This is a genomic window from Frankia sp. CcMO1, assembly GCF_977945845.1.
In genome coordinates, this window is the sequence record NZ_CDWTMG010000007.1 from 1 (window position 1) to 51,583 (window position 51,583).

Consider the following 51,583-nt stretch of genomic DNA (forward strand, 5'->3'; position numbering starts at 1 on the left):
ACTGCTGACGAACTACGTGATGCTCGAGTATATCCTCACCCGGCCGCACGAGCGCCAGGCTCTGATCGGGGCAGCCGCCGGCCTTCGTTTCCTCGTCCTCGACGAACTACATACCTACCGCGGCCGTCAGGGTGCTGACGTCGCACTGCTCACCCGACGGGTACGGGACGCGTGCGAAGCACCGGACATGCAGTGTGTCGGTACCTCGGCCACCATGTCGAGAAAGGCGTCCTTCGAGGAGATGCGCCGCGAGGTCGCCGTCGTGGCGGGTCGGTTGTTCGGCGCGGAGGTTCGGCCCGACCGGGTCATCGGTGAGACGCTCGAACGCGCGACGGCGTGGCGACCGGTCAGTGACGTGGAGTTGCGGGCCCGGGTCATCGATGCCGAGCCGCCGGTGCGGGTCGGTGAGCAGGTACCGCTCGACCCAACCGGCGCGCCACCGCCGAGCGGGGGCCGGCCCCAGCCCTTTGCGCGGCTCGCGGGCGATCCGCTGGCGATCTGGGTCGAGGACACCTTCGGTCTGGCTCTCGGTCCCGGAGACCGGCTGGTGCGGGAGGACTCGACGACCCTGGCCGCTGCCGCCGAGAAGCTCGCCGAGCGGACGGATCTCCCGGTGGAAACCTGTGCCGGCGCCATTCAGGCCATGCTCGTCGAGGGCGCGGCGGTGCGTCATCCGGAGCACGGCAGACCGTTGTTCGCCTTTCGCCTGCACCAGTTCCTCTCCAAGGGGGACACGGTCCACGTCAGCCTGGAACCGACGATGGTCCGGTATATTACCAGTCAATACCAGGTGAGTGTGCCCGGATCGCGGGACAAGGTACTGCTGCCGCTGGCCTTCTGTCGTGAATGTGGCCAGGAATATCTCGTCGTCGCGCGCAGCAGGGACACCCCTCGCCGCTATGGGGACGTAATGAAGTAACAAATACGTGATCGAGAGCATCATCGCAGGTCACAGGCCTGTGGAGGGTTCGAAACGCGCAAGTTATTTCATTCCGACTCCTATACCGCCCGCCGGGAGTCGGTCGCGGTTGAAAGTGAAGCCGATCTCGGCTATCTCTATGTGAGCGAGGATCATCCCTGGCCTACCGATCCCATTGCCGAAGGGCGTTTTCCGGACACCTGGTTCGACGCTGACGAGCACGGGCACTCGTTCGTCCTGCCAAGACTCGCCGATCAGGTGCCGCGCCGGGTCCGGGTGACGGCGGACGGCAGCGAGGTCGAGACGGACGGCGAGCGCGCCGTGTTCCTTCGTGACATGTCTGGTTCGGTGGCGTCCGGTTCCGCGGCGTCCGGTTCGGTGGCGTCTGGTTCCGTGGCGTCCGAGCCGATGACGGCCTGGTTCATCCCGGCGCCGTTCCGGTTCTGCCTGCGCTGCCGGGTCTCGTACGAGCAGCTGCGGGCCCAGGACTTCGCCAAGCTGGCCTCGTTCGCCGCCGAGGGCGCAGCTCGGCCGTGTCGTTGGTCAGCACCAGCATCGTGCGTAACCTGCGGCGCCAGAAGGCGTTGGACTCCCGGGCCAAGAAGCTGCTCACCTTCGTCGATAACCGCCAGGACGCGAGCCTGCAGGCCGGGCATCTCAACGACTTCGTGCAGGTCACCCAGCTACGCGGCGCGCTGTACCGGGCCGCGCGCGCGGCGGGCCCCGCCGGCCTGCGGTTCGACTCGGTTGCCGAGCGTGTCACCGATGCGCTGGACCTGCCGATGCGGTCGTTCTCCGCGATCGAGGAGCCGGTGTTCAGCCAGCGCGACAACGTGCTGCGGGCGCTGCGGGCGGCGATCGGGTACCGCGTCTACGCCGACCTCGAACGAGGTTGGCGGGTGACCATGCCGAACCTCGAGCAGACCGGCCTCATCACCTTCGACTACGTGGACCTGGACGAGATCGCTCAGCACCAGGCGTCGTGGGCGACAACCCATGCCCTGCTGCGCGACGACGATCCCGAGCACCGGGCGCTGCTCGCCCGCATCCTGCTGGACGAGATGCGCCGGGCGCTCGCCGTCGACGTCGACGCCCTCACCCAGCCTGGCCACGAGCGCATCGTCCAGACAGCCGACCATCTGCTCCGCGGGGTCTGGGCGGTGTCGGGGGACGAGCCGCGGGTGCTCGAACGCACCGCCTACCCGTTCCCGGGCGGCCGGGGAGGCACGCGGGACGCCATACACGTCACCGGTCGTGGTGCGTTCGGCCGCTACCTGCGCCGACCGCACGAGTGCCCGCGCCACCGTGGCCGGATCCGGACGGACGACGCCGAGGCCGTGATCCACGACCTGTTCACGGTGCTGGAGCGCCATGGCCTGATCGGGCAGGTGATGGTCACCGGGCCGGCCCGCGGCGGCGCGCGGGCTTACGCGCGGGCTCAACGGGGCCCGGCGGGCTACCGGGTGAAGGCGTCGGCGCTCATCTGGCGGGCCGGGAGCGGTCGACGTGGCGCGGAGGACCCGCTGCGCCGCGTGGTCGACGACACCGTCGGCGCACGGGTCAACCCGTTCTTCCGCGATCTGTACTCGCACGCCGCCGCGGAGCTCGCCGGCATTGTCGCCCGCGAGCACACCGCCCAGGTCCGGGCCCAGCAGCGGCAGGACCGGGAGGAGACGTTCCGCCGCGGGGGCGACCCGGCCGAGGGCGGGCTGCCCCTGCTCTACTGCTCGCCGACGATGGAGCTCGGCGTCGACATCGCGGACCTCAACGCCGTCATGATGCGCAACGTCCCCCCGACCCCGGCCAACTACGCGCAGCGTTCGGGCCGGGCCGGGCGCAGCGGCCAGCCGGCGCTCGTGACGACCTACTGTTCCACCGGCAGCGCGCACGACCAGTACTACTTCCGCCGGTCGAAGCTGATGGTCGCCGGTCGCGTGACCCTGCCCCGGCTCGACCTCGCGAACGAGGATCTGGTCCGTTCGCACGTGCATGCCATCTGGCTCGCCGAGAGCGGCGCGAGCCTGCACCGCGGCCTCACCGACGTCCTCGATACCGCCGAGGGCCCACGCGGCGAGCTGCCACTGCCGATCCGGGAGGATCTCGCCGCTCACCTGGACGGCCCCGCCGTGCGGGCCCGCACGGTGCGGCGGGCCGAGGCGGTGCTCGCCGAGGAGATGAAGAACAGCCCCTGGTGGTATGACCGGTGGATACCCGACGTCGTGAACGGGGCGTTCCTCGCGTTCGACGGAGCGTGCGACCGGTGGCGGGCGATGTACCGGCAGGCGATCGCCTACCAGCGGGAGCAGAACCGCCGGGTGCTCGACCGGTCCACCCAGTCGAAGGCACGGGCGGCCGCGCGCCGACGTCGGTACGAGGCCGAGCAGCGCCTGCACCTGCTCACCAACGACTCCCCCGACCAGCAGCTCTTCAGTGATTTCTACTCCTACCGCTACTTCGCCTCCGAGGGTTTCCTACCGGGTTATTCCTTCCCCCGGATGCCGTTGGCCGCCTACATTCCCGGCAGCCGGCGGGGCGACGGGTCCTACATCCAACGGCCCCGGTTCATCGCGGTCGGCGAGTCCGGCCCGGGTGCGCTGATCTATCACGAGGGTGGGCGGTACCAGGTCACCAGCGTCCAGGTCCCCGGCTCGGAGCACGGCGTCCCCGGATCGGTGGCGACGATCGAGGCACGGCTGTGCGAGTCCTGCGGCTACTGGCATCATCGCGACGCGGCCGTGAACCGGTGCGAGGAGTGTGGCGCGGTGCTGGGCGGCGGCCGGGCCGGGCTCATGCACCTGCAGACGGTGACCACCACCCATCGCCGACGGATCTCCTCCGACGAGGAGGAGCGCCGCCGGGCCGGTTTCGACCTGCTCACCACCTTCCGGTTCAGCCGGCACGGGGTCCGGCCGGGACGGCTCGCCGCAGACGTGCGCGGCCCGGATGGGGAGGACCTCGCCGAGTTCGTCTACGGCGATACCGCGACGATCCGGATCATCAACCAGGGCCTGCGGCGGCGGGCGGACAAGAACGACGTCGGCTACTGGCTCGACACCGTCAACGGCCGGTGGCTGAATGAGAGACGGGCCGGCGAGCTCCGGGCCGGGGATCTCACGGAGGAGGAGTCCGGTCTCGACGAGTTCGCCGACGACCCGCGGGCCCGCAAAATCATCCCGTACGTGGAGGACCGGCGCAACATCGCCGTCGTCCGGCTCGCCCGGCCGGTCTCCGACGAGGTGGCGACCTCGGTGCGGTACGCGCTCGAACGCGGCATCGAGGCGCTGTTCCAGCTCGAGGACGCGGAGCTGGAGCCCCAGCGGCTGCCCGACCCGGACGGCCGGGGCCGGATGCTCTTCGTCGAGAGCGCGGAGGGCGGCGCGGGCGTGCTGCGCCGCCTGCATGACGAGCCGGAGGCGCTGGCGGCGGTGGCGGAGGAGGCGCTGCGCATCGTCCATTTCGATCCGAAGACCGGGGAGGACACCGACCGGGCGCCGGGCGCCCGGGATCGCTGCGAACGGGGCTGCTACGACTGCCTGCTCTCCTATGGCAATCAGTCCGACCATACCGTCATCGATCGACATGCCGCGGTCGAGCCCCTTCGTGCCCTGATGGCGGCCCGTACCGAGCCACGGCACGGCCACGCGGGCGGCGCGGAGGGGCACGCCGAGGCGTTGCGCGAGCGGGCGGGGTCGGGGTTGGAGCGGCAACTTGTAACATTCCTCCGCGAAGAGGGTTATCGGTTACCTGACGCGACGCAAATGCTTGTATCGGACGCGGCGGCGCGGCCGGACTTCGTCTACCGGCTGCCGTCGGGGGCGGTGGCCGTGTTCGTCGACGGTCCGCACCATGACGCCGCCGACGCGGCCGCGCGGGACGCCGACGCCGAGGACCGGCTGGCCGACCTGGGGTGGCTGGTCGTCCGGTTCCGGTATGACGCGGAGTGGGGGAAGATCGTGGCGCACTACCCGAACGTGTTCGGCCGCGGGCGGCGCGGCTGATGGCGGCCGTCTCGACGCCGCGCCACCCCACCCCGACCGGCGCCACCCCGACCGGCGCCACCCCGACCCGCGACTTCGAGCCGGGGTCGCTGGTGAAGGCCCGCGGGCGCGAATGGGTGGTCCTGCCCGGCGACGACCCGAATTTCCTCGTCGTGCGGCCGCTCGGTGGGGACGAGGAGTACGTCACCGGGCTGTTCCGGGACGAGGCGACGTCCGTGGGTTTCCCGCCGCCGGATCCGGCGGCGGCCGGCGACCACCGTTCCATCTCCATCCTGGCCACCGGGTTGCGGCTCGGCTTCACCGCGAGCGCCGGCCCGCTGCGCTCGCTCGCCGCCGTCGCGGTCACCCCCCCGGCAATACCAGCTCGTCCCGCTGCTCCTCGCGCTGCGCCAGGACCCGGTCCGCCTGCTCATCGGCGACGACGTCGGGATCGGCAAGACGGTGGAGGCGGCTCTCATCGCCAAGGAGCTGCTGGTGCAGGGGGACGCCACCGGGCTGACGGTGCTCTGCCCACCCGCGCTCGCCGAACAGTGGCGGGCGGAGCTGGCCGACAAGTTCGCCATCGAGGCCGAGCTGGTCCTGACGTCCACGGTCGCCGGCCTGGAGCGCCGGGCGGGCGGAGTATCCATCTTCGAACACTTCCCGTTCACGATCGTCTCGACGGACTTCATCAAGACGGATGAGCGCCGGACGCTGTTCGCGCGGTCCTGCCCGGACCTGGTGATCGTCGACGAGGCGCACACCTGCGTCCCGGCGGCCGGCAGCGCGTCCAGCAGCGCTACGACCTGCTGCGCGGCATCGCCGACCGTCCCACGAAACAGGGCCGCCCCCGCCACCTCCTGCTGGTCACCGCCACGCCCCACTCCGGTAAGCAGGACGCGTTCCGGGATCTGCTGAGCCTGCTCAGCCCGCGGCTCGCGCTGCTCGATCTGGACACCGTGCGTGGCCGGGAGGAGCTCGCCCGGCACTTCGTGCAGCGCCGCCGCCGCGATATCCGCCGCTATCAAGGGCAGGACACCCCCTTCCCGGAGGATCGCCAGTACCGCGACGTGGGGTACCGGATGAGCGCGGCCTACTCCGGGTTCCACGACGAGGTGCTCGCCTTCGCCCGGGAGACGGTCACGAATCCCGACGGGGAGCGGACCCGCCGGGTGCGGTGGTGGTCGGCGCTGGCCCTGCTGCGATCGGTGGCGTCCTCGCCGGCTGCGGCGGCGGCGACCTTCACCGCGCGGTCGGTCACCGCCGCCGCCGGATCGGCGGCCGAGGCGGACGCGCTGGGCCGCCCCGGCACCTACGACCTGATCGAGGCCGAGGCGATCGACGGGCTGGACGTCGCCCCGGCGCGCTCGACGACACCCTCTCCGCCGGGGCGCGGGCGACACTCGCGAGGCTGGCCGGTCGGGCCAAGGAGCTGGAGCTGGCAGGGAAGGAACACGACGCCAAGCTGACGACGTTGATCAAAGAGATCAAGGGTCTGCAGGCCGACGGGTACGACCCGATCGTGTTCTGCCGCTACCTCCCGACGGCGGAATACATCGGCAGGCATCTCACGGCGACGTTCGGGAAGAAGGCGACGGTCGAGACCGTCACCGGCGAGCTGCCCCACGCGGCGCGGGCCGCCCGCATCGAGAGGCTCACCGCCACCCCGGGCCGGCACATTCTCGTCGCTACCGACTGTCTGTCCGAGGGCATCAACCTCCAGGAGAGCTTCCAGGCGGTGATCCATTACGATCTGGCCTGGAATCCGACCCGCCATGAGCAGCGCGAGGGCCGGGTCGACCGGTTCGGCCAGCGGAAGTCGTACGTCCGCGCGGTCACCCTGTACGGCGCGGACAACGGCATCGACGGTCTCGTGCTGGACGTCCTGCTGCGCAAGCACCGCCGGATCGCCCGCGACACCGGGGTGACGGTCCCGGTTCCCGACAACGCCGAGAGCCTGCTCATCGCCATGCTTGAAGGGCTGGTCCTGCGCCGCAAGGACGGCGAGCAGCTCACCCTCGATCTCGACGTCGTCCGGACCGACGACGAGGTGACCGACGAGTGGCACAGCGCCGCCAAGCGGGAGTCCCGGACGCTGACGAAGTACGCCCACAGCGGAGTCGACCTGGACGAGGTGCAGGGCGTGCTGGACGACGTGCGGGAAGCCCTCGGCAGCCAGGCCGACGTCCGCCGGTTCGTCCTGAACACCCTCGACGAGCTGGGCGTGAAGGTGGTTCCGACGGAGACCTCGGACGGTCTCGTCGCCGACGTGACCGGGCTGGACCCCCTCTACACCGACGCCCTGCGCGTGTCGCCGGGCGGCGCGGGCCGGCTGGTTCTGCACGACGACCTGCCGGTTCCGCCCGGCCATCGGGCCCTGGTGCGGACCGACCCGGCGGTCACGGGGCTCGCCCGCGCGGTGCTGGAGGAGGCGCTGGACGACCGGACCGGGGTGATCGCCCCGGTGGATGATCCCGGGCCCGCGGGGGCGGGCGCTCCCGCGGACCCGGCGGGTGGTGCGGTGCGGCGCCCGCCGGGGGCGCGCTGCGGGGTGTTCCGCACCTCCGCGGTGGCCACGCGCACGGTGGTGCTCCTCGTGCGTTACCGGTTCCATCTGACGCTGCCCGGCGCGGCGAAGACCGTCGACACCGTGGCCGAGGACGCGCGCCTGGTCGGCTACCGTGGCCGCGGGGAGAACCGCGAGTGGCTGACGCCGCCCGACATCGACCGGCTGTTCGCCGTCGACCCGGAGAACGCCCTGCCCGAGTTCGTTCGCCGGCAGGCGGAACGCGCCATCACCGAGCTCGCCGACGTCGCGCCTGAGCTGGACGCACAGGGCGAGCGGCTCGCCGAGGCGCTGCGCGAGGCCCACCTGCGGGCCCGGGAGGTCGCCGGGCTGCGCCGCCGCCGCGGGCTCACCGTCACCCCGCACGACCGGGCCGACGTCCTCGGGGTCTACGTCTACCTGCCGGCCGGGGCCGGCTCATGACACTGAGAATCGGGGACGTCGAGCTCCTCTCCGTCAGCCTCGAAGGCAGCCTGTTCACCCGGGACCTGGTGCGGCGGGTCAGGGACGCCGACCCGGAACTCGCCGGCACGCGCGCCGAGGACTATCACCTGGCGGCCGGGGAACGGCTCGGCGACGCGGCCAGCCGCCACTGGGCGTACCTGCTCGGGGCGTACCGCACCTTCCGCGCGAGGCTCGCCGCCGAGGAGCGGTCGGCGACCGCGGGTGGGGCGGTGGGCGCGGCGGCGGGCCCGCGGACGACGGGGAGGACGGGGAGGACGGGGAGGACGGGGACCACGCTGACCCGTGAGCTGTGGTTGCAGGTCCTGTTGGGCGAGTTGGGCTACGGCCGCGTCGCGCACGTGCGCCACCTCGGCGAGGACGATGCCATCAGCCACGAGTGGCGGCACGTTCCCGTCCACCTCGCCGCCTGGAACCGCGATCTGGACCAGCGGCTGGGGCCGGCGAAGAGCGACCGGGCCCCGCAGCGCATGATGCAGGCGTTCCTCAACCGGCACGACGACCGGCTGTGGGGGATCCTTTCCAACGGCCGGAAGCTGCGGATCCTGCGGGAGTCGGCGGCCCTGGTCGGCCACTCCTACCTGGAGTTCGATCTCGAAGCCATTTTCGACGGCGAGCTGTACTCCGATTTCGAGGTGCTCTTCGCCTTCGCGCACGCCTCGCGGTTCGAGGCGCCCGATCGGGTGGCCGCGGCGCCGACGAACCCGGCGGACTGCTGGCTGGAACGCTGGCACACCTATGCGGCGGCCGCGGGCATCGTCGCCGGGGACAAGCTGCGGGACAACGTCGTGCGGGCCATGGCGGAGCTGGGCACCGGTTTCCTGGAGGCCAACCCCGGGCTGCGCGCGATGCTGGCGGCCGGCCGCCAGCACGGCGGGCTGACTCCCGACGAGTTCCGCCACGAACTGCTCCGGCTCGTGTACCAGCTGGTCTTCCTGTTCGTCATCGAGGACCGGGACGTGCTGCATCCCCGGCCTCCCGAGGAGAAACCGGACGAGACGCCGCGGCAGCGGGCCGACCGCAAGCGCCTCACGGATCAGATCATCGAGGGCCGGCGGCGGTACGCCTCCTACTTCTCCACCGCGCGGCTGCGCCGCATCGCCTCCCGGCGGCGTGGTGATCAGCATGGTGACCTGTGGCGCGGGCTCGTCCTGGTGCTGGAGGCCCTGGGCAGCGACGGCGGTCGGCCCGAGCTTGCCCTGCCGGCCCTCGGCGGGCTGTACTTCACGGGCGGCTCGGCGACCGAGCGGGGCCGGTCCGGCGAGTCCGGCGAGTCCGGCCCGAAAGACCGCGAGACCGGTGCGGACGACCGCGACGCCCGTCCCGACGAGCTGCGCCGGCTCGAACTTCCCAACCGGCGGCTGCTCGCCGCGGTGAAACTGCTCAGCCATGTCACGGATGACCGGGGCCGCCGGCAGCGGGTCGACTTCGCCCAGCTGGGCGGTGCGGAGCTCGGCAGCGTCTACGAGTCGCTGCTGGAACTGGTGCCGGACCCGGATTTGCCGGCCCGGCGGTTCCGTCTCGTCGACGCGCCGGGCAACGAACGCAAGACCACCGGCTCGTATTTCACCCCGAACGCGCTCATCGACTCGCTGCTGAGGACCGCGCTGGACCCCGTGATCGACCGGTACGCGGCCTCCGGCATTCCCGCGGATCTCCTGCGGATCACCGTGGTGGACCCGGCCTGCGGCTCCGGGCACTTCCTCGCCGCCGCCGCGCACCGGATCGCCCGCAGATACGCGATCATGGACCGGGGAGACGACGAACCGTCCCGGGCGGAGATCGTGAAGATCCTGCCCGAGGTCGTCGCGCGGTGCGTCTACGGGGTCGACATCAACCCGCTGGCGGTCGAGATCACCAAGTTCTCGCTGTGGCTGGCGTCTGTCGAGCCGAACCGCCCGCTCGCCTACCTCGACCATCACATCAAGGTCGGCAACGCCCTGCTCGGCGTGACCCCGATGCTGCTGGACGGGGGAATCCCCGACGCCGCCTTCAAGACGTTCGGCGACGATGATGCCAGCCGGGTCAGGGCACTGCTGGCCGACAACCACGGTGCGGTCTTCCTGGAGGCGCGGAAATCCGCCGACATCAGTCACTTCGCCAACCTGCGCGGTCGGCAGGAGCTGCGTGAGATCATCGATCTGCGTGCACTGTCCCTGTCGGATGTCCGTGAGCAGGCGCGGCGGTACGAAGCCCTGAAGGCCATGCCCGAGCGCCGCCTCCACCTGCTGGCCGCCAACGCCTGGTGCGCCGCGTTCGTCTGGCCGAAGCACGAGGGTGGGCCACCGGCGATCACGAATCAGCTCCTGTATCCGCTGATGGCTGGTTCGAAGGAGTTGTCACCGGAGCTGGCGAAGCTCCTGGACGACATCACGGACCGGTACCGTTTCTTCCATTGGCATCTGGAGTTCCCGGACGTCTTCCGCACGGATGACGATCCGGACGATCCGGACGATCCGGACGCTCCCGACGCTCCCGACGCGAACCCGGGCACCGGCTGGCGCGGCGGCTTCTCCTGCGTCCTGGGTAACCCGCCGTGGGAGCGGGTGAAGCTCCAGGAGAAGGAGTTCTTCGCGCACCGGGACGAGAAGATCGCCAAGGCCCCGAACAAGGCGGCCCGGCAGCACCTGATCGACGCGCTGAAGGAGAGCGAGTTCGCCTCCGACCGTGCCCTGTACGCCGACTTCCAGGATCACCTGCGGGAGTCCGCCGGCTGGTCGCAACTGCTGCGGGACTCGGGCCGCTACCCGCTCACCGGCCGCGGCGACGTCAACACCTACGCTGTCTTCGCCGAGACGGCCCGGACCATCCTCGGCCCGCACGGTCGTGCCGGCCTGGTGCTGCCCACCGGCATCGCCACCGACGCCACGACCGCGCCGTTCTTCCAGGACGTCGTCGAGAAGGAGTCGCTCGCCGGGCTGGTGGAGTTCGAGAACGAGGAGTTCCTACTCAGCCGCGCGGTGGACCACCGAGTCCGGTTCTGCCTTCTCACTCTCGCCGGGCGTCAGGCCGGAGCCGACCGGGTGCCGTTCGCCTTCGGATCACGGCGGATGGTCGACGTGGCCGACCGCCTGTTCACCATGACACCGGCCGAGATCCGTCTCCTCAACCCGAACACCAGGACCGTCTCGATCTTCCGGTCCCCGCGAGACGCCCGCATCACCCTGGACATCTATCGCCGCGTACCGGTCCTCTGGCAGGATGCGCCGCCGTCGAACCCGTGGAATATCTCGTTCAAATCCATGCTGCACATGGCCAACGATTCCAAATATTTCCACACCCGTAAGGATCTGGAGAAGGCCGGCTGGCATCTTGTCGGTAACGTCTTCACGCGAGGGTCGGGCGAGGACGCCGAGTACATGCTCCCGCTGATCGAGGCGAAGATGGTCCACCATTTTGACTATCGGTTGGGAACGTACGAGGGGCAGACCCAAGCTCAGGCGAACATGGGAACCCTGCCCCGGACGACGCCCAAGCAGCACGCCGACCCGGACTTCGTCACGCTGCCGCGCTACTGGGTCGCCGAGGAGAAGGCCGAGAAGAAGCTCGGCGAGCGGTGGGACCGCGGCTGGCTGCTCGGCTGGCGCGACATCGCCCGCGCCTCCGACGAACGGACCTTGATCGCCAGCATCTTTCCGCTCGTGGCAATCGGGCATACCATGCCCTTGCTTTACAGCGTATCGGAGCGTCTTCCCCTGCTCTTCGCCAATCTCACGTCATTCGTACTCGACTACGTCACTCGGCAGAAGGTCGCGGGTACTCACCTGACCTACGGCTACGTCAAACAACTCCCCGTGCTGCCGCCGGAGCGGTATGACGAGCCGGTGGGGTGGCTGGCGGGGGATGCGCCGGCGCGGTGGATCGAGGCGCGGGTGCTGGAGCTGACGTACACCGCCTGGGACATGCGGCCCTTCGCCGAGGACCTGGGTGATGCCGGGCCGCCGTTCGTCTGGGACGAGGAACGCCGGTTCGAGCTGCGGGCGGAGCTGGATGCCGCCTACTTCCACCTCTACGGCGTTGACCGGGATGACGTCGGCTACATCCTGGACAGCTTCCGGGCCTTCCGGAACAACGATCCGGAGCGGTTCGAGCGGACGAAGGCCCGCATCCTCGCGATCTACGACGCGATGGCCGCCGCGGAGGCCGATGGGCTCGCCTACGTCAGCCCACTGGCTCCGCCGGCCGGCCTCGGCCGCCGCCACTCGGCCACTCCCGGCCACCCTCGCCGCCTTCGGCGCGCACAAGGCACGGAGCCTGCTCCGGGCGACCAGTACGCCATCTGGTAGCCGTCCCCGGATCTCTGCGTACGATCTCAGCGCCGATCTGACTCCACCCGATCCCGACGACTCTGTCGGGCCGCCAGGATCAGCCGCGAAGCCTCACAGGTCGGTATAGCGATCGACATACAGAGTGGGATTCTTGTCGCCGAAGATGCGCTTCCGCCTTTCTTCATCTTCCTTTCGTTCGTCTTCTTTTGCTTTCGCCAGCGCCTCCGTGGAAAAGGTTCGGGCGTTTCTCATTCCCTTGTTGAACTCTTTCTTTCGGCGAGCTTCGAACTCCTCGTCGGTTTCCTTAGCGGCTTTTTCGCTGATTTCTTCTTCGGGCATCATTTTTCTCCTATCTCGACAGGGTTGCGACGGTAATTTGTTGGGGTATTATTGCGTTCTTTTGCGGATTTAATTCCTAGTTTTTTAAATCTATATTTCTGCCGTAGAGTGTCGCCGGTCCCGTAGCCTCTGGATTGATCCTCGACTTCGCCTGAAAGCTTTGGTAGGCTGCTGGGTCGAGAATCTCAAGTTCTCCGTCAAGCTCCTTTACGGCGATCTGTCTGGGTTCGCTGTTTGTATCGAAGAGGAAGGCACTGTCGGCTTTTTCTGCATAGCTTTCGAAGCCCTGAGAGAAGCCGCGGTGCGCCTTCAACTGGTGATCGATAGGAACGTATCGCCCGGACTGCTCGCCGCGGGCGGCGGCGCGTTCGACCGCGAGCTCTGGGTCTGCGCTCACTCCGAACAGGCGTACTTCATATCCTTTCTCGTGCGCGTCATCGATCAGCTTCATGGTCTTATCCGGATTACCTAGGTTGCTGTCGTAGATGATGTTGAGTCGGCGGTTCATGGCCTCACCGAGCACCGTCTTTGCCAGCGTACTGCTCTCCTCGTGGACGACATCAGCGGCTCGGGAATCCCCGGCCTGAGCGATGGCACCGAACTCCGGAATGAGTTCTTTGATGCCATCGGGATCGAGGCGCACGGCATTGTCGGTCCGAACGTGTCCATCAGCCACGAGGTTCCTGAGCACGAAGCCCTTGCCGGAGGCTCCGCCGCCGCCCATGAGGTCGAGGGCGGGACTGCCCTGCTCTGGCGGCTTGGCATCGCCGATCACCTCCTTCGCCAGATTCTCCCGGAAGGCGGCGCGTTCGGGGGTGTTGATGGTGTCCGTCGGGGTGAGGAGCGGATGGTCGTCCGGCAGAGTCCGCGGTGCCTCGCGGACGGCCCATCGCTCCCGACTGGGGGCGGGGGCGTCCTGGGGCTCGGGGCGGTAGCGGCGGGCCGCGTCGTCCAGCAGCGCCAGCTTGGCCTCGATCCGAGCCCGGTCGCTGTTCCCGGGCTCGGTGGGCGGGCGGATCTCGGACGGCCGGTCGCCGGTGGTGTCCGCTGGCGTAGCCGCGCCGCCGCCGGAACGGGCGAGCGCCGCCCTGTCGAGAAGGTCCAGCTTGGCGTCGATGCTGGAGGTGTTCCGGCTGGGAGTGTCCCGGCCGGCCGGTTGGTCCTGATGGCGGGGCTCGGGTGGGTCGCCCGGGGAGGCGGCGCGGTCCAGCAGGTCGAGCTTTCTGTCGATCTCGGTGACCCGCGACTGTTCCGGGACCGGCCCACCACCTGCGTCGGGCCGTTCCGGGGCGGTTTCGAGGCCACGGAACTCGGCCGGAGTCACCGCGGCAACCTGGCCGGAGGCCGGCGAACAGCCATGGACGCTCCCGGGGCAGAAGAGAGCCATTCTCGTGACCGGGCTAACGGTACCGTATTCAGAAGCGCCTGGCACTTGTACGGCGTCCCGGCGCAGAGAAGCGAGCCGGGCGGGATTGCCGCCTGTAATCACCTCCGGCAATCAGGTGGCGTATTTCTCCACGGTCCACGTGAGCCGGCGCCGCGCGAAACAGATCGGTTCGCGCGCCTTCACGCTCGCGCCCTATCCTGTCCTGTCGCTCGATGTGCCTGCGCACGGCATCATCGATCTTCGGCTGCCGGCAGGCTCGCCGGGAGCGACGGGCGCTCGGTGCGCGAGGCGTGTGGACGGCGGCAGCGGGAGGCGGACGGCTCGATACCTCTCCGGACGGCCTGGCCGGCTCACCAGAATGATCACTTTGGGTAGTTAAAGTTTCGTTCGTTATGAGTGCTTCGTCGTTGTCTGATGACCTGATGAATAATTGCTCCCGATCAGATCCTGCGGGTGGATCGCGTCGGGGGCGGGTGCATGGCGGATCAGCTAGAGATCATCGGCGGGCTGCTGTACCGGGTTATGCGGATCTTGGCCGAGGTCGGCGAGGCGTCTCCGGACGAGCTGTGGGTGCGGATGCGTGCGCCCGATGCTGGCGCCGATCCCGGATGGCGGCGCGGATCAGGTGACGACCCGCAGACCGCCGTCGCAAGGAAACTCACCCTGCAGGGCGGCGTCTACCTGGCCAGGGCCGGTCATCTGAGTGAGAGTAACCACCGGTGGCAGGCCACCGGAATCGGCCGGGATGCGTTGCGGGCGTTCCCGGACCAGGCCGCGTGGTGGCGTGATGTCACGGAGCACAACGCTTACTGGCGGGAACACCGGAGCAGCCTCGGCCTGGTGGACGACGTCCTCGCGGTGCTGCCCGAGCAGACCTGGGTCAGCGTCACGGACCTCTCGACGGTGGCGGATCTGACGGTCGACGGCCTCGTCCGCCATCTGTGCGGCTTCCGCCCCGAGGGCTGGTCGCGCGTGCTCGACCCGGCGGGCCGGCCGCCGCGCGAGGCCCTCTTCACCGAGGACGAGTATCGCGACTGGCTGGACTGGTTCGAGGTCGAGGTCGGCGACCTGACGGCGGGGCGGGCGGCCGGCGAGCTGCGGCTGCCGCTCGACGACCTCCGCATGCTCGTCGAGTCCATCGCGCCGGAGCGGATCCCTCGCCGGGCCTGGCTGGTACGCGGCGCGGACCGGCGTGGCCGTTCGCTGGCGCGGGATCTCTGGCTGGCCGACGAGGTCTGTTCCCTGCCCGGTGACCGGCTGGAGGTGCGGCCCGGGGTCGACTGGGAACAGGTGCGCCGGGCGGTCGACCGCGAACACGCCTCGCTCACCTCGGCCCGGCGCGGCCGGCTCACCAGCGAGTACCACGCCTTCCTGAGCCGGATGCGGGAGAACGACCTCGTCGTCGTGAACGACCGTGACCAGTACTACGTCGGGGAGATCCTCGGACCGCCGGTGTTCGTCGCGAGCGTCGGGGGCGTCGCGGACCTGCAACGGCCGGTCCACTGGCGCAACGCCGACGAGCCGGTGAACTACCTCGATCTGCCCGATCGGGTGGCGGTCCTGCTCGGCAACGCGGAAGCGCGCATCGTCGATCTTTCCGATTTCGTCGCCGACCTCGACGCCCTGGTGCCCGCGCCCGCGCCGGTGACATCGATCGCGACGACGGGGGCCGTCCCCCAGAGCGCCGACGCCGACCTCGCCGGGCAGGTCCTCGGCGGGGACGATCTGCGCGAGGTCACGGACGAGTTCGCAGACGGCCTCTTTTACAGCCGGGACTGGTTGCGCAGGTGCGTCGAGCTTCTGCGGGACCGGCCGCAGCTCATCTTCTACGGCCCGCCCGGCACCGGCAAGACGTACCTCGCCCGGCACCTGGCCTGGCATCTCGCCGACGATCGGCGCGAGAACGTCACCCTCGTCCAGCTCCATCCGTCCTATATGTACGAGGACTTCTTCCAGGGTTTCCGCCCGGTGCAGGTGAAGGGTGGCGACGGTGACGCGGCCACCACCAACCGGATGTCCTTCGAGCTCGTGGACGGTCCGCTGCGCCGGCTCGCCACCGCCGCCGAGCTCAATCCCCGCCAGGCGTTCTTCCTGATCATCGATGAGATCAACCGGGGTGACCTGGCCAGGATCTTCGGTGAGCTGTACTTCCTGCTGGAATACCGCGGGGAGGCCGTCACCACCCAGTACGCCTCCGCGGACACGCGCGACTTCCAACTGCCGAAGAACCTGTTCATCATCGGCACGATGAACAGCGCGGACCGTTCGATCGCCGCCTTCGACCAGGCGCTGCGCCGACGGTTCACCTTCGTCGGGCTCCATCCGGACGTCGAACCGACCGCGTCCGTGCTGCGCCGTTGGCTCGCGGCACGCGACCTGCCCGACGAGGCGGCCCGCCTGCTCGGCGAGCTGAACCGCCGCATCGACGACCCGGACGCCCGCGTCGGCCCGTCCTAACCTGATGCGCGACCGCGTCCACCAGAGTGCCGACGGCCTCGAGCGGGTGTGGGAACATCAGATCCTGCCGCTGCTGGCCGAACACCACGTCGGCGAGACCATCGATCTCGCCGCCCGGTACGGTCTACCGGCGCTGCGGCAGCCCCTCGGCCCCGGGGCAGGCTGATGCCATCATGCTTGCACCGGTGGAGCTGACCGAGGGCGCCGGGTGGCAGCGGCGGAAGCTGCGCCAGGGTCAGGCCGATGCGCTCGATGCCAGCGAGGTGGCGCAGGTGCGGCAACGGCGTGCCGACGGTACCTGCGAGGTCAAGGACAACGCCTTGGTCGGCACCGTGCGCCTCGGGTCGGGCGAGGAGGCGTTCGAGGTTCGCATCCGCCCCAAGGTCACCATCCGCCGTCTGCTGTTTTTGCTTGGCTACGCGCAGGATCGCGGCAGGTGGTTCGAGGACGAGGTTCAGGCGGCGGAGGAGCCGGATCTTCTGCCCGCGGTCGCCGTGGCGTTCGCCCGAACCGCCTCGCGGGCGCTCGCGCACGGGGTGCTGCGAGGCTATCGGCAGGTGGATGCGGCGCTTCCCGTCCTCCGCGGCCGGCTGCGCGAGTCCGCGCAGCTCCGGCGACGGTCCGGGGTGATGGTCCCCCTCGAGGTGCGCTATGACGAGCGCACCGTCGACATCGCCGAGAACCGGTTGCTGCTCGCCGCCACCCGCTCGCTGCTCGCCCTGGCCGGGGTGGCACCGGCCACCGCCCAGGAGCTGCGCCGTATCGCCGCAGCCCTGGACGGTGTGGCCGAGCCGGCGCACGGCCCCGTCAAGCCGCCGGACTGGGCGCCAACCCGGGTGAACGCGCCTTACCATGCGGCGCTCCGGCTCGCCGAGACGGTTCTGCGCTCGTCTTCCTTCGAACGGGAAGACGGGGAGACGCTCCGGGTGGACGGCTTCGTGGTGAAGATGTGGGAGGTCTTCGAGGACTTCGTGACCCACGCCGTCGACGAGGTCCTCACCCGTCGGGGCGGTGAGGTCCGCCTGCAGGACCGCACCCACCACCTCGACGAGGACCGGACGCTGGAGATGCGCCCCGATCTCGTGCTGTACCGGCCGGAGGGCCCGGACGGGCGGATGATCCCGACGGTTGTCCTCGACGCGAAGTACCGGCTCGCGATCCGGCAGGGCGCGCCCGCGCACGTGTACCACCAGATGATCGCCTACTGTGCCCGGCTCGGCGCCCGGCAGGGACGGCTCGTCTACGCCGGCTCGGAGCGGGCCGACGGCCAGCCCGGCGGTCGTGGCGACGTCATCCGGCGCCGGATCGGGGGTCCCGCGCCCATCGAGCTCGTGACGTACGTGCTCGACCTGAGGCTCCCCCTGGCCGAGTTGCGGGCCAGGATCGAGTGGATCGCTGACGACATGATCACCCCGTCTGTCTGACGGAGCCCTCCGATCTCGCGGACCGGCCGGGTCCGTCCCCGTTCCCATCCCCGGCCCATGGCGCGGCCACCTTGGTGGCGCTGGTCAGGATGGCCGGAGGCGGTGCGTCAGGCCGGAGCGGATCCCCGGCCACTCGTCTCTCAGGGTCGTAGAATCATCGTCGTGCGCCTCACGCTTGATCTTCCTGACGAGGTGGTCCGGCGCCTGACCGCCGAGGCCGAGCGGCGTGGTGCGAGCCTCGTCGAGGTCATCGCGGACCTCGCGGCCCACCTTCCCCCGGCCGCGCCGCAGTCACGTCGCAGGCTGGCGTTCGTGGGGGCGGGTGCGTCGGCCGAGGGCATCACCGCACGCATCGACGACCTTCTGGCGGACGGCTTCGGCCGGGACTGAACCCGGGTGCTCCTCGTCGACACCGGAGTGATCGTCGCTGCCACTGACCGCAGCGATCCTCACCATGTGGTGTGCGCACATCTTCTGGAGGAGCTCGAGGGGGCGGGTCACCTCTCGTGATCGCGGAAGCCGCCTATCTTATCAACCGGGAACTGGGCGCTACGGCGGAACTGGCTCTTTACACGTCGATCATCGACGATGCGCTCATTGTGGAGACGTTGACGCATGCGGACTGGTCCCGAGTGCGGGAACTGGCCGGTCGATATCGGGATCTCCCGCTCGGTGGCACCGATGCGAGCCTCATCGCGCTCGCCGAACGATTGGACACACCACGTGTTGCCACGCTCGACCACCGTCATTGCGGCGATCTTCTCGGCCGTGCCCGGTGGCGCCAGCCCCCATTACCTCGGACGTAATTGATTCGACGGTCGGGGGTGCGGAAGCCTGCGGGCCACGGGTAGCCATCCCAGAATCATCATCACGGTGACGGCGGGCAGCCCTTCTACCAGAGCTGGCGCACCGACCGGTTGAGACCGCCTCCCTTTTCGGGAAGTAGCATGCTTTCGGCGCCGAAATTGCCATCGCCCATGGCGGATGTGACGACGGCCACGCCTGTCCGGCCGCCCTGTTCGGCGCCGGGGCTCCGACAGCCGTCGGCGACCTGCCGCCCCGCTTCCCGATCGTCGGCGGGCACGAGGGCGCGGGCGTCATCGAGGAGGCCGGCCCCAACGTCACTAAGGGGACGTAATGAAGTAACAAATACGTGATTGAGAGCATCATCGCAGGTCACAGGCCTGTGGAGGGTTCGAAACGCGCAAGTTATTTCATTTCGACTCCTAACACCGTGCAGGCGGCCGCACCGCACCCCGCCTACCAAGCACATGAAAGACCGATTTTCGGGAGAAAAATACTGGATATTGCTTTCTCTGCAATTTTTGCCCTCTCCGGCGAGCAGGGCTAAGCGGATTATGATTCTGAGCTCATGCCCCAGCGGCATATACTTGCCCCAGGTCACACGGTTAAAGGTGCGGGAAGGTGCGTCACGCCGGATCGGTCAAGACCGTCTCGGCGAGCCGGACGGGCCTCGGGGGTTCGCCTCAACGGTGGGGAGGGAGCCTCGCTCGAGCGGGTGCGCGAGCGGTTCTTCACCGCTGGGATCTCAGCTGAGACCAGCGAGCCCGGTGGGGTGCGGGATCCGATCCGCGAGTCGTGGATGCGGTCGCGGCGGTGGGCGGTGGCCGCGGACAGCCCCGAGCCCCTCCCCGCCGCGTCGGACCTCGACGCACCTGTCGTGCGCGCGGCCGAACCGGTCCTGTGCCAGCTCGCCGACCGCCTGGCCAGGCAGGCCGTCAGCGCGATCGTCACCGACGCGAACGGTCTGGTGCTCGTGCGGTGCACCGGCGACGCCGCGTTCGAACGCCGGCTGGACCGTATATCGCTGGTGCCCGGATTTAGTTTCGCCGAGCGGTTTGTCGGCACCAACGGCATCGGCACCGCTCTCGAGGAGCACAGGCCGGCGCACGTGTTCGGTCAGGAGCACTACGCGGAGCCCCTCGGCGAGTTCGCCTGTGCCGGTGTTCCCCTGCGTGATCCGGCGACGGGGCAGACGCTCGGCCTGTTCGATCTCACCTGTCCGCGCCGGGATGCCGGGCCGCTGCTGACGGCCACGGCGGGCATGGTCGCCAACCAGATTCAGGATGCCTTGCTCCTCGCCGCGCCGGGGCACGACCGGGAACTGATCTCGCTTCGCGAGGCCGACGCGGCGGAGTTGCGCAGGCTGCTGATGGCGGAGCGCCAGCGGCGGGAACTGGCCGAGACGATGCACCGGGTCGTCGTCGAGACCACCAGGGCGGTGACTCCCCCGGAGATCGTCATGACGGCGGCCGCCACGCAGCTTCCGTGCGAGGCGGCGTGGGCGCTCGCCCGGGAGCCGTGCGGAACGTTGCGGGTCGTGGCGGTCTACGGCCAGGTGGATAGCCGGGCGGTCGGGGCGATGGTCGTCCCGCTCCCGGCCTCCCCGCTGCTGCTGGCGTTCCATGGTGGTGGGATGATCGGGCCGCACCGGACGTTGCCGGAGGTGCTCCCCGGCCAGCGGTACCCGGTGGGCAGTTGGCTGGCCGTGCCGGCCCTGTGCCGGCCGGCCCTCACCGTCGTTGTTCTGATCGCCTCGCGGGCCGCTGGTGGCTACAACCCCAGGCAGGCTCGTCTGGCTTATGCCGTGCTGGGCCAGGCGGCGACGGCCTGTGAGAATGGCTACCTGTTCGAGGAGACGCAGCGGCTCGCGGAGAGTGATCCGCTGACGGGGTTGGCGAATCGGCGTCACTTCTTCGACGAGGCCGATGCTCTGGCTCGCAGGCATCTGCACACTGCGCGGCCGCTGGCCGCCTTCACGATCGATATTGATCATTTCAAGCAGGTCAATGACGGTCATGGCCATGCTGTGGGAGATACGGTTCTTGCCGAGGTCGCTAGACGCGTGCAGGGTACGTTGCGTCCGCAGGACATCGTCGGCCGTATCGGTGGCGAGGAGTTCGCGGCCGTGCTGGGCTGCCCGGCTGCGACGGCGAGTGTTCTCGCCGAGCGGCTTCGGCAGGCTATCGGGGCGAGCCCGGTGGCTACCGCCGACGGTCCGCTCCCGGTCACCGTCAGCGTGGGGGTGGCGATGCTGAACCCGGACGATTCCGGGCATGGCGACCTGCTCATCCGCGCCGGCGCGGCCCTCTACCAGGCAAAGCACGCCGGCCGGGACCGGGTCGCGACCGCGCAGCCATGATGGGCTTCTCATGTCAGGCGGGTCGACGACACCTGCGGTCACTCCGAGGATTCTGTCCGCGGATCGCCGTCACTCGGCCGGCCGGCTGTCGGCCTGGTCGACCCAGAACTCGTAGGCGGCGCGGCACACCGCGAGGGTGGCGTGGCCGATCGCCCGCGGGAGCAGCGCGGTCAGCGCAGGCCGGAGCGCACGAACGCGTCGACGACCTGGCGCTGCAGGACCAGGTAGAGGGCGAAGACGGGCAGGCAGGCGAGGCCGGACCCGGCCATCAGGGCGCCCCAGTTGTCGCCCTCGAGGGTCAGGAAGCCGCGGATACCCAGCTGGATGACGGAGTTCGCCCGCTGCAGCGCCAGCGCCGGCCAGAAGTACTCGTTCCAGGCGGTGATGAACAGCAGGATCGACAGCGACGCCAGCGCCGGGCGCAGGTTCGGCACGACGACCGTCCACAATGTGGACCACGATCCCCGCCCGTCGATGCGGGCCGCGTCGAGCAGTTCCCGGGGGAAGGCCTGCATGTGCTGGCGGAGCATGAGCACCGCCAGCGCCGAGCACAGGTTCGGCACGATGACGCCGGCCAGTGTGTTCAGCAGGCCCAGGTTTGACAGCACCAGGTAGTTCGAGATCATCGTTACCTGGAACGGGATCAGCCAGGTGGCCACGAACGCCAGGTAGAACAGGGTCCTGCCGCGGAACTCCCAGGCGGCGAAGGCGTAGGCGGCGAGCAGGGACATCATGAGCTGGCCGGCGGCGGTGACGGCGGCGATCGTGAAGGTGTTGGCGAGTAGCACGCCGATGTCGAGACTGTCGAAGACGTAGCGGTAGTTCGCCAGGCTCAGCGGCCAGGGCAGGAGCGACTGGTCGAAGATGTCGTCTGGCCGGCGGAAGGAGGTGGCGAACATCCAGTACACCGGGAACAGGTTGATCAGGCTCAGCAGGGCCAGCATCAGATGGCTGGCCGCGGTCCGCCAGTGGGGTATCCGCGGTATCCGCATGCTGCTCATCGTGTTCGCATCCTTGGATCGAGGGACCGGGGCGCGTCGAGAAATCCGGTCGCCGAGGGTCCGAGTCAGTTGTCAGCGAAGCTGTACCGGTCGGCCAGTTTGACCAGCACCGCCGCCACCGCCGCGAAGACGAGGAAGAACGCGATGCCCGCCGCGGAGGCCAGGCCGGAGTCCAGGCTGCGGAAACCGAACTGCCAGAGCAGGTAATAGATGTTGGTTGAGGAGTCGGCGGGGCCGCCCTGGGTGAGCACGTCGAGCAGCGGGAACGTCCACTGCCCCGACAGCAGCACGGTCATCAGCAGCATGAACAGCAGAGTCGAGCGCAGCATCGGCAGGGTCACCCACCGGGTGACCTGCCAGCGCGACGCTCCGTCCATCTCGGCGGCCTCGGCGTAATCACTGCTGATGCCGGTGAGTCCGGCGGAGATGACGAGGGTGGCGAAGCCGAGGATCTGCCACGCGCAGATCGCCAGGATGGCGATCAGCGCCGTCCGCTCCTCCCGCAGCCAGCTGTAGGCACCGAACCCGAGGGTGTGGTTCACCACCCCTCTGGAGTCCAGCAACCAGCGCCAGACCGCGGCGGCGGGGACCGGCGCGACCAGTATCGGCAGAAAGACCAGCGCCCGGTAGACGGTGCGCGATCGACCGCCCAGGTCCCGGATGGCCAGCGCGATGGCGGTGGGCAGAACGATGGCGAACGGAATCAGGCCGAGGATGTACCACAGCGTGTTCTTCGCGGCGCCCCGGAGCTGCGGAAGGGTGAGGACCAGCCGGTAATTGTCCAGAGCGACGTAGGTCCGTGGCGAATTCGGCAGCAGGTTCCAGTGGTAGAAGGACAGCTGGACGGCCTCGATGATCGGCTTGTAGGTCCATAGCACCAGGCTGGCCACTCCGGGCAGCAGGTACAGGTAGGGCGGGGTGGCAGCGAGCATCCGCCGGGCCAGCGATGGCCGGGCGGCCCGCACCGGCACGCGTGACGCGGTGTTGGCGGGGGAGGCGGTGTTGGCGGGGAGTGCGGCACCGGCGGAAACTGCGGCACCGGCGGGGATCGTGGTGCCGGCTGCCCCCGGGATGGCGATTTCGACGAATACGGTTCGGAAACATCCTTTCCGGAGGCGCGGGAAGGGCCGACGTACTGGACGAGGGTCGGTGCCGGACGGGGGTCGGTGCCGGACGGAGTCAGTGATAATCCGCCGCGAGCCGGACGACCTCGTCGAGGGCCATGTCGTAGACCACCTCGGTGGTGGCGATCGGTACCGCGGTGGCGACGGCCCCCTCGGGGTAGACGTCGATCCGGGTGTACTCGCCCCCGACCAGGCCGGTTATCCGGTCGGCTGGGCCGAGGGCGCGTAGCCGGTAGGCGGTGGCACCCGCCACCCAGACCGGAACGCCGCTGAGCACGCCCGCGGACGCGTGGTGGGCGTGACCGGCCAGCACGATCTTCGCGTCGCTGCCGGCGAGCACGTCGGCGAGGTTCTGCGGCTCGGCGAGTAGGAGCGAGTTCACCATCGCGAGCGGGGACGGCACGGGTGGGTGATGCAGGGCGAGGATGGTCCCGTCGGGGGCCGCGGTGGCCAGCTCGTCGGCGAGCCAGCGCAGCTGGGCGGTGCTCAGGAAGCCGCTGTGCTCGCCCGGTTCGGTGGTGTCGAGCATGATGATCCGCAGGTCACCGACCCAGTGCACGTAGTCGTGAGCCTCCACCGTGGGTTCCGCGCCGAGCAGTCCCTCCCGGAACGGGCCACGCGAGTCGTGGTTGCCGACGCCGTAGAGCACGGGCGTGCCCAAGCGCGCCGCCACCGGTTCGACCAGGTCACGCAACCGCTGGTAGGCCAGCAGATCACCGCGGTCGGCGAGGTCACCGGTGAGCAGCAGGGCACCGATCTTCAGCGTGGACGCCTCGATCTGGTCGAGCACGGTGCGGAGCGCGGCGTACGTGTCGACCTTGCCGCGCATCAGCTCACCCTCGCGGACGATGTGGGTGTCACTGATCTGGATCAGGCTGTGGGTGGGCGTGTGCGCGGTTGGGTCCAAGAGTATCGGCATGGACGTCCTTCGGAGCGGGAGGGGATGGCTTCAGGGCGGACGGGGTTCAGGGCGGACGGGGTGGCGCCTGGGGTGAGCCGCAGGCCCGAGGGGGAGGGACTCCGGGCCTGCGGCTCACTGGCTGGGGTTCAGCCCGCGGTCGCCGGACCGGAATCCGGCCCGGCGTCGGAGGCCTCCGCCGGCACGAGCAGGGCCTCGACGAGGCGGTCCAGCGCGTGCGCCGTCGCCCCGTGCGCGAGCAGGTAGGTGTGGGTGTCCCCGTGCCGGGCGTGGATACGGCCCAGCGCGTGCAGGATGAGGTCGGGCGGGCTTGCCATCAGCGAGGCCGGCAGCTCCTCGCCATCGGTGGACATCAGGGCGGAGATCCGCTGGACGGCCGCCGCAGCCTCGTCCCGCAGGAAGTACGAGGTCAGCGCGAAGTCCTGCGCGATCACCTCGGCTGGCACCCCGGCGAGGTCCAGCGCCAGAGCGATGACCAGACCGGTGCGGTCCTTGCCGGCGCTGCAGTGCACGATCGCGGGCAGTGCCCCCGGTGCGGCGAGCGCGAGCATGGCCGCGGTGAGGCGGTCCCCTCGATGATCGACGACGTGGTCGTAGAGGCTACGCAGATCGCCGGCCGTCTGGTGCCGGTCGACCGGCAGGGTGTAGACGGGCACCCGCCGATGCGTCGCGGCGAGCCGGCCGAGCTGGTCCGGATCGTGCGCCACCTCGGTGTCCTCGCGCAGGTCGATGACCGTGCGCAGCCCGATCTGCGCGAGGATGGCCTGCCCACGGCCGTCGAGCCCGCGTAGCGTGCCCGAGCGCAGCAGCGTGCGCCAGCGCAGGGAGCGTCCGTGCACAGTCGGGTAGCCGCCGACGTCGCGCAGGTTGATCGTGCCCGGCAGCGACAGGGCGCGCCGCGCCTGCGGCGCCCCGCCGTCGCCGGCGCCCGGGGCGGTCCCGGTGCTCGCTGCGGTGGCCGTGCTCCCAGTGCTCACGGTGCTCACGGTGCTTACGACGGGCACGGCGGTCACTTCCGGGGCAGGAAGCTGGTGGCCTGCTTCTGCGCGTCGGCCAGGGTGGATGCGGGGTCCTTGCCGGTGAAGACGGCGCTTTCGACCGCGGTCATCATCGTGTCGGAGATCTGGAGGTAGTTGTCACCCGGGAAGGACTCCCACGGCTCGATCCGGGTGAGCTGGTCGAGGTTCGGCTTGATGAGCGGGTTCGCCTTCGCCCAGGCCTGCAGGTACTTCGGGTCGTCGATCAGGCCGGTCCGTAGTGGCAGGTAGCCGATCTTTGAGGAGATCTCGGTGTAGGCGCGGTTGCTGGTGAGGAACTTGGTCAGTTCCCAGGCGGCGCGCTGCTTGGCCGGGTCTTTACTGAAGATCGCCAGTGCCGCTCCCGAGTTGGTGGGGATGACCGGCTTCGAGCCGAACGCGGGTTCCTGGGCGGCGTCGAGCTCCCAGTTGTTCGCCTTGGCGCCGGCCATGAACATCCCCTGCAGGGAGCTGCTTTCGAGCAGCATCCCGGCCTGGCCGGTGCTGAACGCCTTGACCTGCTGCTTCTGGTCGAGGTTCGGCATCACGCCGCTGCGTGCCAGGTCGGCGGCCATCGACACCGCCTCGACGCCCGGCGGGTCGGCGAAGGACAGCTTGGTGCCGTCGGTAGAGATCACCCGGCCACCGGCTGACCGTACCAAGCTCTGGAAACACCAGTCCCCGACCTTCGTCAGACAGTCGATGAGGACCCCGTCCTTGCCGGTCTTCGCCTTGATGGCGAGCGCCGCGGTCTTTACCTCCGCCCAGGTCTTCGGCGGCTTGGCCGGGTCGAGGCCGGCCTGGGTGAACAGGGTCTTGTTCAGCCAGAGAACCGGGGTGGAGAAGACGTACGGGACGGCGTAGGTCTTGCCGTCGACATCGCCGAGGGTGCGGGCTTTCGGGGCGAACGGGTGTTCGCCGCCGAAGTTCGCCTGAACGGCCTCCCGCCCGACCAGTGTGTCGAGCGGCTGGGCGCCGAGGCTGCCGGAGGCGAAGCGCAGCGCGTTGAAGGTGATCTGGGCGACGTCCGGGGGGCTGCCCGCCAGCACCTGGTTCTTGATGCTGGTGACGTAGTCGCCGCTGTTCGCGCTGCCGGCCAGGTTCTGCGGCGGCTGGCCCTTGACGGTGATGTTGGGATGCGCCGCCTGGAAGTCGCGGAGCAGCCCCTCGATCACCGGCTTCCACGTCCCGACGTTCGCGAGGTTGTAGCTCTCGAAGACGATCGAGACCTTCTGGTCCGGGGAGCGTTCGGGGATCGTGCTGGCGTTCGCGGCCGCGTTCGTGGGTGTGGGCGAGGACGTCGCACACGCGGAGGCGAGCGCCGCAAGCAACGCGAGGCCAGCTGCGGCACGCAGCAGGCGTGGTCGAGCCACGGGGATGCTCCTTGGGATCAACGGGACGTTGGGATCAATAGACCGACGGGACCGACGGGACCGACGGAATCGATGGGATGGCGGACGGACCGGATCGCGGTGATCTGGTCCGGTTGGGTCTGGTCGCCCCTCAGACCGCGGCGGGCGCGGCCGAAGCGGGGGAGGGGGACGCGGCGAGCGCGCCGGGCACGGGGATGGTCAGGGATTCCCGGGAATCCGGTGGCCGCCAGGCGAGCCGACGTCCGCTCGCCCGAGCGAACAGGTGCACCCGTGAGACGTCGATGGTGAGTCGGGCCCGGTCACCGGCGGCCAGTCCGATCGGGCGGGGGCCACGCAGCGCGACAGCCTGACCGTGGACGTCGCACCAGGCCACCTCCTCGCTGCCGAGGTTCTCGACCGTGGTCACGACACCTTCGATCTGCGCGGTCAACCCGGGTGATGCCGTCAACCCGGGTGATGCCGACGATGTCTCGGCCGGGCCGGGCAACTCGGCCGGGCCGGGCAACAGCGCCAGGTTCTCGGGTCGCACACCGACGATGACGTCGCGGGGTTCGTCGAAGCCCGGCCACAGCGGGATGCGTAGCCCGTCCGCGCGGACCGCCAGCAGGTCGCCGTCGGCCTCCACCCGGGCCTCGATCAGGTTCATCGGCGGTGCGCCGAGGAAGCCGGCGACGAACACCGAGGCCGGCGTGTCGTAGACCTCGGTCGGGCTGCCCACCTGTTCCACGCGGCCGCCGTTGAGCAGGACCACGCGGGTCGCCATCGACATGGCCTCCACCTGGTCGTGGGTGACGTAGATGAAGGTTCGGCCCAGCCGGCGGTGCAGTCCGGCGAGCTCGGTGCGGGTCGCGGTGCGCAGTTTCGCGTCGAGGTTCGAGAGGGGCTCGTCCATGAGGAACGCCTGGGGGTCACGGACCAGCGCACGGCCGAGCGCCACCTGTTGGCGCTGCCCGCCGGATAGCTCACGGGGGCGCCGGTGGAGCAGCCCGCCGAGTTCGAGCTGGTCGGCGACCTCGCGGACGCGCCGGGCGATCTCCGCCTTGGGGCGGCGCGCGGCCCGCAGCGGAAACCCGATGTTGCGCTCGACCGTCAGGTGCGGGTACAGCGCGTAGCTCTGGAAGACCATGGCGAGGTCGCGCCGTCGGGCGGGGACATGGGTGATGTCGCGGTCGCCGAGCATGATGCGCCCCTCGCTCGGCTCCAGCAGGCCGGCGATCATGCGCAGCAGCGTGGTCTTCCCGCAGCCGCTCGGTCCCAGTAGAACGAGGGAGTCACCGTCCGCCACGTCGAGGGAGACGTCGTCCACCGCACGGACGTTTCCGAAGCGCCTCGTGAGGCCCTCGATCCGGATTTCTGCCACCCAGCACCCCGTGTACGTCTGTTCCAGAAGTGCGCCTGCCCCCTGGCTCCTCGTTACAGAGGCAGTCTCGGGTACCTAGATGAATGGTCCATGACGGTCGGGAAACGGGGGACAGTCACTTACCGCAACGAATCTCCGGCCAAGCGCCTTGCCGGTGGGACGCTTTCGTAGCTGTCCGAGCGCCCCTTGGCGCGCGTCCCCTGACCCGACTGACCCGACCGGTCATCGGTCAGAACTCGTAGGGATCGGCGGCTCCGCGGCCGGGATCCGCCGCGGGCCGCCGCGGGCCGTCCTCCGCCCGCACGGAGTGGCCCTGGACGTCCCGCATGACGGTCCCGGCCAGCAGCGGGTTGTCCGTGCGGCGCAGGCCGACCGCGAGCTGCAGGGCGTTGAGCAGCAGCAGGGAGGCCAGCCGGCTTGCGATCATGTCCGAGCTGATGGGCCAGTCGGGCGACCCCACCACGAGGCTGATGTCGGCGATCTCGGCCAGGGGCCCGGCCGTGTAGCTGGTGATGCCGATGACGGCGGCGCCCGCGGTCCGGGCCGCCTCCGCGGCCCGCAGACTCGGCTCGTTCGCCCCGCTGCTCGTGATGACCAGGCAGACGTCCGAGGGCGCGAGCAGGCGGGCGGTGAGTTCCTGGGCGATCGAGTCGCCCGGCGCCTCGGCCGGCCGGCCCATGCTGAGGAAGCGCAACGCCGCGTCCTGGGCGACCGGAGCCGATCCGCCGTTGCCGATGACGAGCAGTCGGTTGGCCCGGTCCAGCAGGTCCACGGCGGGCGCGAGACGGGACCGGTCCAGCGGGCCGAGCGCGTCGGCGAGCACCGCGGTCGCCGCGCCGAAGACGGTGTCCACCAGGCGCTCGACCGGGTCGGCAGCGTCCGTTCGGCCGATCTCACCGCGTAGCGCCGCGGCCCCGCTCTCCCGGGCGAGCTCGACGCGGAAATGCTGGAATCCGCGGAAGCCGAGATGTTGGCAGGCGCGCACCACCGTGGCCGTCGATGTTCCCGCGGCCTCCGCGAGCTGCGCGGCGGACCATTCGACCACGTCCCCCGGACGGGCCAGACACACTTCGGCCACCCGCTGCTCGCTCGGGAGCAGGCCCGGCAGGGCCGCGCGGATGGTGGCGAACAGCCCGCCCGGGCGGGCACCCGGCGGACCGGCGGAGGGGGTCACCATGCAGCGGTTCATACACGCTCAAGGTGACGGGCCGGGGTGCCGTCCGCTGCCGTGCCGCGCGGTGCCGTCACCGTGCGGATAAATCGTGCGGATAATCAGTTCCGGGTCAGGCCGTCCGGAGTGCGTCGTGGACGATTGCGGCGACCTGCTCGGTCTCGATCAGGAACCCGTCGTGCCTGCGCCGCGAGTGGACGACGCGCAACGGCGCGCCGACGCGCTCGGCGATGTACTCCTGCAGGTGGAGGGGATAGAGTCGGTCGGAATCGACCCCTGCGACGGTGAACGGCACCGGGCAGGACCGTAGCGCCGGCGCGCGCCCCCCGCGCCCCCGGCCGACGTCCTGGATCATCATCGCCCGGGTCAGGGCGACGTAAGTGCCGGCGTCGAACCGAGCGGCCAGCTTGCCGGCATGGTGGTCGAGGTAGGAGGCGACCTCGAACAAGCCGTCGGGCCGGGTCCGATCCGCGAACCGTTCCTCCAGTTCGGCCTCGCTGCGATAGCTGATCTGGGCCACCCGCCGGGCCAGACCCATGCCGGCGTCCGGGCCGCGTCCGTCGGGCCGGTCGTGGTAGTCGCCGCCGTTCCAGGCCGGGTCGTCGGTGATCGCACGAAGCTGCACCGCGGACAACCCGATCTGCTCCGCCGTCGCCGCCGCGCCGCAGGCCAGGATCACGGCGTGGTCGACCCGGTCGGGATGGCCGACGGCCCACTCCAGGGCCCGCATGCCCCCATCGAGCCGCCGACCACCGCGGCCCAGCGCCGGATGCCGAGCGCGTCGGCGACGGCGACCTCCACCGTGACCTGATCGGAGATCGTGATCTCGGGCCATCGGCCGCCCCAGGGTCGGCCGTCCGGCGCGGGACTGGCTGGCCCGGTCGTGCCCTGGCAGCCGCCCAGCACATTCGCACAGACCACGAAGAGGCGATCGGTGTCGAGGGCCCGTCCAGGCCCGATCAGGCCATCCCGCCAGCCTGGGGTGGGGTGGCCCGGCCCGGGCGGGCCGGCGGCGTGACTGTCCCCGGTGAGCGCGTGCAGGACCAGCACCGCGTTGGTGGCCGCGGAGTCGAGGCGGCCCCACGTCTCGTAGGCCACTGTCACGCCGGGCAGGACGCCGCCGCGTTCCAGCCGCAGCGGTCCCGGCAGGTCGACGAACCGGCGCCGTCCCACCGGGTCGATCCCGGCGCGCCATGCCCCGGAGGCGGGCGGTGGCGCCGACGGCGCCGGTTCGACCGTCGGCGGCACCGGTTCGACCGAAAGGGCCGCACCGGTGCCACGCGACTCAGCTCTTGGCCGCACGGAACCCGGCATCGAGGTCGGCCAGGATGTCGTCGATCCCCTCGATGCCGACCGACAGGCGGACGAGATCCGGGGTGACCCCGGTCGCGGTCTGCTCGGTCTCGGTGAGCTGGGAGTGCGTCGTCGTCGCGGGATGGATAATCAGTGAGCGGACGTCACCAACGTTCGCCAGGTGGCTGAACAGCTCGACCCCCTCGACGAACTTCTTCCCGGCTTCGGCGCCACCGGCGATGCCGAAGGACAGGATCGCGCCGGCGCCGCGGGGGAGCACCTTCTGTGCCCGGGAGTACCACCGCGACGACGGCAGGCCCGGGTAGGCCACCCAGCTCACCTCGTCGCGCGCCTCGAGCCACTCGGCGACCCGCTGGGCGTTCGCGGTGTGCCGCTCGATCCGCAGCGACAGCGTCTCCAGACCCTGGAGCAGCAGGAACGAGTTGAACGGGGAGATCGCCGGGCCGAGGTCGCGCAGTAGCTGCACGCGCGCCTTGACGATGTACGAGCCGTGACCGAGCGCGTCCCAGTAGACCAGACCATGGTAGCTCGGGTCGGGAGTGGTGAAGTTCGCGAACCGGCCGGAGGCGCCGAAGTCGAACCGGCCGCCGTCGACGATGAGGGGGATCCCGTGCGCGTGGGCGACCTCGGAGATCCCGACGGTGTCGAGGACGTCGCCGCGGGGGTTGCCGATCGTTTCCCCGTAGAACGCCTTCGTGGTGGGCCGCACCGCCGCCCGCCACTCCTGGAGATCATCGGGATCGCCGACGAAGGAGACCTCGATGCCCAGCTTCGGCAGGGTGTAGTGGAACAGGTTGTACGTCCCGCCGTACAGGCTGGCCGAGGAGACCACGTGGTCGCCGGCCTCGGCCAGGTTCAAGATCGCCAGCGTCTCCGCGGCCTGCCCCGACGCCGCCGCGAGCGCCCCGATCCCACCTTCGAGGGCGGCGATGCGCTGCTCGAAGACATCCTGGGTGGGGTTCATGATCCGGGTGTAGATGTTTCCGGGCTCACCGAGGGCGAACAGGGCGGCGGCGTGGTCGGTGTCGCGGAAGACGTAGCTGGTGGTCTGGTAGATCGGCACGGCTCGGGCGCCGGTCGCCGGGTCCGGCTGGGCTCCCGCGTGGATCTGCTGGGTCTCGAACGACCAGCTCTCGGTGCTCATAGGGTGATCCTCCCCGGGGTGAAGTCGGTGTTCGGTGCGTCGGTGGTGTCGGCGTGTCGGCGGTGTACCGGGCACCGGCTGTGGGACGCCGGCCGGGCACTGATACCTGCGACTGCCTGCGACTACCACCGATACCTGCGACTAATCTGCGATGGCTGTCCTCGTCCGCGGTTCCTCACGGTTGCCCGCGCGGTGTGGCGGTGGACGGTCCGGCTGCCGAAGGGGAACCGGGCCGCTTCCCCGGGGCCGGTCGGAATGCCTAAGATCGTGCGGTACGAAAAAGATCAGAAGCCCGGGCGCAGCCCGTCGAAGGCGGCCGTGCGGGATGGGTGGCCGCCTAGTGTACCGACCTTCGGGCATCCCCCGAACATCGCAGAGCGGCGCGCAACCGTCCCGGATGTCCGGCATGTGACCGCATGGTTCCGACGCTAGCAGCGTGTCGGGTCGTTGTCTGCAGCGGGCGCAGATTTTCCACCGGAGAAGTGAACAATCGCAGGCGCGGGATGGGCCCTGGACCGTGCTCGAGGCCATGCCCCGGGCTGCCGGGGGAGTCGAGGGCGGCCTGGGCGGGGTTCGGGGACGGTCCAGGCCGGCAGACCGCCGGCCATGCACGTGAAGCTGAGGGCGACCGGGATCTTCGCGCAGGGCACGCACAGCACGCCGGTCCTCATGTCCGCTACGACCACAGCACCTAGTTACGGTAATCGAACATGAGTTCGATATTGGGGGTTGTGTGATCTACGCTTGATCCATGACCATCACTGCCGGCCCGGCCCTCGGGCAGCATCTGGTGCCGTTGGGTTTGGCGGTAGTGGCCGAGCAGGTCGGCGGCCTGTTGGACGCGCCGGTGTGGTCGTTGTCGGATGCCGAGTTGTACGGCGCCCTGGACGACTGTTCGGTGGAGCTGGCCCGCCTGGCCGCGGTGCGGCTCGCGCTGGTGCGGGAGGCCCACGGCCGGAACCTGGCCGTGCGGGAGGGGGCTACCAGCACCGCGGCGCTGCTGCGGGAACGGCTGCGGATCCGGCCGGGGGACGCCCAACGCCTGGTCGATCTGGCCCTGGCCGTGGACGGACCGCTGAGTGCCACCGGTGCGGCCCTGGCCGCCGGCGCGATCACGGTCGAGTAGGCGGTCGAGGTCCGCACGACGATCCGTTCCCTCCCCCGCGACCTGGACGCGCAGGTGTACACGGCGGCGGAGGCATCCCTGCTGGAGCTGGCCCGGATGTTCGACCCCCGCGAACTGGCCCGTCTTGGCCGGCACCTGCGGGAACAACTCACCCGGATCGACACCAGCCCCGGCGGCGATGACCCCGCCAACACCGGCAGCCAGAACGGCGACCGTGAGGGCGCCGACTCCGGCACGTCTCCCGGCCCCGCAGAGGGCCCGGCCGGCGATGACAATCAGAACCCGGGCAACGGCAACCAGGATTCGGGCGACGCCCCCGGGGATCGGCGCGGCCTGTGGATCATCGATCTGCCCGGGGGCACCACCCGTATCACCGGCGAACTCGACGCCGAAGCCGCCGCGCTCCTACGCAGCGCACTCGACCCGCTGGCCAAACCCCGTCCCGCCGACGACGGCACCCCCGGCCCCCGCACACCTGCACAGCGCCGCGCCGACGCCCTCGTCGACCTCCTTCACCGCACCCTCACCACCGCAGCTCTGCCCGTCACCGGCGGCGTGCGCCCCCACCTCACCGTCACCCTCCCCTGGACGGCACTACTCGGCCAGGGAGGTACGCCCGCCACCACCAGCTGGGGTCAACCTCTGCCGGCCAGTGTCCTGCGCCGCCTGGCCTGTGACGCCACGGTCACCCGCGTCGTCTTCGATGCGGCGAGCGTCCCCCTCGACGTCGGACGGGCCCACCGCACCGCACCCGCGGACCTACGCCGCGCCGTCATCGCCCGAGACGTCTGCTGTTCATTCCCGGGGTGTGATCGGCCGCCGTCATGGTGCGAAGTTCACCACGTTCGTCATTGGATAGACGGTGGAAGAACCTCACTCGACAACCTGGTACTGCTGTGTGGATATCATCATAGGCTCATCCACCACCACGGCTGGATCGTCCGAATCGGCCACGATCGCCGGCCCGAATTCATCCCCCCGCCCTGGGTCGACTCCGACCAGACACCCCGACGCAACCCCTAGGAGTCGAAATGAAATAACTTGCGCGTTTCGAACCCTCCACAGGCCTGTGACCTGCGATGATGCTCTCGATCACGTATTTGTTACTTCATTACGTCCCCCTACAGCCGACATACCTCCGATCTCCTCCGTGCGGCAACAGTTGGATAGACTGGCTCCTAGCTGAAGGAAGGAAGGCCCGAGTTTGAAGGCCCAGCTCAAAAATCTCCAGAATATCTTCGCTCGCGCTGCCGTGAACGGCGCTACACGACGAGCCTGTCGTCCGACTTCCTGGAGTGGCTCGCGTGGCGCCGTCGCCTGAAGGCGATCAGCCGAGTGTGGTCGTTAAGTAACACGCTGTCCATGCCGTGCGATAGCCGGACGTGCGTTCGTCTCGTTGGACGAGAGTGGGCGAATGACTCGTTCGCTCCTCGGCCCCATCCACCGGCACACCGAGGCAACGCGTGTCACTCTGTGGATGGAGGTCGACGCTGCTTGTGATGTCGAGGTCCGGGTCCCGCGTGGCGCACTCGCACGTGCGACGTTCGACCCGCCGGCTGGGCAGGCCCGTACCTTCGAGGTGGCCGGGCACCACTACGCAGTCGTCGTGGTCGAAGGCCTGACGCCGGGAGAGCCGGTTCCCTACGAGGTGTGGTTGACGGACGAGGTGTGGTTGACGGGCCCCGGGCCCGGAGGGCCGGCGGTCGGGTCCGAGCCGCCCACCGACGGCGCGGTGCGGGTCTGGCCGGAGCCGGGCAGGCCGCCGAGCCTGCTGCGTCCCGTCAAGGACGAGGGGCCCCTGCGGCTGGTCTTCGGCTCCTGCCGGGTGACCGCGCCGCAGGAGCAGCCGTACACCCTGAACGCCGATCAGGACAGCCGTGGACTCGGCACGGACGCGCTGCACGCCCTCGCCCTGGAACTGCCCGCGCACGACCCCGCCTCCTGGCCGGATGTCCTGCTTCTGCTCGGTGACCAGGTCTATGCCGATCATGTCTCCTCGCAGACGGCGGCGCGGCTTCGTGACCGGCGGGATGTCACCGTCCCGCCGGGGGAGGAGATCGCCGACTTCGAGGAGTACACCTGGCTGTACCAGGAGGCGTGGTCGCAGACGGACATCCGCTGGTTACTGTCAACGGTCCCGACGGCGATGATCTTTGACGATCATGATGTGCGAGACGACTGGAACATCTCCGCGGCATGGCGTACGGAGATTAGGGCCGCGCCGTGGTGGGACGCACGCGTCACCGGCGGGATCATGGCCTACTGGCTCTACCAGCACCTCGGTAACCTGGCCCCGGCCGTCCGGGAGTGTGATCCGGTGTTCCGGGCCGTGGTCGAGGCGGGAACCCCCGCAGTGCCCGAGGGCGGGGCCGCCCCGGCCAGCGTGGCCGACAGCGTGGCCGGCAGCGTGGCGGAGCAGGTGCTGCGCGCGTTCGCCCGACGGGCTGACGAGGCGGCAGACCACCCCGACGTGACCGCGGGGCGAACCGCCGCGGCCGATGGCCGGGTCGGTCCCCGTGCCGTCGCCCAGCCTGAGGGTGCCCAGCCTGAGGGCCACGGCGAACCGGCCGGCCGGGCGGTGCGATGGAGTTTCCGATGGGACCTCGGTCGGACCCGGCTGATCGTGATCGACTCCCGGTGTGCACGGGTGGTGTCCCCCGACGGTTCGCGGGCGATGATCGACGCCGTCGAGTGGGAGTGGGTGCGGGAACAGACCCTGCACGACGGCGAGGTGGATCACCTGTTGCTCGGCACCTCCGTCCCGTTCCTGCTGACACCGACGATCCACAACGTCGAGGCGGCCAGCGAGCTGATTGCGGGCGGGCGGTGGGGCCGACGGGCCGCGGCCGTGGCCGAGCGGGTCCGCCAGGCCCTCGACCTCGAACACTGGTCGGCCTTCGGCTCCTCCTTTGCCGCGATGGCGGAGCTGCTTCGGTCTATCTCGGCGGGGGAACGCGGTCCGGCGCCGGCCAGCGTGATCGTGCTGTCCGGTGACGTGCACCACGCCTATCTGGCCCGTGCCGACTTCCCGGCGCAGCCCGACCTCACCGCCGCGGCCACGGCGCCGAGCCCAGTGCGGCAGGCGGTGTGCTCGCCGTTCCGCAACCCGCTCGGTCCGGCGATCCGGCGGGTCGACGCGATCTCCCGGCGCGCTCCGCTAGCCGCATTCTCCGCGGCCTTCGCCCGCCTTGCCGGGGTGCGGGGCCGGTCCATCCGGTGGACGGTCACCCACGGACCCTGGTTCGATAGTCAGCTCGCCGTCCTCGAGCTCGACGGACGCGCGGCCCGGTTCCGGCTGGAGAAGACCGAGCCGGACGGCACCCCCGGCGGCCTCGATCCGGTGCTGGTGGCGGATCTCGCGCCGGCGAGGTGATCCGTGGACGGGCCGGGCGGAGAACGATCCGCGTACCTACTCGTTCCGTATACCTACTTGATACCTACTCGTTCCGTGTCCTGGTCCTGGTCCCTGGCGTCGACTGTGACGCCGATGTCGCCCCCGACGTCGCCCCCGATGACGGATGTCCGACAGCCGTCACGGCCGTCCCCGGCGCGGGCCACCTGACCGTCGTCGTGGCCAGGTCGCGGGGGTAGACGGTTCTGAACGTCGTACCGGTGGCCTGTTCGATCGCTGTTGCGGAAAGTGTGTTCTGGTGGGTTCCGTCGAAATGGACGCCGTTCCACGGTATGATGGTCGAACTCGCGGGTAGATTCAGGGCGGTCAACGCGGAGCGGACCAGTTCACGATCCGCACTGCCCGCGTCGTCGATTGCCTGCGCGATCGTGGTCACGGCGGTGAAGGCCTCGGCCGCATCCTCGGTCATCGGCGCCCCGAAATCGTGCAGATAGCGGTCGATTACTCTCGCGGCCAGCGGATTGGCCCGGGCGATGGGCATCGACCAGGCGACCTGACGGCTGACCCGATCGGCGAACTCGGGAACCGCGGCGAGTCGGGCGGCCTCCGCCGGGTCGCCGTACACGACAACCGCGGGTGGTATGTACCCACCATCCCGGAAAGTTTTTCCCAGAATTTCGCCCTGGCTGGGAGAAATATTCGTCAGTACAACGTCGGGTGCAGCGGTTCGCAAGGCGCCGACGGCGGCGGCCAGATCGCCGGTACCCGGCTGGCCTGTACCCGGCTGGTAGGCCACGCTCGCCACGACCGGGTAACCGGTCTCCTCGGCGAACATCTGCCACAGTCGCCTGCATATCGAGGCCGGTGGCGTCGTTGGTGTAAAGCAGGGCGACGCGTCGGCGCTCCTGGCCCGGCTGCTCGGCGTCACGCAGCAGGGACAGGAAGGTGCCGCCGTAGTCGGCCGCGTCGGGTCCGATCCGGAAGAACCAGCTCAGCCCACGTTCGGTCAGCGCCGTCAGCGGCGGGCCTCCGCTGACGAACGGGATCTGCAGGCGTTCGGCCCGCTGGCTGGCTTCCAGGGTGGCGTCCGGGGTGAACGCGCCGACGATGCCCACGACACCGTGGTTGGTCATTAAGCGTGACGTGACGTCCGCGGCCTGGCGCGGATCGCTGCTTGTGTCCAATGTCACAACAGAAAGCTGGGCCCGGCCGGATGGCCCCCAGGAACCTCTGGTCTCGTCGCCCGCCCAGCTTTCGCCGGCGTTGATGAGACGGCTGGCGAGCTCTGCTCCGCGTTGTGCGTCACGCCCCGTTTCGGGATTGCCCTGGGTCAGGGGGGCGAGCAGTCCGATCTTGACCTCGCCGGAAACTCGGGCCGGCTCGGCTTTGCCACCGCCATCGCAGGCGGCCAGCGCGACTACGGAGAGAAGCGCAAGGCCCGCGACCGTGCTTCGAAACCCGTGGATCATCGCGCTCCCCGCATGCCCGGCTCGGTGAGGAGTGAAAGCTGGCAGTGGCCAGAGGCGACACTAGTTGTTTGTCGGGCAACAACCGCAGCCGGGCTGCCCGGCAGCGCGGGTGATTGACGGGGCCGATCGTCAGGCGACCCCACCGGCGGCGGCATCGGGCGCCCACATAGTCTTTGCAGGCCAAGGCATAGTCTTTGCCGGCCGGGGCCGGGGCCGGGGCCGGGGCCGGGGCCGGGACTGGCCTGGCCTGGCCTGGCGGGACAGTTCCAGAGGGCGATCCGAGAGGGCGAGAGGTACGGATCTCGTGGTCCAGCCGGGAAGAAGGCGGGTCGCGACGGATGACCCGCCGGGGTCCTCTGTCGAGGGCCGGCATCGTGGCGCGGGCACACCCGGGGACCGGGAGCAGCTATCCCCGGTGCGGCGTCGGCGGCACTCGGCGGGGGCCTCGACCGCTACGGCTCCGACCGCCGCCGCGGCCATGACCGGGGCGGGGGAGTTCCGATCGCGTCCGTGGCGGCGGCCGCGCCTGCACGACCTCCCCGTGCGCGGGAAGCTCTTCGCGGCGTTGGCGGTGCCCATGGCGGCCTTCCTGGCGGTGGCGATTCTCGCCGGCGTGACCTGGCTGTCCGACGCCGCCAGCTACGGTCACGGGGTGACCGCGGCGAAACTCGGCCGGGACGTGACCGCGGCGGTGCACGAGATGCAGCTCGAGCGGGATCTCGCCGCGGGCTTCATCATGAGTGGGCGTGGCGCCAACCCGACCAGCAGGGCGCTGGCCGACCGGCTGAACACCGAGCAGCGTGTTGTGGACAAGGCGCTGACCCGTTTCCAGGCCTCGCTAAGGTCCTCCTCCGGCCGTCTCGGCCGAGGGGCCTCCCCGCTGTCCGCGCAGGTGCGGCAGAGCATCGCCGCACTGCCCGCGCTGCGCCAGGCCGTCCGGGGCGGGAAGCTGCCCATCGGCGCGATCCTGAGCGAGTACTCGACCACGATCAGCCGCCTGCTCGCCTTCGACCGCCGGATCGGGCAGGACAGGAACGACGACGAGCTCCGCTACTCCACCATGGTCCTCAATGACCTGTCGACCATCAAGGAGATCAACTCCCAGATCCGCGGTCAGCTCTACGCCACGGCCCTCACCGGCCGGTTCGAGTTCGGCGCCGCCGAACGGATGTCCGGTCTCCTCGCCGAGGAACAGACGGCCGAGGACGCGTTCCGCGCCGCAGCCCGCCCCAGCGACCGGATCCGCTACGATCAGATCGTCAACGGTCAGGCGCTGCTGACGGTCAAGCGCACCCCCGACCGTGCCGTCCAGCGTCAGCGACTGCCCGACCTCGGCATCGATCCCGACCAGTGGTTCGCGGCCAGCACCACCCACATCGAGCTGCTGCGCACCGTCGAGACCGGCCTGCTCGACAACGTCATCGGGTCCGCGAGCGAGCTGCGCTCCACCGCCTGGGAGCGGACCGCCATCCTCGGCGCGCTGATCATCACTATCATGGTCGGTGCGATCGTGTGGACGCTGGCGATCGCGCGCACGATGACCGGCCCCCTGCGCAGACTGCGGACGGGCGCCCTCGACGTCGCCCACGAGCGCCTTCCCCACCTGATCGAGCAGCTGCAAACCGCGTACCCGGACCAGGTCGACACGACGATCCGGTCCATCGCCATCGACTCCCGTGACGAGATCGGCGAGGTCGCGCGCACCTTCGACGAGCTGCAGCACGAGGCGGTGCGGCTGGCTACCGAACAGGCCGGCCTGCGGCGCAACGTCAACACCCTGTTCCTGAGCCTGTCCCGGCGCAGCCAGAGCCTCATCGAACGGCAGATCGCGCTCATCGACCGGCTGGAGGCCACCGAGGAGAACCCCCTCCAGCTGGAGAACCTGTTCAAGCTTGACCACCTGGCGACCCGGATGCGCCGCAACAGCGAGAACCTGCTCGTGCTCGCGGGGGCTGGACCGGGCCGGCGCCGGGCGGGTCCGGTACCGCTGGGTGACGTGCTGCAGGCCGCGATCGGCGAGATCGAGCAGTACGAACGGATCCAGATCATCGAGGTGCCGGAGGTGCAGGTTGCCGCCGACTCCGTCAACCACGTCGTCCACCTCGTCGCCGAGCTACTGGAGAACGCCGCCCAGTTCTCCCCGCCATACCTCGCGGTCGACCTCGCCGCGTCCCGCCTCGACGACGGCAGACTGCTCATCATCATCGACGACGCCGGCCTCGGGATGTCGGAGAAGGAGCTGACCGCAGCCAACCAGCGGCTGGCCGAGCCTCCGGTGTTCGACTTCTCGATCGCCCAACGCCTCGGCCTGTTCGTCGTGGCCCGCCTGGCCGCGCGGCACGACATCGCGGTGCGGCTGGCACGCTCGGATACCGGCGGGGTTCGCGCGCTCGTCCATCTGCCTGCCGTGCTGCTCGTCGCGAGCATCCCGCCTCGTGGCACCGCGCCTCGTGGCAACGGCCTAGCGGCTCCCGGCCTGGCGGCTCCCGGTGCGACGGGCCTGAACGGTCACGGTCCTACAGGTCCTACCGGTTCTGTGGGGCCTGCGGGGTCGCTCGGCGGTCCCGATACGCCGCCGGCCGGTCTCGGCTCCTACACCTCCTACACACCGACCGAGGAGTGGTTCCGGCCGCGCGGTGTCGATCTTGGCGTCGTCGGCGAGCTCGCCGACGACGCCGACTCGTCCACCGTGGCCGAGGCCGGTGGCGGGTCGCGTCTGGGCGCCGCCACGGGATCGGAGGGCGGGGCCGTCCTGCCTCCGATCGAGGAGGCGGTGGCCGCGCTCCGTCGTCGGCGCGAGCGTGGGGCGGACAGAAGGATGCGCGCCACCGCGGCGCGGCCGCCCGAGCCCTCCGAGCCCTCCGAGGAGAAGTTCAACTGGTTCACGCGAGATCCGGCACCGTCGCGTTCCGCGGTGCGCATCCCACCCGCGTCCCTCGAGCCACCCGCGTCCCTCGAGCCACCCGCGGCCGGTGGGGCGGCGTGGTCGGGCGGGGCGGTAACCGTCGGTGGGGTATCGGGCTCGGGCGAAGCGGCGGTGAGTGACCATCCCCCCATCGGGCCAGACGGTCCCAGGACCCCCTCCGGGCTGCCGATCCGCGCCCCGCAGACCCACGGGCTCCTCGGTCCGGACCCGTTGGGCACGCCCCCGTCCAGGTCCGCGACCGCTCGCCCCCCCCGATGCCGGCCCCGACCTTTTCGGCCCGGCAGCGGCGCTCACGCTGGCCCCGGAACAGCAGACGGTGGCGCCCGAACGGATCCGCGGCCGCCTGAGCCGACTGTACGAAGGCGTTCACCATGCTCGTGGTGTCAAGGGAGACCCCTGACGAGCCTGGCAGCGACGGATGACCATCCGCATCCCTCCTGCCTGCGCGCGGACACCGCACTCCCTGATTCGCATAGTCTGGAGGACGCGTGACCCGCGCGGATCCCGAGAATCCCTCGCTCGACTGGCTCGTCAACAACTTCGTCGACTTCGTGCCCGGTGTGGCCAATGCGATCGTCGCGTCCTCGGACGGGCATCTTCTCGCCGTCTGCACTGGTTTCCCGCGTGAGCGGGCGGAACGGCTGAGTTCCCTCGCGTCCGGTCTGTTCAGCCTGACCTTGGCCGCCGCCGACTTCGTGGACGGCGGCCACGTCACCCAGACCATCGTCGAGATGGCCCAGGGCTCGCTGCTGCTCATGGCCGTCGGGGAGGGGTCCTACCTGGCCGTGCTCGCCACCAACACCTGCGATATCGGGCTCGTAGGGTACGAGATGACGGTGCTCGTCGCCCGGACCCGGGAGGCGCTCATCCCGGCCCGCCGCGAAAATGTGTGACCAGGTGCCCACCAGGTGACATCCCCCATGACCCCATGACCCCATGACCCCATACCCCATGACCAGGTGACCAGGTGAACGGGGACGCGGTGGAGCCGTCGGGCGAGCTCGTGCGGCCGTACACGGCGACCCGCGGCCGGGCGCGCCCGTCCCGTCTGCTGGCGCTCGAGGCCATGGTGACCACGACACCGCTCGGCCGCGGGCGGCTGCCGGTCCTGCTTCTCGAACAGAAGTCGATCGTCGCGATGTGCGTGCAGCCTCAGTCGGTGATCGAGATCGCGGCCGAGCTGCGTTTGCCTGTGGGCGTAGTCCGCGTGCTCGTCGCCGACGCGGCGGCGGACCGCCTGGTGGAGATCTCCCAGCTCACCATGCCGACGGGAGCCCCGCAGCTCGAGTTGCTCGACCGGGTACTCGCCGGCCTGCGTCGCCTCTGAGCCGGCGCGCTCTGAGCCGGCGCGGCATTCCGCGCCGCTAGGCTGGACAGAGCATCGAGCTTACGTGAAGCTTCGGATCACACTTATTCTGTCACGTCTATTCTGTCACGTCGCCTCAGGGGACGATCGATATGATCCAAAAGCTGATGCCTCCCGTGTCCCGCCATCCGCTCACCCGCGCGCTCGTCACACGTACCCCCCTTGCCCGGGGGATCATCGATCGCTTTGTCGCCGGCCCGTCCGACGCGGACGCGGTCGCCGCGGTAGCCGGACTTGCGGACCTCGGCCTCCTGGCGACGGTGGATCTGCTCGGTGAGGACATCACCCGTGCGGAGGACGCGGCCCACACCCTGCTGGCCTACCTCGGGCTGCTCGACCTCGCCGACCGCGCGGGGATCGCCGCCGGTCTCGACGTCTCGGTGAAGCTGTCTGCGCTCGGTCAGGCCGTGCCCCGCGACGGCCGCAAGCTGTCGTACGAGAACGCCGCCGAGATCTGCGCGCGGGCAGCGGCGGCGAACGCGACGGTCACCCTGGACATGGAGGATCACACCACCACGGACTCGACGTTGGACACCCTGGTGGAGCTGCGTCGGGACTTCCCCTCCGTCGGCGCCGTCCTGCAGGCGCAGCTTCTGCGCACCGAGACGGACTGCCGTGACCTCGCCACCGCCGGGTCACGGGTGCGGCTGTGCAAGGGCGCCTACCGCGAACCGCCCGCCGTAGCCCACCAGGGACGTCCGGCTGTCGCCGCCGCGTACGCCCGCTGTCTGGGAATCTTGCTCACCGGATCGGGCTATCCCATGATTGCCACTCACGACCCCGCCCTCCTGAACCTCGCCGGCCGGTTCGCCGAGCACGTGGGACGCCTGCCCGCGACCTTCGAATACCAGTTGCTGTACGGGGTACGCCCGGTCGAGCAGCGGCGGTTGGCGTCGACCGGGGCCACGGTGCGGGTGTATGTGCCCTACGGGGCGGACTGCGTGCCGTACCTGACCCGGCGGCTGGTGGAGAGACCCACGAACCTGCTGCTCGCCGCTCGCGCGCTCCGGAGTCGGGCCTGAGATGCGGTGGGCCTGGGATTATGGGCGGGCCTGGGATGCGGGCCGGCTGAGACGCGGGCAGGCTGGACGGGGGACGGAGCGTGCGGCGGGACGAAGCAGAGCGCGTGGCGACCGGACCGGTGACGGTTCCGGTCGCGCGTAACGAACCGGTCCGTTCCTACGCCCCGGGTAGCCCGGAACGTGCCAGTCTGCGGCGGGCCCTGCTCCGGCTGGGCGGTGAACATATCGAGCTGACCAACACGATCGGGGGACACCAGCATCTCGGCGGCGGCCCGGCCCGCGACGTCGTGCAGCCTCATGCATACCGGCGGGTGCTCGGAACGCTGCGAGAGAGCACCCACGCGGACGCGGCCGAGGCGGTCGCCGCGGCGAAGAAGGCCGCCCCCGGCTGGCGGGATCTGGGTTTCGCGGGACGGGCCGCGGTGCTCCTGCGCGCCGCGGAGGCCCTCTCCGGCCCGTGGCGGGACACGTTGAACGCGGCCACCATGCTGGGCCAGTCGAAGACCTGCCAACAGGCGGAGATCGACGCCGCCTGCGAACTGATCGACTTCTGGCGGTTCAACGTGATGTTCGCCGCCGAGTTGCTGGCCGACGTGCCGGCCAGCGGGGCCGGGGAATGGAACCGGCTGGATCTGCGTCCGCTGGAGGGATTCGTCTACGCGGTCAGCCCGTTCAACTTCACCGCCATCGCCGGGAACCTGGCGACCGCGCCGGCGTTGATGGGGAACACCGTCGTCTGGAAGCCGGCTCCCACGCAGGCGTTTGCCGCGCATTTCCTGATGCGGCTGCTGGAATCGGCGGGGTTGCCGCCCGGCGTCATCAACCTCGTCGGCGGTTCGGGTGAACCGGTCAGCGACGTGGTGTTCTCCGACCCGGATCTGGCCGGCGTTCATTTCACCGGTTCTCCCGCCGTCTTCGCCCGGCTGTGGCGGTCGGTCGGCGAGAACCTGGACGGCTACCGTGCCTATCCGCGGATCGTCGGGGAGACCGGTGGCAAGGACTTCGTGGTGGCGCATTCCTCGGCCGACGTCGACGTGCTGCGTACCGCGCTGCTGCGGGGGTCCTTCGAGTACAGCGGCCAGAAATGCTCGGCGGCCTCCCGGGCGTACCTGCCCGCAAGCCTGTGGCGGCGCCTGGACGCCGAACTCGCCGCCGCGACCGAGGCACTGTCGGTGGGGGACGTCAGCGACTTCGACCATTTCACCGGTGCGGTCATCGATGCGCGCGCCTACGATCGCCTGGCCGCCGCATGCACCCGTGCTGCCAGCGATTCGACCGTCACCGTTCTCGCCGGGGCACAGTGCGACGACGCTGTCGGCTGGTTCGTCCGGCCGACGGTGCTGCTCGGCACCGATCCCGGGCGGGAATGGTTCACCCGCGAGCTGTTCGGCCCGATCCTGTCGGTTCACGTCTACGACGACAACCGGCCGGGGGCCTGGGACGACGTGCTGACACTGATCGACCGGACCTCGTCCTACGCGCTCACCGGTGCCGTCGTCGCGACCGACCGCTCGGCGATCGCCCGCGCCGAACACGTGCTGCGCTTCGCGGCCGGCAACTTCTACATCAATGACAAGCCGACCGGGGCCGTGGTCGGCCGGCAGCCGTTCGGCGGCGCTCGCCGTTCCGGCACCAACGACAAGGCCGGTTCCGCGCAGAACCTGCTGCGCTGGATCAGCCCACGGGTGATCAAGGAGAATCTCGCTCCGCCTGCCGACCACGTGTATCCCTACATGGGGCCCGGGGCCTTTGGCGTGACCGGCGACCGTGCGTCCGGTGGCGCGTCCGGTGGTGTCGTGGGTGGGCTGCCGGACGACTCCGCCGGGGGTCCCCCGGCCCCTGACCGCGCGCCCTGACTGCGGGCCCCCTGACTGCGCCCCGTGTCCGTGCCCCCGGAATCCGGTAAACGCGCAGACGTTTCCCTAAGAGGATCTTAGACTGATATTCCTGATTGGTCCGCTACCCCGGGAGACGGCATGTCCGGATCTACTCGCGAACGTCACATTTTGATCTTTTGCGGAAAATGCAACTGTGGTTGCCCGGAGCTCTTCGTCGACCACGAGGCTCCGGCGGAGCGGCGCATCGTGCTGACCGATGACTTCGGCCAGCGGATCCAGATGAGTGTCGAACAGCTCCAGGCCATCGTCGACGAGGCCCGTGCCGGCAGCATCACCGCACTGGTCGACGCCGAACTGGCCCTGGGCGTGAGCTGACGTGCGACGTGCCGTAACTGGACGGAAGCCTGGACGGGAACCCGCGGATCGGTGACACACCACCACCCGGCAGCGGCGTACGCACTGGCCCCACCACAGGCGGTGGCCGTCGTTGCCGCGGTCGCCTGCGCGTTGCTGGCGATGTTCCACGCCGGACGTCTCGCCGACGCGCTTGTGCGAGCCCGGCGGAGGGCCGTGTACCCACCGGCCGAGATTGGGCACACGGTGGTGGCCGCGGGAATGGCCGTCATGTTCGTCGGCCCACGCTGGATGACGTCGTCGGTGGTGTTCGCCGTCGCTTATCTGGCGCTGGCCGGCGTCTTCTTCCTTCTTGTCCTGACGGACCCGACCTGCGAGCCGCCGCGGTGGTCCTGCTGCTCGATGCTCGTCATCGAGGGGTTGGCGATGGCGTACATGGCCCGAGCGGACAGGTGGCCGGTCGGTGATTCGACCGGTCTGACGAATCTGACCGACTGGTTCGCGGTGATCTTCACTGTGGCGGTGCTGGCTGCTATCGGTGGCCCGCTGGTCCGCAGGGTCAGGCCGGGCTGGGTGACCCACACGCCGCCGGTGACATCGGCCACGTCCCGACTGGTCATGGCCGGCGCGATGCTGCTGATGCTGCTCTGACGGGCGGGTGCCGGTCTACCCGCCATACTCCCGTCGGTATTCCCACCGGTGTGGCCCGAACGGGTGTGGATGGGCGTTGAATGGAGGCCATGAGCCAGCCACTCGCGACCTTCGCGGGGGGCCCCGCCGCGGGCCCCCCGTTCGCCTTGGAAGAGGGCGATCGCATGCTGCGGGTACGCCTCGACGGCGGCGAGATGTACGCCAAACAGGGAGGCATGGTGGCCTATCGCGGCCGCGTCGACTTCGCCTACAAGGGCCAGGGAGTCGGTGGATTCCTGCGGCGGGCGGTTACCGGTGAGGGCCAGGACCTGATGAGGGTCGCCGGCCACGGAAGCGTCTGGTTCGCCGAGTCCGGAAGCCACATCTCGGTCTTCACGCTCGACAACGACAGCCTGACGGTCAACGGCCGCAGCCTGCTCGCGCTGGAGTCCGGCATCCGCTACAAGGTCACCACGACGTCCGGTGGCATCGGCGCCATGATCGCCGGTGGGATCTTCAACACCGAGGTTTCCGGCAGCGGCGGCGTCGCCGTGCTGTGCCTGGGCGCTCCCCTGGTGTTGTCGACGGACGAGCCGGTCTGCGTCGACCGGGATGCCGCGGTCGCCTGGACGGCGGGCATACGTACCCGGGTGGTCTCCTCGTTCAAGATAGGCAACCTCATGGGGCGTAGCTCGGGGGAGCTCGCGCAGATCGAGTACTCCGGCCGGGGGGGATTCGTCGTCGTCCAATGTGGTGAGACGCCGGCCGCCGGGACCGCCACCGATCGCCACTGACCACCACCGCCGCCACTGAACCGACTGCCGGAAGCGTGCCGGCAGGGGCTCGCCGGGCCGGCACGAAGTCGTCGCGGGGAAATGACGCCATGATTATGACGGTCCGTCGCACGCTGCCCGCGCGCTTCCTCCGTGCTGGATTTCTACCTTACAGTAAACCTTACCTGCATTTACGTTCAGGCGGATGTGAGGGGTGCGGGTTCAGGTTCGCTGCGAAATCCGTATCCGTGTGATGTGCTGTCCGCTGGAGGTTCCGCCTGTCGGCTCGCGCGGACCGTCGGAGGTCATCGCCGCTGGTTGAGGCGCCACGGCGGGTCGATCAAGCGGTGCGGGACGGGGCACTCCCTCGGTATGATGACGAGCGGCGTCCGGCCGGCGATGTCCGACAGGAGGTGGAGGTCATATGGTGACGCGTGGTGACGTGGAAATCATCGAAATTCTGAACAGTGTGCTGACGAACGAGCTCACGACCATCAACCAGTACTTTCTGCACAGTCGTATGCAACGTAACTGGGGATATCGGCGGATCGCCGAGCACTATTATCGCGAGTCGATCGACGAGATGAAGCACGCGGATCAGCTCATCGAGCGGGTGCTGTATCTCGGCGGTCTGCCGAACCTGCAGCGTCTGCACACGCTGCGTATCGGGGAGACGGTGCCCGAGCAGCTCGAGGTGGACCGGTCCGGGGAGTTCGAGGCGGTTGACCTGCTGCGCCGGGGGGTCGCACTCTGCCGGGAGCGGGGCGACGTCGGATCGGCCGTGCTCCTCGAGCGGATCCTCGTCTCCGAGGAGGAGCACATCGACTGGCTCGACGCCCAGCTGGAGCTGATCTCCCAGCTTGGTGCGGCCCATTACCTCGCCCAACAGATCCATGAGGAGTAGCGGAAGGTAATGGGCGGTGGCGAGGAATGGCGGAGTAATCCCGTTTTCGTTTCCTCGCCGTTACGCACTGTTGTTGGCGCTGCGAACGGGTCGATCCTTTGAGTGTCATGGTGTCGGGTCTCGCCATGCAAGCCCCATCCGACTGGCGATAGTGTCCAGTCGGGGGATCGCGCGGAGGATTGCAGCAGCGAAGCCGACCGTCCACAGGGTGCCGTCGAGGCGGTGCCGCGGGAGAGGAGGGAGGGCCGATGAGCATCGCCGGGTCCTGTCCGCCCCCTCCGCTCCGGGTGGCCGCCGGCTCCACCGCACCGCCCATCTGACCTCCGAGAGCTCCGTACGGGACTCCTCGGATGAATTCCTTATGAATGGAAAGGATCGTGCGCTAGTGGCGACGTACACGCTGCCGGACCTGAACTACGACTACGGTGCTCTGGAACCGTCCATTATCGGGCAGATAGTCGAACTGCACCACGACAAGCACCACGCGACCTACGTCAAGGGTGCCAATGACACTCTTGAGAAGATCGCCGAAGCGCGCGACAAGGGTGACTTCGGTGCCATCGTGGGCCTGGAGAAGACGCTCGCCTTCAACCTTTCCGGGCATATTCTCCACTCGATCTACTGGGAGAACCTCTCGCCGGACGGCGGGGACAAGCCGGACGGTGCGCTCGGTGAGGCCATCGCCGCCGACTTCGGTTCCTTCGACGCCTTCAAGGCGCAACTGAACGCGGTGACCACCACGGTGCAGGGCTCCGGGTGGGGCGTCCTGGCCTACGACGCCACCGCGCAGCGTCTGCTCATCGAGCAGGTGTACGACCACCAGAGCAACGTCGGCGTGGGCAACACCCCGCTGCTCGTGTTCGACGCCTGGGAGCATGCCTGGTACCTGCAGTACAAGAACGTCAAGGTCGACTACGTGGCGGCCCTGTGGAACGTCGTCAACTGGGCCGACGTGGCTGCCCGTTTCGTGAAGGCCAAGGGCGCGGCGGCGGCCTGACCGTGGTGCGGGTTGGTTCCCCGACGCACAGGACCGTGCCCGGAGAACCGAAATAGTTGATCATTAAACGTGCACGAACAATGTGCGCGGATCATGACAAGGGCAGCGCCTCCGGCGGTGCCCTTGTCGTCATTTTCCGGTGTTTCGGGGCGGGGTCCACGAGGTCCGGTCACCGGCTTCGCGGCCGGCTTCCCGGCTGGCCTTGCCGCCGGTCTGGCCGACCGGACACCTTTCGGTCGACGTCACGTCAGCGTCGGGCCGGCGTGTCGTGGAGTGATATACGACACACCGTGAACGGCTTGACGGCTTCCCTTCTCGCTACGCAGGGTAGTAGACATGTTCGTGGACGTGCTCCGGCCCGATCGACGCCAGTCCGAGATCCTCCCGTCGCCGTCGTCCTGGCGACGTTGTCGCTGATCTGCCGGCGGCCCCGAGCCTGCCGGCGGCCCCGAGCCGAGCGATCCGTCCCGGCCGCGGGCGGCCAGCGGTCCGGCATCCTCCGCCTCCCGGTGGGCTCCTGACGTTCGCCGGCAGGCGACGTGCGGCAGGTGGTCGTTTCCCAGGGGCCGGCTCCCGAGACCGACCGCAGCGGTACCGCCGTCGAAGAACCACCCGTCGCCGCTGCTGGTCACCCCGTACGACTCGCGAGCACGGCCGCCGCGATGTCCAGGCCGCCGTTGTCCTCGTCTCGTGGCGGGCGGCAGCCGCGTGTTACTCCGGTCGCCGGGCCGTCGGACCGATCATCGGCGGGCCGGACACCTTCCCTCTCCTACTCTTCAAGCCCTTTCCTGGTCTCCGAGGCGAGATCAACGATTGATGTCGCCTCGACGCCGCGCCCGCGGCACGTCCGGCCCGCCTGCCGCGACGATCCGTTCCGTCCGAAGGAGATCTGGCGCCGATGCCGTCGCCGACCACTCAGTTGTCCGTCGATGATCTACGGATGGCCTCGCCCACCTCGTCCGCGGCGGGCAGGCAATCCCGCGCCCGCGCCATCGTCGGTCCGCAGCGGGGCAGCTCCGTCGCGCCAACCGCAGGCAGGCCGGCCGCGACACCCACCGTCTCTCCGGCGTCGATCGTCTCTCCGGCCTCCACTGCCGTCCCGGCCGCGATCCCGGTTCCGTCGACGCGTCGGCTCCCGGCGCCCTCTCCCGCCTCCGGCGGGGCACCCGGGGAATATGTGCGCGCGGTGGTCGCGGTGCTGCTCGGGCGCGGTGAGCAGGCCGGCCCGTTCCACCTTCTCGCCGATCGGCTCGCGCTGGACGGCTACCTGGTGACCGTCGTTCCCGACGGTGGCCGCCGGGTGCCCGCGGTGGCCGAGAACCGGGTGCCGGGCGTCCCGTTCGTCCTCCTCGGTTCCGACACGGGGGCCCTCGCGGCGCTGGCGATGGCCGCCTCCCCTGCGGTACGCCCCGACGGTGTGATCCTGGTCGGCCTGCCGCTCCTGCAGGTTCCCGTCGCGGGGGTGGCCATCGAGGAACCGTTGCCGCGTGCCCTGCCCGACCTCCCGATCCTGCTCATCCACGGTGCGCAGGACAAGGTCAGCCCGCTACCCCTGATCCGGATGACGACGCGCACCGCGTCCCGGGCGGAGCTCGTGGTCGTCCCGGGCGGCCACGATGTGCTGACGGGTCCGGGGCGTCGCAGCGTCGCCGCGCGGACCCTGCTCTTCCTGGAGTCCCTCCGCGAGGCCTGACCCCCGGCGAGCCTGCCGGCCCGGAGCCGGCAGCGGGTCGCGATCGTCGCCGCCCGCATACTCGGCACGGCCGTTCGGCCCACTCGGTGAGGGCCGAACGGCCATCCGGGCGTGACATCCGGCGGATCGGCTGGTCCGTCCCGGCAGGGCACCGTTGACGACACCGCCGCCGGACCCCTGCGGGTCCTGGCCAACCGTCGTCTACTCCCTGTTACTCTCCGTTGCCTCCGGGAGAGATCATGTCCGCCGCAGAGGTTCTGACCGCTGAGACCGCTCTGACCCCTCCCGCTCCGCCGAGTTTCCTCGGCGGGCCAACCCCCACGCTGCACACCGTGGAGACGACGACCGCGCTGCTGTTCTTCGTGGGCGAGCGGGTCTACAAGATGCCCAAACCCGTCATGGCCGGATCCGTGGACCTGCGACGGCGGCAGGCGCGGGAAGAGGCCTGCCAGACCGAGGTGGCCCTCAACCGGCGGCTGGCGCCGGACGTGTACCTCGCCGTCGCGGACGTCCGCGACGAGGCCGACCTCCTGCGCGATCACATGGTCGTCATGCGTCGGCTGCCCGTCGCGCGCCGCCTGACGACGCTGGTCGAGCGGGGCGGGTGGGTCGATCAACAGCTGCGTGACCTCGCGCGCCGACTCGCGGCGTTCCACGAGAGCTGCGAGACCTCGGCCCGGATCGGTGCGGCGGGCAGCCTGGCGGCTATGCAGGCTCGCTGGCTGGACCTGCTGCGCGCCGTCGCGCCGTTTCGCGGCGAGGTCCTGGCCGCCGATGTCGTCGACGAGATCGAGCGACTCGCGCTGCGCTACCTCGCCGGGCGGGCTCCGCTGCTGGCTGAGCGGCGGCGGGCCGGCCGGATCCGGGACGGTCACGGCGATCTCATCGCCGACCACGTCTTCTGCCTGTCCGACGGCGTACGGGTGATCGACTGCCTGGCGTCCGACCGGCAGGGCCGGATCGGTGACGTGTCGGCCGACGCCGCGTGCCTCGCGATGGACCTGGAGCGGCTCGGCGCGCCGGACGAGGCGCGCCGGTTCCTGGCCTGGTACCGGGAGTTCTCCGCCGAGACGCATCCGGTGTCGCTGGACCATCACTACATTGCCTACCAGGCGGTCGTCCACGCCAAGATCGCCTGTTTGCGGCACAACCAGGGTGAGCCGGGCGCCGCCGAGCAGGCGGCGCGGTTGGCCGCGATCGCCCTCGACCACCTGCGCCGCGGCCGCGTCCGCCTCGTCCTTGAGGGGTCGATCAGCGACGAGCAGGCCATCGCCGTCTCCCGGCCCGCCGAGGATGTGGATGGCGTGGGCGTGGGCGTGGGCGTGGGGGTAGGCGTGGAGGTGAACGGGGCCGGGGCGGAAGCGTGGGCGGGGGCGCTGTGCCGCGCGCGAGAGGCGCTGATACACGGCGAGACCGTCGTGCTGGACATCTCCTCCGCCCGTCCCGACGATCTTGTCCGGATCGCGGCGCTGGCTGAGAAGACGGCCGCGGATCTGGTGCGGTCCCGCTGACGCAGCCGATCCGGACACCCGACCCGGACCGGGAAGTGATCCGCGCCGAGGAGTGTTCCCGCTGGTTCCGGCGATACGAGCCCCCCATCGTTGCTTAGAGTAATCGGATCGGGGTGAAGCGCGTACGCTTAGTTGCCGTGACGACTGTAACGTCGCCGCCACCCGCGCAGAGTGGGGGAGCCCCCTCGGCCGGTCGCCGGGCGACCGCGCGTCGTCGCCGTGGCGGTGGGGAGCCCGG

At 69.8% G+C, this 51,583-nt stretch carries 38 protein-coding genes and 3 pseudogenes; 27 read left to right on the forward strand and 14 right to left on the reverse strand.

The window, feature by feature from the left end:
* A partial coding sequence (locus tag AC08OU_RS02115; RefSeq protein WP_476604207.1) for a DEAD/DEAH box helicase occupies positions 1 to 919 on the forward strand: 919 nt, incomplete at its 5' end.
* A 254-nt stretch (positions 920 to 1,173) separates the two neighbouring features.
* On the opposite strand, the gene AC08OU_RS02120 is transcribed toward AC08OU_RS02115, so the two are convergent.
* Positions 1,174 to 1,416: a hypothetical protein gene (locus AC08OU_RS02120; protein ID WP_476601843.1), complete on the reverse strand. Its 243-nt coding sequence runs from the start codon at positions 1,414 to 1,416 to the stop codon at positions 1,174 to 1,176.
* A 36-nt stretch (positions 1,417 to 1,452) separates the two neighbouring features.
* On the opposite strand from AC08OU_RS02120, the gene AC08OU_RS02125 reads away from it, so the two are divergent.
* The 5 genes from AC08OU_RS02125 (at position 1,453) to AC08OU_RS02145 (ending at position 12,210) form a co-directional block, all read left to right on the forward strand.
* The gene (locus tag AC08OU_RS02125; protein ID WP_476601844.1) at positions 1,453 to 4,917 is read left to right on the forward strand and encodes a helicase-related protein; all 3,465 of its coding nucleotides are present in this window, start codon (positions 1,453 to 1,455) and stop codon (positions 4,915 to 4,917) included.
* A gap of 165 nt (positions 4,918 to 5,082) precedes the next feature.
* Positions 5,083 to 5,814, forward strand: a complete 732-nt coding sequence (locus AC08OU_RS02130) for an SNF2-related protein (protein ID WP_476601845.1) — start codon at positions 5,083 to 5,085, stop codon at positions 5,812 to 5,814.
* A gap of 41 nt (positions 5,815 to 5,855) precedes the next feature.
* Positions 5,856 to 6,365 carry a hypothetical protein gene (locus AC08OU_RS02135; protein WP_476604208.1) on the forward strand — a complete coding sequence of 170 codons (510 nt, stop codon included), beginning with the start codon at positions 5,856 to 5,858 and terminating at the stop codon, positions 6,363 to 6,365.
* Positions 6,366 to 6,370: 5 nt separating this feature from the next.
* Complete coding sequence (locus AC08OU_RS02140) at positions 6,371 to 7,885, forward strand: C-terminal helicase domain-containing protein (protein ID WP_476604209.1); 1,515 nt, start codon at positions 6,371 to 6,373, stop codon at positions 7,883 to 7,885.
* The gene (locus AC08OU_RS02145) at positions 7,882 to 12,210 is read left to right on the forward strand and encodes an Eco57I restriction-modification methylase domain-containing protein (protein WP_476604210.1); all 4,329 of its coding nucleotides are present in this window, start codon (positions 7,882 to 7,884) and stop codon (positions 12,208 to 12,210) included. The genes AC08OU_RS02140 and AC08OU_RS02145 overlap by 4 nt, the downstream gene beginning before the upstream one ends.
* Before the next feature lie 93 nt (positions 12,211 to 12,303).
* On the opposite strand, the gene AC08OU_RS02150 is transcribed toward AC08OU_RS02145, so the two are convergent.
* Positions 12,304 to 12,531: a hypothetical protein gene (locus tag AC08OU_RS02150; RefSeq protein ID WP_476604211.1), complete on the reverse strand. Its 228-nt coding sequence runs from the start codon at positions 12,529 to 12,531 to the stop codon at positions 12,304 to 12,306.
* Positions 12,532 to 12,607: 76 nt separating this feature from the next.
* Complete coding sequence (locus AC08OU_RS02155; RefSeq protein ID WP_476602052.1) at positions 12,608 to 14,020, reverse strand: zeta toxin family protein; 1,413 nt, start codon at positions 14,018 to 14,020, stop codon at positions 12,608 to 12,610.
* Between the two features lie 375 nt (positions 14,021 to 14,395).
* Between AC08OU_RS02155 and AC08OU_RS02160 the strand changes: the two genes are divergently transcribed.
* The 6 genes from AC08OU_RS02160 (at position 14,396) to AC08OU_RS02185 (ending at position 20,962) form a co-directional block, all read left to right on the forward strand.
* Positions 14,396 to 16,375 carry an McrB family protein gene (locus AC08OU_RS02160; protein ID WP_476602050.1) on the forward strand — a complete coding sequence of 660 codons (1,980 nt, stop codon included), beginning with the start codon at positions 14,396 to 14,398 and terminating at the stop codon, positions 16,373 to 16,375.
* A 4-nt stretch (positions 16,376 to 16,379) separates the two neighbouring features.
* The gene (locus AC08OU_RS02165; RefSeq protein ID WP_476604212.1) at positions 16,380 to 16,541 is read left to right on the forward strand and encodes a hypothetical protein; all 162 of its coding nucleotides are present in this window, start codon (positions 16,380 to 16,382) and stop codon (positions 16,539 to 16,541) included.
* 7 nt (positions 16,542 to 16,548) lie between these two features.
* Positions 16,549 to 17,799, forward strand: coding sequence for an McrC family protein (locus AC08OU_RS02170; protein ID WP_476604213.1), 1,251 nt, complete (start codon positions 16,549 to 16,551; stop codon positions 17,797 to 17,799).
* Between the two features lie 162 nt (positions 17,800 to 17,961).
* Entirely contained in the window at positions 17,962 to 18,189 is a 228-nt protein-coding gene (locus tag AC08OU_RS02175; protein ID WP_462203093.1) for a hypothetical protein, read from the forward strand.
* Positions 18,190 to 18,305: 116 nt separating this feature from the next.
* Complete coding sequence (locus AC08OU_RS02180) at positions 18,306 to 18,605, forward strand: PIN domain-containing protein (protein ID WP_462203094.1); 300 nt, start codon at positions 18,306 to 18,308, stop codon at positions 18,603 to 18,605.
* A gap of 713 nt (positions 18,606 to 19,318) precedes the next feature.
* Positions 19,319 to 20,962: a GGDEF domain-containing protein gene (locus tag AC08OU_RS02185; RefSeq protein WP_476604214.1), complete on the forward strand. Its 1,644-nt coding sequence runs from the start codon at positions 19,319 to 19,321 to the stop codon at positions 20,960 to 20,962.
* Positions 20,963 to 21,132: 170 nt separating this feature from the next.
* On the opposite strand, the gene AC08OU_RS02190 is transcribed toward AC08OU_RS02185, so the two are convergent.
* From AC08OU_RS02190 to AC08OU_RS02230, 9 genes and pseudogenes are all read right to left on the reverse strand, one after another.
* The gene (locus AC08OU_RS02190; protein ID WP_476600216.1) at positions 21,133 to 21,963 is read right to left on the reverse strand and encodes a carbohydrate ABC transporter permease; all 831 of its coding nucleotides are present in this window, start codon (positions 21,961 to 21,963) and stop codon (positions 21,133 to 21,135) included.
* 65 nt (positions 21,964 to 22,028) lie between these two features.
* Positions 22,029 to 22,934: a carbohydrate ABC transporter permease gene (locus tag AC08OU_RS02195; RefSeq protein ID WP_476600218.1), complete on the reverse strand. Its 906-nt coding sequence runs from the start codon at positions 22,932 to 22,934 to the stop codon at positions 22,029 to 22,031.
* Positions 22,935 to 23,142: 208 nt separating this feature from the next.
* Positions 23,143 to 24,006: a metallophosphoesterase gene (locus AC08OU_RS02200; RefSeq protein WP_476600220.1), complete on the reverse strand. Its 864-nt coding sequence runs from the start codon at positions 24,004 to 24,006 to the stop codon at positions 23,143 to 23,145.
* Between the two features lie 128 nt (positions 24,007 to 24,134).
* Positions 24,135 to 24,983: a tyrosine-protein phosphatase gene (locus AC08OU_RS02205; RefSeq protein WP_476604215.1), complete on the reverse strand. Its 849-nt coding sequence runs from the start codon at positions 24,981 to 24,983 to the stop codon at positions 24,135 to 24,137.
* A gap of 32 nt (positions 24,984 to 25,015) precedes the next feature.
* Complete coding sequence (locus AC08OU_RS02210; protein WP_476600224.1) at positions 25,016 to 26,395, reverse strand: ABC transporter substrate-binding protein; 1,380 nt, start codon at positions 26,393 to 26,395, stop codon at positions 25,016 to 25,018.
* A gap of 130 nt (positions 26,396 to 26,525) precedes the next feature.
* On the reverse strand, positions 26,526 to 27,755 hold the full coding sequence (locus tag AC08OU_RS02215; protein ID WP_476600226.1) for an ABC transporter ATP-binding protein: 1,230 nt from the start codon (positions 27,753 to 27,755) through the stop codon (positions 26,526 to 26,528).
* 229 nt (positions 27,756 to 27,984) lie between these two features.
* On the reverse strand, positions 27,985 to 28,932 hold the full coding sequence (locus AC08OU_RS02220) for a MurR/RpiR family transcriptional regulator (protein WP_462187123.1): 948 nt from the start codon (positions 28,930 to 28,932) through the stop codon (positions 27,985 to 27,987).
* A 106-nt stretch (positions 28,933 to 29,038) separates the two neighbouring features.
* A pseudogene (gene metX, locus AC08OU_RS02225) lies at positions 29,039 to 30,240 on the reverse strand (homoserine O-acetyltransferase MetX).
* Positions 30,212 to 31,384, reverse strand: coding sequence for a PLP-dependent transferase (locus AC08OU_RS02230; protein ID WP_476600227.1), 1,173 nt, complete (start codon positions 31,382 to 31,384; stop codon positions 30,212 to 30,214). Before AC08OU_RS02230 ends, metX begins: the two are co-directional and overlap by 29 nt.
* Positions 31,385 to 32,135: 751 nt before the next feature.
* On the opposite strand from AC08OU_RS02230, the pseudogene AC08OU_RS02235 reads away from it, so the two are divergent.
* The 3 genes and pseudogenes from AC08OU_RS02235 to AC08OU_RS02245 all read left to right on the forward strand — a co-directional run.
* Positions 32,136 to 33,284: pseudogene (locus AC08OU_RS02235) on the forward strand (DUF222 domain-containing protein); the annotation flags it as partial.
* Entirely contained in the window at positions 33,285 to 33,533 is a 249-nt protein-coding gene (locus tag AC08OU_RS02240) for an HNH endonuclease signature motif containing protein (protein WP_476598863.1), read from the forward strand.
* A 391-nt stretch (positions 33,534 to 33,924) separates the two neighbouring features.
* On the forward strand, positions 33,925 to 35,883 hold the full coding sequence (locus AC08OU_RS02245) for a DUF7800 domain-containing protein (protein ID WP_476598861.1): 1,959 nt from the start codon (positions 33,925 to 33,927) through the stop codon (positions 35,881 to 35,883).
* A 64-nt stretch (positions 35,884 to 35,947) separates the two neighbouring features.
* Here the strand turns inward: AC08OU_RS02245 and AC08OU_RS02250 are convergent, their stop codons facing one another.
* Both AC08OU_RS02250 and AC08OU_RS02255 read right to left on the reverse strand, forming a co-directional pair.
* A complete protein-coding gene (locus AC08OU_RS02250) occupies positions 35,948 to 36,697 on the reverse strand; it encodes an ABC transporter substrate-binding protein (protein ID WP_476598859.1) in 750 nt (249 codons plus the stop codon).
* Positions 36,698 to 36,752: 55 nt separating this feature from the next.
* Positions 36,753 to 37,331 (reverse strand): annotated as a pseudogene (locus AC08OU_RS02255) (ABC transporter substrate-binding protein); the annotation flags it as partial.
* Positions 37,332 to 37,872: 541 nt separating this feature from the next.
* On the opposite strand from AC08OU_RS02255, the gene AC08OU_RS02260 reads away from it, so the two are divergent.
* From AC08OU_RS02260 to AC08OU_RS02315, 12 genes are all read left to right on the forward strand, one after another.
* A complete protein-coding gene (locus tag AC08OU_RS02260) occupies positions 37,873 to 40,749 on the forward strand; it encodes a sensor histidine kinase (RefSeq protein ID WP_476598857.1) in 2,877 nt (958 codons plus the stop codon).
* A complete protein-coding gene (locus AC08OU_RS02265; RefSeq protein WP_476598855.1) occupies positions 40,746 to 41,150 on the forward strand; it encodes a roadblock/LC7 domain-containing protein in 405 nt (134 codons plus the stop codon). The genes AC08OU_RS02260 and AC08OU_RS02265 overlap by 4 nt, the downstream gene beginning before the upstream one ends.
* A gap of 74 nt (positions 41,151 to 41,224) precedes the next feature.
* Entirely contained in the window at positions 41,225 to 41,584 is a 360-nt protein-coding gene (locus tag AC08OU_RS02270; protein WP_462187236.1) for a DUF742 domain-containing protein, read from the forward strand.
* A gap of 131 nt (positions 41,585 to 41,715) precedes the next feature.
* Positions 41,716 to 42,645 carry a proline dehydrogenase family protein gene (locus tag AC08OU_RS02275; protein WP_476598853.1) on the forward strand — a complete coding sequence of 310 codons (930 nt, stop codon included), beginning with the start codon at positions 41,716 to 41,718 and terminating at the stop codon, positions 42,643 to 42,645.
* Positions 42,646 to 42,749: 104 nt separating this feature from the next.
* The gene (gene pruA, locus AC08OU_RS02280; RefSeq protein WP_476598852.1) at positions 42,750 to 44,501 is read left to right on the forward strand and encodes an L-glutamate gamma-semialdehyde dehydrogenase; all 1,752 of its coding nucleotides are present in this window, start codon (positions 42,750 to 42,752) and stop codon (positions 44,499 to 44,501) included.
* Between the two features lie 228 nt (positions 44,502 to 44,729).
* Positions 44,730 to 44,858, forward strand: a complete 129-nt coding sequence (locus tag AC08OU_RS02285; protein ID WP_476595642.1) for a hypothetical protein — start codon at positions 44,730 to 44,732, stop codon at positions 44,856 to 44,858.
* Between the two features lie 51 nt (positions 44,859 to 44,909).
* Complete coding sequence (locus AC08OU_RS02290; protein WP_476598848.1) at positions 44,910 to 45,488, forward strand: DUF5134 domain-containing protein; 579 nt, start codon at positions 44,910 to 44,912, stop codon at positions 45,486 to 45,488.
* An 80-nt stretch (positions 45,489 to 45,568) separates the two neighbouring features.
* Complete coding sequence (locus AC08OU_RS02295) at positions 45,569 to 46,261, forward strand: AIM24 family protein (protein ID WP_476598846.1); 693 nt, start codon at positions 45,569 to 45,571, stop codon at positions 46,259 to 46,261.
* Positions 46,262 to 46,664: 403 nt separating this feature from the next.
* Positions 46,665 to 47,144, forward strand: a complete 480-nt coding sequence (gene bfr / locus AC08OU_RS02300) for a bacterioferritin (protein ID WP_462187231.1) — start codon at positions 46,665 to 46,667, stop codon at positions 47,142 to 47,144.
* A gap of 385 nt (positions 47,145 to 47,529) precedes the next feature.
* Positions 47,530 to 48,141, forward strand: a complete 612-nt coding sequence (locus AC08OU_RS02305) for a superoxide dismutase (protein ID WP_462187230.1) — start codon at positions 47,530 to 47,532, stop codon at positions 48,139 to 48,141.
* A 940-nt stretch (positions 48,142 to 49,081) separates the two neighbouring features.
* Positions 49,082 to 49,834, forward strand: coding sequence for an alpha/beta hydrolase (locus AC08OU_RS02310; RefSeq protein WP_476604216.1), 753 nt, complete (start codon positions 49,082 to 49,084; stop codon positions 49,832 to 49,834).
* A gap of 239 nt (positions 49,835 to 50,073) precedes the next feature.
* Positions 50,074 to 51,345, forward strand: coding sequence for an aminoglycoside phosphotransferase family protein (locus tag AC08OU_RS02315; RefSeq protein ID WP_476598842.1), 1,272 nt, complete (start codon positions 50,074 to 50,076; stop codon positions 51,343 to 51,345).
* Positions 51,346 to 51,583 lie beyond the last annotated feature (238 nt).

Bases quoted from the DNA above. Each gene is read 5' to 3' on its own strand.
- AC08OU_RS02145 (WP_476604210.1), top strand. From the start codon at position 7,882: ATGACACTGAGAATCGGGGACGTCGAGCTCCTCTCCGTCAGCCTCGAA.
- AC08OU_RS02150 (WP_476604211.1), bottom strand. From the start codon at position 12,531: ATGCCCGAAGAAGAAATCAGCGAAAAAGCCGCTAAGGAAACCGACGAG.
- AC08OU_RS02160 (WP_476602050.1), top strand. From the start codon at position 14,396: ATGGCGGATCAGCTAGAGATCATCGGCGGGCTGCTGTACCGGGTTATG.
- AC08OU_RS02165 (WP_476604212.1), top strand. From the start codon at position 16,380: ATGCGCGACCGCGTCCACCAGAGTGCCGACGGCCTCGAGCGGGTGTGG.
- AC08OU_RS02170 (WP_476604213.1), top strand. From the start codon at position 16,549: ATGCTTGCACCGGTGGAGCTGACCGAGGGCGCCGGGTGGCAGCGGCGG.
- AC08OU_RS02190 (WP_476600216.1), bottom strand. From the start codon at position 21,963: ATGAGCAGCATGCGGATACCGCGGATACCCCACTGGCGGACCGCGGCC.
- AC08OU_RS02200 (WP_476600220.1), bottom strand. From the start codon at position 24,006: ATGCCGATACTCTTGGACCCAACCGCGCACACGCCCACCCACAGCCTG.
- AC08OU_RS02220 (WP_462187123.1), bottom strand. From the start codon at position 28,932: ATGGTGACCCCCTCCGCCGGTCCGCCGGGTGCCCGCCCGGGCGGGCTG.
- AC08OU_RS02230 (WP_476600227.1), bottom strand. From the start codon at position 31,384: ATGAGCACCGAGAGCTGGTCGTTCGAGACCCAGCAGATCCACGCGGGA.
- AC08OU_RS02245 (WP_476598861.1), top strand. From the start codon at position 33,925: ATGACTCGTTCGCTCCTCGGCCCCATCCACCGGCACACCGAGGCAACG.
- AC08OU_RS02250 (WP_476598859.1), bottom strand. From the start codon at position 36,697: ATGTTCGCCGAGGAGACCGGTTACCCGGTCGTGGCGAGCGTGGCCTAC.
- AC08OU_RS02275 (WP_476598853.1), top strand. From the start codon at position 41,716: ATGATCCAAAAGCTGATGCCTCCCGTGTCCCGCCATCCGCTCACCCGC.
- AC08OU_RS02295 (WP_476598846.1), top strand. From the start codon at position 45,569: ATGGAGGCCATGAGCCAGCCACTCGCGACCTTCGCGGGGGGCCCCGCC.
- bfr (WP_462187231.1), top strand. From the start codon at position 46,665: ATGGTGACGCGTGGTGACGTGGAAATCATCGAAATTCTGAACAGTGTG.
- AC08OU_RS02310 (WP_476604216.1), top strand. From the start codon at position 49,082: ATGGCCTCGCCCACCTCGTCCGCGGCGGGCAGGCAATCCCGCGCCCGC.
- AC08OU_RS02315 (WP_476598842.1), top strand. From the start codon at position 50,074: ATGTCCGCCGCAGAGGTTCTGACCGCTGAGACCGCTCTGACCCCTCCC.